Annotated in this window: 57 protein-coding genes, 1 tRNA gene and 5 pseudogenes (1 of these 63 running past the window's edge); 23 read left to right on the forward strand and 40 right to left on the reverse strand. The window is 69.6% G+C overall.

The features are described from left to right. Positions 1-940: 940 nt before the first annotated feature. The 4 genes from ACTMS0_RS27060 to ACTMS0_RS27075 all read left to right on the forward strand — a co-directional run bounded on the left by ACTMS0_RS27060 (position 941) and on the right by ACTMS0_RS27075 (position 4,488). Positions 941-1,165, forward strand: coding sequence for a hypothetical protein (locus tag ACTMS0_RS27060; protein ID WP_441158092.1), 225 nt, complete (start codon positions 941-943; stop codon positions 1,163-1,165). Between the two features lie 217 nt (positions 1,166-1,382). Continuing rightward, positions 1,383-1,583 (forward strand): cold-shock protein, encoded by a 201-nt coding sequence (locus ACTMS0_RS27065; protein WP_441158093.1) that lies wholly within the window; start codon positions 1,383-1,385, stop codon positions 1,581-1,583. Positions 1,584-2,546: 963 nt separating this feature from the next. Continuing rightward, positions 2,547-3,827, forward strand: a complete 1,281-nt coding sequence (locus ACTMS0_RS27070) for a TrkH family potassium uptake protein (RefSeq protein ID WP_441158094.1) — start codon at positions 2,547-2,549, stop codon at positions 3,825-3,827. Between the two features lie 28 nt (positions 3,828-3,855). Beyond that, positions 3,856-4,488, forward strand: coding sequence for a potassium channel family protein (locus ACTMS0_RS27075; protein ID WP_441158095.1), 633 nt, complete (start codon positions 3,856-3,858; stop codon positions 4,486-4,488). A gap of 257 nt (positions 4,489-4,745) precedes the next feature. On the opposite strand, the gene ACTMS0_RS27080 is transcribed toward ACTMS0_RS27075, so the two are convergent. From ACTMS0_RS27080 to ACTMS0_RS27105, 6 genes are all read right to left on the reverse strand, one after another. Continuing rightward, complete coding sequence (locus ACTMS0_RS27080) at positions 4,746-5,243, reverse strand: ketopantoate reductase family protein (RefSeq protein ID WP_441158096.1); 498 nt, start codon at positions 5,241-5,243, stop codon at positions 4,746-4,748. 1 nt (position 5,244) lies between these two features. After that, complete coding sequence (locus ACTMS0_RS27085; RefSeq protein ID WP_441158097.1) at positions 5,245-6,108, reverse strand: MBL fold metallo-hydrolase; 864 nt, start codon at positions 6,106-6,108, stop codon at positions 5,245-5,247. Further along, positions 6,105-6,719 (reverse strand): HD domain-containing protein, encoded by a 615-nt coding sequence (locus tag ACTMS0_RS27090; protein ID WP_441158098.1) that lies wholly within the window; start codon positions 6,717-6,719, stop codon positions 6,105-6,107. The genes ACTMS0_RS27085 and ACTMS0_RS27090 overlap by 4 nt, the downstream gene beginning before the upstream one ends. Further along, complete coding sequence (locus tag ACTMS0_RS27095) at positions 6,712-7,719, reverse strand: GlxA family transcriptional regulator (RefSeq protein WP_441158099.1); 1,008 nt, start codon at positions 7,717-7,719, stop codon at positions 6,712-6,714. Before ACTMS0_RS27095 ends, ACTMS0_RS27090 begins: the two co-directional genes overlap by 8 nt. Before the next feature lie 625 nt (positions 7,720-8,344). Next, positions 8,345-9,256 (reverse strand): NAD(P)-dependent oxidoreductase, encoded by a 912-nt coding sequence (locus ACTMS0_RS27100; protein WP_441158100.1) that lies wholly within the window; start codon positions 9,254-9,256, stop codon positions 8,345-8,347. Further along, positions 9,253-10,122: an NAD(P)-dependent oxidoreductase gene (locus ACTMS0_RS27105; protein ID WP_441158101.1), complete on the reverse strand. Its 870-nt coding sequence runs from the start codon at positions 10,120-10,122 to the stop codon at positions 9,253-9,255. The genes ACTMS0_RS27100 and ACTMS0_RS27105 overlap by 4 nt, the downstream gene beginning before the upstream one ends. A gap of 138 nt (positions 10,123-10,260) precedes the next feature. Here ACTMS0_RS27105 and ACTMS0_RS27110 point away from each other — a divergent pair, with 138 nt between their 5' ends. The 3 genes from ACTMS0_RS27110 to ACTMS0_RS27120 all read left to right on the forward strand — a co-directional run bounded on the left by ACTMS0_RS27110 (position 10,261) and on the right by ACTMS0_RS27120 (position 12,337). Then, complete coding sequence (locus tag ACTMS0_RS27110) at positions 10,261-10,620, forward strand: winged helix-turn-helix transcriptional regulator (protein WP_441158102.1); 360 nt, start codon at positions 10,261-10,263, stop codon at positions 10,618-10,620. A 159-nt stretch (positions 10,621-10,779) separates the two neighbouring features. Next, positions 10,780-11,373, forward strand: a complete 594-nt coding sequence (locus ACTMS0_RS27115) for a hypothetical protein (protein ID WP_441158103.1) — start codon at positions 10,780-10,782, stop codon at positions 11,371-11,373. A 283-nt stretch (positions 11,374-11,656) separates the two neighbouring features. Continuing rightward, positions 11,657-12,337, forward strand: a complete 681-nt coding sequence (locus ACTMS0_RS27120; RefSeq protein WP_441158104.1) for a DUF1345 domain-containing protein — start codon at positions 11,657-11,659, stop codon at positions 12,335-12,337. Positions 12,338-12,829: 492 nt separating this feature from the next. Here ACTMS0_RS27120 and ACTMS0_RS27125 read toward each other — a convergent pair whose 3' ends face one another. Then, positions 12,830-13,768: an oxidoreductase gene (locus ACTMS0_RS27125; RefSeq protein WP_441158105.1), complete on the reverse strand. Its 939-nt coding sequence runs from the start codon at positions 13,766-13,768 to the stop codon at positions 12,830-12,832. 80 nt (positions 13,769-13,848) lie between these two features. Between ACTMS0_RS27125 and ACTMS0_RS27130 the strand changes: the two genes are divergently transcribed. Continuing rightward, complete coding sequence (locus tag ACTMS0_RS27130) at positions 13,849-14,484, forward strand: TetR family transcriptional regulator (protein ID WP_441158106.1); 636 nt, start codon at positions 13,849-13,851, stop codon at positions 14,482-14,484. Between the two features lie 346 nt (positions 14,485-14,830). Here ACTMS0_RS27130 and ACTMS0_RS27135 read toward each other — a convergent pair whose 3' ends face one another. The 4 genes and pseudogenes from ACTMS0_RS27135 to ACTMS0_RS27150 all read right to left on the reverse strand — a co-directional run bounded on the left by ACTMS0_RS27135 (position 14,831) and on the right by ACTMS0_RS27150 (position 17,583). After that, positions 14,831-15,214 (reverse strand): VOC family protein, encoded by a 384-nt coding sequence (locus ACTMS0_RS27135; RefSeq protein WP_441158107.1) that lies wholly within the window; start codon positions 15,212-15,214, stop codon positions 14,831-14,833. Between the two features lie 154 nt (positions 15,215-15,368). Continuing rightward, complete coding sequence (locus tag ACTMS0_RS27140; protein ID WP_441158108.1) at positions 15,369-16,427, reverse strand: hypothetical protein; 1,059 nt, start codon at positions 16,425-16,427, stop codon at positions 15,369-15,371. Beyond that, positions 16,424-16,758: pseudogene (locus ACTMS0_RS27145) on the reverse strand (PadR family transcriptional regulator). Before ACTMS0_RS27145 ends, ACTMS0_RS27140 begins: the two are co-directional and overlap by 4 nt. Positions 16,759-17,379: 621 nt before the next feature. Beyond that, positions 17,380-17,583, reverse strand: coding sequence for a hypothetical protein (locus ACTMS0_RS27150; RefSeq protein ID WP_441158109.1), 204 nt, complete (start codon positions 17,581-17,583; stop codon positions 17,380-17,382). Between the two features lie 115 nt (positions 17,584-17,698). On the opposite strand from ACTMS0_RS27150, the gene ACTMS0_RS27155 reads away from it, so the two are divergent. Beyond that, a complete protein-coding gene (locus ACTMS0_RS27155) occupies positions 17,699-17,881 on the forward strand; it encodes a hypothetical protein (protein ID WP_441158110.1) in 183 nt (60 codons plus the stop codon). Between the two features lie 46 nt (positions 17,882-17,927). On the opposite strand, the gene ACTMS0_RS27160 is transcribed toward ACTMS0_RS27155, so the two are convergent. Next, entirely contained in the window at positions 17,928-18,203 is a 276-nt protein-coding gene (locus ACTMS0_RS27160; RefSeq protein ID WP_441158111.1) for a BON domain-containing protein, read from the reverse strand. Positions 18,204-18,321: 118 nt separating this feature from the next. On the opposite strand from ACTMS0_RS27160, the gene ACTMS0_RS27165 reads away from it, so the two are divergent. From ACTMS0_RS27165 to ACTMS0_RS27175, 3 genes are all read left to right on the forward strand, one after another. Continuing rightward, entirely contained in the window at positions 18,322-18,552 is a 231-nt protein-coding gene (locus tag ACTMS0_RS27165; protein ID WP_441158112.1) for a PDZ domain-containing protein, read from the forward strand. 216 nt (positions 18,553-18,768) lie between these two features. After that, a complete protein-coding gene (locus ACTMS0_RS27170) occupies positions 18,769-21,579 on the forward strand; it encodes a cation-translocating P-type ATPase (protein WP_441158113.1) in 2,811 nt (936 codons plus the stop codon). Positions 21,580-21,733: 154 nt separating this feature from the next. Continuing rightward, positions 21,734-22,609 carry a mechanosensitive ion channel domain-containing protein gene (locus ACTMS0_RS27175; RefSeq protein WP_441158114.1) on the forward strand — a complete coding sequence of 292 codons (876 nt, stop codon included), beginning with the start codon at positions 21,734-21,736 and terminating at the stop codon, positions 22,607-22,609. Between the two features lie 57 nt (positions 22,610-22,666). On the opposite strand, the gene ACTMS0_RS27180 is transcribed toward ACTMS0_RS27175, so the two are convergent. Then, positions 22,667-23,875, reverse strand: a complete 1,209-nt coding sequence (locus ACTMS0_RS27180) for a cation:proton antiporter domain-containing protein (protein WP_441158115.1) — start codon at positions 23,873-23,875, stop codon at positions 22,667-22,669. 232 nt (positions 23,876-24,107) lie between these two features. Between ACTMS0_RS27180 and ACTMS0_RS27185 the strand changes: the two genes are divergently transcribed. After that, positions 24,108-24,683 carry a PadR family transcriptional regulator gene (locus ACTMS0_RS27185; RefSeq protein WP_441158116.1) on the forward strand — a complete coding sequence of 192 codons (576 nt, stop codon included), beginning with the start codon at positions 24,108-24,110 and terminating at the stop codon, positions 24,681-24,683. Then, positions 24,680-26,401: an acyl-CoA dehydrogenase family protein gene (locus ACTMS0_RS27190; protein WP_441158117.1), complete on the forward strand. Its 1,722-nt coding sequence runs from the start codon at positions 24,680-24,682 to the stop codon at positions 26,399-26,401. The genes ACTMS0_RS27185 and ACTMS0_RS27190 overlap by 4 nt, the downstream gene beginning before the upstream one ends. A gap of 70 nt (positions 26,402-26,471) precedes the next feature. Here the strand turns inward: ACTMS0_RS27190 and ACTMS0_RS27195 are convergent, their stop codons facing one another. From ACTMS0_RS27195 to wrbA, 3 genes are all read right to left on the reverse strand, one after another. Next, positions 26,472-26,717, reverse strand: coding sequence for a hypothetical protein (locus ACTMS0_RS27195; RefSeq protein ID WP_441158118.1), 246 nt, complete (start codon positions 26,715-26,717; stop codon positions 26,472-26,474). An 819-nt stretch (positions 26,718-27,536) separates the two neighbouring features. Next, complete coding sequence (locus tag ACTMS0_RS27200; RefSeq protein ID WP_441158119.1) at positions 27,537-28,964, reverse strand: MFS transporter; 1,428 nt, start codon at positions 28,962-28,964, stop codon at positions 27,537-27,539. A gap of 14 nt (positions 28,965-28,978) precedes the next feature. Then, entirely contained in the window at positions 28,979-29,671 is a 693-nt protein-coding gene (gene wrbA, locus ACTMS0_RS27205) for an NAD(P)H:quinone oxidoreductase (RefSeq protein WP_441158120.1), read from the reverse strand. Positions 29,672-29,747: 76 nt separating this feature from the next. Here wrbA and ACTMS0_RS27210 point away from each other — a divergent pair, with 76 nt between their 5' ends. Continuing rightward, a complete protein-coding gene (locus ACTMS0_RS27210) occupies positions 29,748-30,212 on the forward strand; it encodes a MarR family winged helix-turn-helix transcriptional regulator (RefSeq protein ID WP_357922860.1) in 465 nt (154 codons plus the stop codon). Between the two features lie 25 nt (positions 30,213-30,237). Further along, positions 30,238-30,573 carry a DUF1737 domain-containing protein gene (locus ACTMS0_RS27215; protein WP_441158121.1) on the forward strand — a complete coding sequence of 112 codons (336 nt, stop codon included), beginning with the start codon at positions 30,238-30,240 and terminating at the stop codon, positions 30,571-30,573. 101 nt (positions 30,574-30,674) lie between these two features. Here the strand turns inward: ACTMS0_RS27215 and ACTMS0_RS27220 are convergent. From ACTMS0_RS27220 to ACTMS0_RS27235, 4 genes and pseudogenes are all read right to left on the reverse strand, one after another. Continuing rightward, positions 30,675-30,966, reverse strand: a pseudogene (locus ACTMS0_RS27220) (DUF6193 family natural product biosynthesis protein). Further along, positions 30,945-31,415 carry a hypothetical protein gene (locus ACTMS0_RS27225; RefSeq protein ID WP_441158122.1) on the reverse strand — a complete coding sequence of 157 codons (471 nt, stop codon included), beginning with the start codon at positions 31,413-31,415 and terminating at the stop codon, positions 30,945-30,947. Before ACTMS0_RS27225 ends, ACTMS0_RS27220 begins: the two are co-directional and overlap by 22 nt. 117 nt (positions 31,416-31,532) lie before the next feature. Then, the gene (locus tag ACTMS0_RS27230; protein ID WP_441158123.1) at positions 31,533-32,081 is read right to left on the reverse strand and encodes a DUF6308 family protein; all 549 of its coding nucleotides are present in this window, start codon (positions 32,079-32,081) and stop codon (positions 31,533-31,535) included. 261 nt (positions 32,082-32,342) lie between these two features. Beyond that, positions 32,343-32,632 (reverse strand): annotated as a pseudogene (locus ACTMS0_RS27235) (hypothetical protein); the annotation flags it as partial. A gap of 624 nt (positions 32,633-33,256) precedes the next feature. Between ACTMS0_RS27235 and ACTMS0_RS27240 the strand changes: the two are divergent. From ACTMS0_RS27240 to ACTMS0_RS27250, 3 genes are all read left to right on the forward strand, one after another. Next, entirely contained in the window at positions 33,257-34,510 is a 1,254-nt protein-coding gene (locus ACTMS0_RS27240; RefSeq protein WP_441158124.1) for an ABC transporter substrate-binding protein, read from the forward strand. Positions 34,511-34,571: 61 nt separating this feature from the next. Continuing rightward, on the forward strand, positions 34,572-35,534 hold the full coding sequence (locus ACTMS0_RS27245) for a carbohydrate ABC transporter permease (protein WP_441158125.1): 963 nt from the start codon (positions 34,572-34,574) through the stop codon (positions 35,532-35,534). Positions 35,535-35,638: 104 nt separating this feature from the next. Beyond that, positions 35,639-36,427: a carbohydrate ABC transporter permease gene (locus ACTMS0_RS27250; RefSeq protein ID WP_441158126.1), complete on the forward strand. Its 789-nt coding sequence runs from the start codon at positions 35,639-35,641 to the stop codon at positions 36,425-36,427. Positions 36,428-36,700: 273 nt separating this feature from the next. Here ACTMS0_RS27250 and ACTMS0_RS27255 read toward each other — a convergent pair whose 3' ends face one another. Next, positions 36,701-37,666 carry an FAD-dependent oxidoreductase gene (locus tag ACTMS0_RS27255; protein WP_441158127.1) on the reverse strand — a complete coding sequence of 322 codons (966 nt, stop codon included), beginning with the start codon at positions 37,664-37,666 and terminating at the stop codon, positions 36,701-36,703. A 226-nt stretch (positions 37,667-37,892) separates the two neighbouring features. On the opposite strand from ACTMS0_RS27255, the gene ACTMS0_RS27260 reads away from it, so the two are divergent. Further along, positions 37,893-38,783, forward strand: a complete 891-nt coding sequence (locus ACTMS0_RS27260) for a hypothetical protein (protein ID WP_441158128.1) — start codon at positions 37,893-37,895, stop codon at positions 38,781-38,783. A 195-nt stretch (positions 38,784-38,978) separates the two neighbouring features. Here the strand turns inward: ACTMS0_RS27260 and ACTMS0_RS27265 are convergent, their stop codons facing one another. From ACTMS0_RS27265 to ACTMS0_RS27285, 5 genes are all read right to left on the reverse strand, one after another. Then, positions 38,979-39,740, reverse strand: a complete 762-nt coding sequence (locus ACTMS0_RS27265) for a DUF6928 family protein (RefSeq protein WP_441158129.1) — start codon at positions 39,738-39,740, stop codon at positions 38,979-38,981. Between the two features lie 606 nt (positions 39,741-40,346). Next, positions 40,347-40,823: a hypothetical protein gene (locus tag ACTMS0_RS27270; protein WP_441158130.1), complete on the reverse strand. Its 477-nt coding sequence runs from the start codon at positions 40,821-40,823 to the stop codon at positions 40,347-40,349. A gap of 222 nt (positions 40,824-41,045) precedes the next feature. Next, positions 41,046-41,276 carry a hypothetical protein gene (locus tag ACTMS0_RS27275; RefSeq protein WP_441158131.1) on the reverse strand — a complete coding sequence of 77 codons (231 nt, stop codon included), beginning with the start codon at positions 41,274-41,276 and terminating at the stop codon, positions 41,046-41,048. A 167-nt stretch (positions 41,277-41,443) separates the two neighbouring features. Beyond that, positions 41,444-41,656, reverse strand: a complete 213-nt coding sequence (locus ACTMS0_RS27280) for a hypothetical protein (RefSeq protein WP_441158132.1) — start codon at positions 41,654-41,656, stop codon at positions 41,444-41,446. Beyond that, a complete protein-coding gene (locus ACTMS0_RS27285; protein WP_441158133.1) occupies positions 41,586-42,641 on the reverse strand; it encodes a transposase in 1,056 nt (351 codons plus the stop codon). The genes ACTMS0_RS27280 and ACTMS0_RS27285 overlap by 71 nt, the downstream gene beginning before the upstream one ends. A gap of 5 nt (positions 42,642-42,646) precedes the next feature. Here ACTMS0_RS27285 and ACTMS0_RS27290 point away from each other — a divergent pair. Beyond that, positions 42,647-42,847: pseudogene (locus ACTMS0_RS27290) on the forward strand (site-specific integrase); the annotation flags it as partial. A 59-nt stretch (positions 42,848-42,906) separates the two neighbouring features. Here the strand turns inward: ACTMS0_RS27290 and ACTMS0_RS27295 are convergent. Further along, entirely contained in the window at positions 42,907-43,338 is a 432-nt protein-coding gene (locus tag ACTMS0_RS27295; protein ID WP_441158134.1) for a hypothetical protein, read from the reverse strand. A 67-nt stretch (positions 43,339-43,405) separates the two neighbouring features. After that, the gene (locus ACTMS0_RS27300; RefSeq protein ID WP_441158135.1) at positions 43,406-43,624 is read right to left on the reverse strand and encodes a hypothetical protein; all 219 of its coding nucleotides are present in this window, start codon (positions 43,622-43,624) and stop codon (positions 43,406-43,408) included. Between ACTMS0_RS27300 and ACTMS0_RS27305 the strand changes: the two are divergent. Further along, positions 43,609-43,830: pseudogene (locus ACTMS0_RS27305) on the forward strand (hypothetical protein); the annotation flags it as partial. The gene ACTMS0_RS27300 and the pseudogene ACTMS0_RS27305 overlap by 16 nt on opposite strands. 6 nt (positions 43,831-43,836) lie before the next feature. Here the strand turns inward: ACTMS0_RS27305 and ACTMS0_RS27310 are convergent. The 9 genes from ACTMS0_RS27310 to ald all read right to left on the reverse strand — a co-directional run bounded on the left by ACTMS0_RS27310 (position 43,837) and on the right by ald (position 52,261). After that, positions 43,837-43,910 (reverse strand) — tRNA-Pro (locus ACTMS0_RS27310). A gap of 159 nt (positions 43,911-44,069) precedes the next feature. Next, complete coding sequence (der, locus tag ACTMS0_RS27315; protein WP_441158136.1) at positions 44,070-45,473, reverse strand: ribosome biogenesis GTPase Der; 1,404 nt, start codon at positions 45,471-45,473, stop codon at positions 44,070-44,072. Continuing rightward, on the reverse strand, positions 45,470-46,150 hold the full coding sequence (gene cmk / locus ACTMS0_RS27320; RefSeq protein WP_441158137.1) for a (d)CMP kinase: 681 nt from the start codon (positions 46,148-46,150) through the stop codon (positions 45,470-45,472). The genes der and cmk overlap by 4 nt, the downstream gene beginning before the upstream one ends. A gap of 176 nt (positions 46,151-46,326) precedes the next feature. Next, positions 46,327-47,097, reverse strand: a complete 771-nt coding sequence (locus tag ACTMS0_RS27325) for a pseudouridine synthase (RefSeq protein ID WP_441158138.1) — start codon at positions 47,095-47,097, stop codon at positions 46,327-46,329. After that, positions 47,084-47,989 carry an SMC-Scp complex subunit ScpB gene (scpB, locus tag ACTMS0_RS27330; RefSeq protein ID WP_441158139.1) on the reverse strand — a complete coding sequence of 302 codons (906 nt, stop codon included), beginning with the start codon at positions 47,987-47,989 and terminating at the stop codon, positions 47,084-47,086. The genes ACTMS0_RS27325 and scpB overlap by 14 nt, the downstream gene beginning before the upstream one ends. Further along, positions 47,982-48,977, reverse strand: coding sequence for a segregation and condensation protein A (locus ACTMS0_RS27335; protein WP_441158140.1), 996 nt, complete (start codon positions 48,975-48,977; stop codon positions 47,982-47,984). The genes scpB and ACTMS0_RS27335 overlap by 8 nt, the downstream gene beginning before the upstream one ends. Before the next feature lie 95 nt (positions 48,978-49,072). After that, positions 49,073-49,966, reverse strand: a complete 894-nt coding sequence (locus tag ACTMS0_RS27340; protein WP_441158141.1) for a ParA family protein — start codon at positions 49,964-49,966, stop codon at positions 49,073-49,075. Positions 49,967-50,141: 175 nt separating this feature from the next. Continuing rightward, positions 50,142-51,134, reverse strand: coding sequence for a site-specific tyrosine recombinase XerD (locus tag ACTMS0_RS27345; protein WP_441158160.1), 993 nt, complete (start codon positions 51,132-51,134; stop codon positions 50,142-50,144). Between the two features lie 11 nt (positions 51,135-51,145). Then, positions 51,146-52,261 (reverse strand): alanine dehydrogenase, encoded by a 1,116-nt coding sequence (gene ald / locus ACTMS0_RS27350; RefSeq protein WP_441158142.1) that lies wholly within the window; start codon positions 52,259-52,261, stop codon positions 51,146-51,148. A 213-nt stretch (positions 52,262-52,474) separates the two neighbouring features. Here ald and ACTMS0_RS27355 point away from each other — a divergent pair, with 213 nt between their 5' ends. Continuing rightward, positions 52,475-52,807, forward strand: a complete 333-nt coding sequence (locus tag ACTMS0_RS27355) for a TM2 domain-containing protein (RefSeq protein ID WP_441158143.1) — start codon at positions 52,475-52,477, stop codon at positions 52,805-52,807. A gap of 69 nt (positions 52,808-52,876) precedes the next feature. Here ACTMS0_RS27355 and ACTMS0_RS27360 read toward each other — a convergent pair whose 3' ends face one another. The 3 genes from ACTMS0_RS27360 to ACTMS0_RS27370 all read right to left on the reverse strand — a co-directional run. Continuing rightward, positions 52,877-53,482 carry an NUDIX domain-containing protein gene (locus ACTMS0_RS27360; RefSeq protein WP_441158144.1) on the reverse strand — a complete coding sequence of 202 codons (606 nt, stop codon included), beginning with the start codon at positions 53,480-53,482 and terminating at the stop codon, positions 52,877-52,879. Further along, positions 53,479-55,230 (reverse strand): CTP synthase, encoded by a 1,752-nt coding sequence (locus ACTMS0_RS27365; RefSeq protein WP_441158145.1) that lies wholly within the window; start codon positions 55,228-55,230, stop codon positions 53,479-53,481. Before ACTMS0_RS27365 ends, ACTMS0_RS27360 begins: the two co-directional genes overlap by 4 nt. 149 nt (positions 55,231-55,379) lie before the next feature. Beyond that, positions 55,380-56,528 carry the end of a hypothetical protein gene (locus ACTMS0_RS27370; RefSeq protein WP_441158146.1) on the reverse strand. Its footprint extends 1,251 nt past the window's final position, so the window shows 1,149 of its 2,400 coding nt (coding positions 1,252-2,400); its start codon lies beyond the right edge, outside the window; its stop codon occupies positions 55,380-55,382.

The raw sequence follows: 56,528 nt of genomic DNA on the forward strand, positions 1-56,528 counted from the left end.
GGACTTCCTTCTGCGAAGCCGCGGTTGATGAAGCTGATCGCTCTCGGGTGGTCACCCGCTTCAAGAGCATTCTCCAGCCCGGTGGCCAAGACGGCGGCGAGCGCGGCGTGAAAACTGTCTGCCCCTCTTTCGCGGAGGGTCTTGGCGGGCTCGCGCAATGGTGACGGAGAGACCGTGGGCGGGGCTAACACGAAAGTCATGTCCTTCTCCTGGGGTGTCGGTGTTGCTCGGTCAGGCCAGCCAGATTGGCGCCCACCTGCCGCAGCCGTGCCGCAACGGCCTCGTCGTACCGCACTGGGCGGGATTGGCTGATTGTTGCCGGCAAGGTAGCGGCTGATGACCCGGGCATGATCGCTGACGGGACGCCAACGCGTCGTTGTGCCTGGGGCAGACGTTTCCCGAAGGGCCGCCTGAAGGGGATGACCGGCCACTGGACGCCAGCCATGCCTCCGATCATGATGGTTTGCCTCACGGCGTCGCTGGTCGTCGCCGGTAACGGACGCGGCGTTGTCCGTCAGCACACTGAAGTGTCGGTGGCGATCGGATGGTCTGCCAACGCTCCGCCCTCAAACCTCGAAGTTGTCCTGTGGACACTGCCGAGACCTGGGCAGTACGCCCGGTAGGCGCTGGCCCGCCAACGATGTTGACGAACTGATCCATGACCCACTCTACGCGTACTACACGCAGCGGTGCCGCTGCCAGCTCAGGGAGCTGACTCCAGCGATGAATGTGGCTCCCTCTCGGCGAGGACCGACACGGCCTCGTCTCGTGTCACTGTCACGTCCGCCCGGGTGTGGTCATCGTCCGAGCCTCGCCTGTGTCGGCGACCTGCGACCTACAGCAGCGGTTGCAGGTCGGTACATCTGGCTGCGCGAGTCGACCGAGGAGCCCGCGACAGCGCCACTGCACCTGGCATCCCCACTCGACTAGCTTCTACGACATGGCAACTATGGTGCTACGCGTCCGGCTCATCGGCGGCGACCGCATGGACGTCACGTACGACAAACCGGACGTCTCCGACGAGGACGAGCTTGTGGAACACGTGATCTCGACACTGGCGCAGGAATCGGGAGTGCTGCGCACTAAACACGGTGATCGGCTCGTCGTACTCTACGGCCGAGGCGTCGCAGCGATCGAAGTTGCGCCTCGCGGTGCAGTGCTGTGACGGAGGCCGCGCGCATGGGGCTGGCGGCGAGCGCCGGATTCTGTGTTATGGTTGCCCGGTTGCAGTTTTGATTTCCGTAGACGTTTCGGCGCCTGATGGGTTAACCAAAACCCATCCAGGTGCTTTTTTGTTTCGTGTCGTTTCCGGCGCGGGTGATCAACGCGGTGGCGCGGGAGTCCGCACAGTGCGGTCTCCAACAGCCTGCGAAGGAGCAGACATGGCTACAGGTACCGTGAAGTGGTTCAACGGTGACAAGGGCTTCGGCTTCATCAGCCAGGACGGCGGCGGCGCCGACGTTTTCGCCCATTTCTCGGCGATCTCCGCGAGCGGCTTCCGCAGCCTCGCAGACCAGCGGGTGGAGTTCGACATCACCCAGGGCCCGAAGGGCCCGCAGGCGTCGGATATCCGCTCGCTCTGATCCACGCTTTGCCGCGGCGGCCTGACTGGTTCAGCGGGCCGTCGTTCGGCGTTTCATCTATCATCATTTGTTCAGGTTCGTTTTTGCGATGTCCCGTGGCCTGCTCCCGTCCCGCTCCCCGATCCTCCTGCCCGGCCTGCAGAGCTGGGTGGGACGTGAACGCCTCCTCGGCGGCATGAGTGTGCCTCCCGGCGGGTTGTCATAGCTCAATGGGTCGGTAGGTCAATGCCGCGTCGACGATGGCTGCGGGTGACGCGTCGACCAGGTCCGGCGGCGGCCAGAAGATCAGATCGGTGATTCGTGGGTGCGGAACGTTGGTTGCCAGCAGACCTGCTCAGCATCGACATGGCGGCCCGCATCGACGGATGGCCACGTATCAGCGGGATCGGGGAGACGGTCGGTGTCGAGGTCCGGGTCGGTACTCGTCCGGGTCGATCAGCCGCATCTGACAGGGTGAAGTCGTAAAGGAAGCATCCGTGGTAGGTCGACTGCGACATAGCCGGCTGCGGTGACGGCCAGGTGCGCGTCGAGGAACGTGAGCACATTGGCGTTGAGCTGGCGGAGTTGTTCGGCGTGGCGCGGTCGGCGGTGTATCGGGCGGTGCGGCGGGCGACATCCGAGTGTGTCCGGGGTCCGTGACAGCAGTGCTGCCACGACGGGGATCATGAGCTGATGGAGTCGACCCGGGCGCAGCTACTGCTGGGGATGCTGGCGGTAGTGGCGCTGTTTGCAGCGGCGGTGCTGGGTGCGGCGCTGTTGGCGTGGGCTCCGTTGACCGGCTCTGATTCCGTGCAGGGGGCTCGCCGCTGGCGTGTGTGGGTGCGTGCTCTGCGCAGCGTTACCCGACGGTGGGCGGCCCTCGGGTGGACCGGGATGCGTCGGGTGCGGGTTCCACCGGGGGCGGTGGCGCGGCTGTCCGGGGCGGTACGTCATCCGGCTCGGTTGGTGGTGTTGGGTTTTGCCGTGGCCGTGTTGGCCGGTTCGGCGCTGTTGTCGCTGCCGTTGGCCACCGAGAGCGGCCGCAGCGCCCCGCTGGTGACGGCAGTGTTCACCGCCACGTCGGCGGTGTGCGTAACCGGCCTGGTGATCGAGGACACCGGCACGTTCTGGTCGGGGTTCGGTGAGGCGGTGATCCTCGGGCTGATCCAGATCGGCGGGTTCGGGATCATGACGTTGGCGTCTCTGCTCGGTCTGCTGGTGGCGCGGCGGCTGCGGGTGCGTCTGCAACTCGGTACGCAGGCGGAGACGAAGGCGATCGGGGTGGGTGAGGTCCGACGCGTGGTGCTGGGTGTCGTGCGGGTCAGCCTCGTCGTCGAGATCGTGGTGGCAACGTTGTTGGCGTGGCGGTTCGCTGACGGCTACGGCCACACCGGGGGCCGCGCGGTGTACCTGGGGGTGTTCCATGCGATCTCGGCGTTCAACAACGCCGGTTTCGGCTTGTACGCCGACAGCCTCATGCAGTTCGTCAACGACCCTCTCGTGTGTCTGCCCATCGCCGCCGCGGTGATCATCGGTGGGGTCGGTTTCCCGGTGTTGTTCGAGCTGCGCCGCGAGTTGCGCACCCCGCGCCGCTGGTCGATCCACACCAAGATCACGGTGGGGATGACTGTCGTGTTGCTCGCGGGCGGCTGGGTGGCGATCAGCGTGTCCGAGTGGTCCAACCCCGGCACCCTCGGCGGTCTGGGGCTGGGCGGCAAGGTGCTGGCCGGGTTCGTCGCGGCGGTGATGCCCCGCACCGCGGGGTTCAACAGCCTGGACGTAGCCGAGTTCAACGACGTCACCCTGCTGGTCAACGACGTGTTGATGTTCATCGGCGGCGGCAGTGCCGGTACCGCCGGCGGTATCAAGGTCACCACGTTCGCGTTGCTCGGCTTCGTTATCCTCGCCGAGATCCGCGGTGAGCCCAGCGTGCACGCCCTCGGCCGCCGGCTGCCCGCCGGCGTACAGCGGCAGGCGCTGACCATCGCGCTGCTCAGCGTCGCCGCCGTCGCCGCCTCCACCGTCGCCCTGCTGGCGTTGACCCCGTTCCGGCTGGACCAGGTGCTGTTCGAAGTCACGTCGGCGTTCGCCACCGTCGGCCTGTCCACCGGCATCACCGCGCAGGTCGGCGCCGCCGGGCATGTCATCCTGATCCTGCTGATGTTCGTCGGCCGGCTCGGCCCCATCACCGCCGCCACCGCCTTGGCCCTGCGGGAGCGGACCCGCCGCTACGAACTACCCGAGGAGCGACCCATCGTTGGCTAGGAAACCCGCCACCGGCAACCGCATCGCCGTGCTCGGCCTGGGCCGCTTCGGCGGCTCCCTGGCCCTAGAGCTGATGCGTCAGGACTGGGAAGTCGTCGGCATCGACTCCGATCCCCAGGTCGTCCAGACCTACGCCGACCAGCTCACCCACACCGCGACCGCCAACACCACCGACGAGATTGCGCTGCGTCAGCTCGGGGTGCACGACGTGGCGCACACTGTGGTGGGCATCGGCACCGACATCGAGGCCAGCATCCTCACCACCGGCCTGCTAGCCGATCTGGGCGTGCCCAACATCTGGGCCAAAGCCGTCAACCGGCGGCACGCCCGCATCCTGGAGCGCGTCGGCGCGCATCACGTCGTGCTGCCCGAACACGAAATGGGCGAACGCGTCGCCCACCTCGTCACCGGCCAGATCCTCAACTTCATCGAGTTCGAGGAAGGCTACGCCCTGGTCAAGACCCGCGCCCCCGAGGAAGCCTTCGACAAGACCCTCGCCGACTCGGCGCTACGCGCCAAGTACGGCGTCACGGTGGTCTCCATCAAACGCCCCGGCGAGGACTTCACCTACGCCACCGCCGACACCACCATCTACCCCGGCGACATCCTCATCGTCGCCGGCAAGACCCGTCAGGTCGAAGCCTTCGCGAACCTCACATGACCGCCACCGCAGCTGAGCTGGCCAGCGACACTGCCGTGGCGGCTCCACCACCCAGCTCCAGCCGCTTGGCGCAGATCGGCAACCATCGCCGGGGTGTGCGGCTGGTGCACCGTCGCTGGGGCGGCGAACCTGGCCGCGGTGCCGCTGACCGTTTCCGAGGCGTGCCGGGGGCCCTTCGTGCGCTAGGCAACCGCAGCTGAGCCCGCCGCGTCTCGGCGACCGCACCGGCCGGATCTTGAGCGGTCGGACGGGACTCGTCACTGCGTTGGGCCGGGGGGGGCCGCCGCGCGCAAATCCTCGACCGTCGTCCAGTCGGCGGCCGTGGCCGGCACGGCCAAGCGGATGAAGCGGCTGCGGTGCTCCACCTCGGCGGGACGTCGGCGGGTGACCTCGACGGTGATCGACGCACCCGCGACAGCCGATGTCGGAAGTGTTGTACGTAGGAGGTCAGCGTGGCCGACGCCGTTGAGCACGCTCATCGCGTGGGCCGGGCTGGCGGCGGACAGCGCGGGTAGCACGGCGGGCAGCGCATGGGCCTTCACTGTGAGCACGACGTCGGCCCCTGCCGGTAGCTGCGTGCTCGCCGGCACGAGCGCGGTCCACTGGCCGAGGGTCGGGCTGGTGACGCGGATGCCGCGGGCGGCGATCTCCGCCACCATCGCGGGGCGGCCGACCAGTACGACGTCGCCGCCGGCGCGGTGTACGAGCGCGGCGAGCAGGCCACCGACCGCGCCGGCGCCGAGTACTGCCAACACGTCAGCTCCTCTCGATCGACGGTGGTGAAGCGGGCGCGTCCGCCCGGGGGTTGAGCAGGCCAGCGGTGAGCAGGTCCACTGGCTCACCGGGCACCATCCACTGCGTCGTGGTACCCGCGGCGCGGAACGCCGCGACTGCCTCGTCGCGGGTCTGGGTGAAGTGCGCCCAGTCGTCGTAGTGCACGGGCAGCACAGTGGTGGCGTTGAGGAGCCGGGCGAGCGTGGCGGCGTCGTCCGCGCTTAGGGAGTACGTGGTGGAGCCGGTGGCCGGGAAGCGCGCCCGACCGAGGTGCATTAGTGCCGGGCCGACCGTGAAACGCTGGCCGATCTCGGCGAGCGCGTCGTGCAGCACGGTGTCGCCGGAGATGTAGAGCGCGCGTTCGAGGCCGTCGACTTCGACGACGAACCCGATGACGTCGCCGACCACTGCCTCCATCCCCCGTGGGCCGTGCCGGGCGGGCGTCGCGGTGATCCGGGCCCGGGTCGATCCTCGCTCCACCACGACGCTCTGCCACGGCGTGAGCGGATGTGCGTTGCCGCGCAGCCGGCGCGCCCCGGCGGCGGTGGTCAGCACGAGGTCGGCGCCGGCGGCCGCGGCGCGGCCGGCGGTGTCGAAGTTGTCGGCGTGCTGATCGTGGCTGAGTAGCACCACGTCGACGGGCGGTAGGCCCTCGGGCGGCAGGCACGCGGGCCGGGTGCGCCGCAGCGGGATCCGCACCGGGGTACGGGGCACCCGGAACACCTGCGGAGCCTCGGGCGGGTCGAGCGCGGGATCGGTCAACAGGACGAGTTCGCCGATGCGCAGCAGGACCGTCGCCGCACCCAGGTAGGTAGCCGTCGCGAACGGCGGCGGGGTGGCGGTCATGCCGGCAACTCGGCGGCGGCGAGCAGGTGCAGGAAGCCCAGCTCGCGCACGTAGCGACCGGCGGTGGAGGCTGGCCGCCGCTGCGCCTCGGTCTGCATCGCCTCGGACAGCCAGGCAGGGAACCCAGCGCGGGGCCAGCGGTGCAGGGCATCGTCGAGCAGACCGTCGGGCAGGCGGTCGAGCCCGATGCCCAGCACGTCGGCGGCGGCGCCGAGGTGCAGCGCGGCGACCTCGGGCCGCGGGTCCTGGGCGGTCATCAGCTCAAGGTGCAGCGACACGGCGTCGCGGGCGAGTGCCGCCCGCTCCTCGCCAGCCCGGTGCTCGCGGACGAGCTCCGCCGCGATGGCGGCACCGACGTGCTCGAAGCCCGGCGCGTCGACGTGGGCGTACGCCGTGGTGAGCCCGAGATCGTGCAGCGCCGCCGCGACGAACAGGACCTCGGCGTCGTAGGCCTCGCCGCGGTCGGCGACCAGCGCCGCGCCGAGCGCGTAGCTGCGGTAGCAGTGCGCCACCAGCGGTGCCGGTGCCGAACGGTGCAGCAGCTCTGCCGCGGACCGGCACAGTGCGGAGTCCGGGGGGTCGACGTGACGGTGATGACGGTGCTCAGGCATGCGTAAGTTCCTCGGCTGGCGCGGTGGACCTGGTTGACGGGTCGGTCGTGGCGAACTGGGCCCGGTGCCGCGCCGGTGTGGTGCCGCGGGCGCGGAAGGCACGTTGCAGCGAGTCCACCGAGCCGTAACCGCACACGCGGGCGACCACGGGCAGCGGCTGCTCGCCCTGCTCCAGGTGCCGGCGGGCGGCCTCCCACCGGACCTCGGCGACGTACTCCGCCGGCGTGCAGCCGGTCTCCCGGACGAACACGCGGCTGAAGTGGCGCACGCTCATCGACAGCCGGGCCGCCAGCGCCGGGACGGACAGGTCCTCGGCGAGGTGCTCGACGATCCACCGCTGCAAATCGCGCACCGGGCCCGGCGCCGCCGTCTCCCGGGCCAGCACGGCGCTGTACTGCGACTGGCCACCCGGGCGGCGTAAATAGACCACCAGCCAGCGGGCGACCGCACGGGCCACGTCGTCACCGCAGTCCTCGGCGACCAGCGCCAGCGCCAGGTCGACCCCCGAGCTGAGCCCCGCCGAGGTCCACACCTCGCCGTCGCGCACGAACACCGGATCAGCGTCAACCGCCACCGCAGGGTGGTCCGCCTGCAGCCGTGCCGCCGTCGCCCAATGCGTCGTGGCCCGGCGGCCGTCCAGGACACCGGCAGCGGCCAGGATGTGCGCACCGGTACAAACCGAGGCCACCCGGCGGGCACCCGCTGCAAGACTCCGGATCGCCGCGACCACAGCCGCATCGACAACGGGCACGACCCGCCCGGCCGCCGCTATCTCGGCACCACCTGGCACGAGCAACGTGTCGACCTGCGACGGCAGGTCGGCCAGCGACCGGTCGGCGACCAGCAGCACACCACCGAACGTCCGCACCCGCCCCGGCACCGCAGCGGCAAGCACCACCTCGTACCGCCCACCCCCGACGAGGCGGTCAGCCACCGTGAACACCTCGACCGGTCCAGCGACGTCGAGCAGATCCACACCGTCGTAGACGGGAACCACCACGATCCGGGGACCAGACGACCAACGCACTGAAGAAGGCACCCGCACACCCTCGCAGCGGCGGCGGACATGGCACAAGGACGCATCTCCTGCACATTCGGCCACGAGCCGCCTCGACACGCAGCGCGACGCCTCCGGCAACCCAACCGGCGGCGCCTTCATCTCCGCAGATCCGTCCATGCGATCTTGGCCGTGCCGCACGATCTGCGTCAGCGATGGAATGATGCGGCTTGTGTGTAACTCGCCGTCAGATCCGCTCGACTTCCGCAGCGTGCAACGTGCCTACGACACGGTGGCGGAGGACTAGGCCACTCGTCTCCCGGACACCCGTGCCGAGGCTCCACTCGACCTGGCCACGTTCGACGTCTTCGCTGAGGCGGTGACGTCCGGTGGCGACGGCCCTTGACACAGAGGGGAGCGAGATGAGGATGGCCACCTCACTCGGACGAGACGTCGGCCAAGTGAGCCGTCGCGACCGTACAGCGGCGTCGACCGCTTTCGCGACCGGAATCCAGCGGCGGACGACCGAAGCAGCAACGCGGGGCGGGCGGCGTCGCACTCGCCCCAACGGCACCCGTTGCACGGCGGCGCCCGGTTTGCGGCCTTCGCCGAGCCCGCCACAGCCGGATCAGTGCTGGGCTTTGATCACCTCGTACAGCGCCGTCCAGTTCCGGGTGCCGAGGCCTGCCGCGATCGCCCGGTCGTAGTACGACTTGACCGCGTTCGGCAGCTCGACGTCGACGCCGCTCGCCGCGCTGGTCCGCGTGATGTGGTCGGCCGTGGCGCGCATCATCAGGGCCGTGCTGAGCTCACCGGGATGCTCCCCCGCCGCCAGTTCGGCGGCCAGCGCCTGCCCGCTGCCGACCATCGCCGGGATGTCGGTGAGGGTCTGCATCGCGTCGGGCAGGAACTCGGCCGCCGGCACGCCGGCCGCGGTGACGAGTGCCGTGGCGTGCAGCAGGCTCGCGAGGGCGGTGAGAAAGACATCCAGATGCGCCTGATACAGCAGCTGTGCGAGACCCGGGTCGGCGCCGAGGTACTTCGTCTCGCCGATCAGCCGCAGCACCGGCTCGTGGGCGTGGAACAGGTCTTTGGGACCGCTGTAGAACGCATACGCGCCCGGCTGGCCGACGGCAGGCGCGGGCACCATGATCCCACCCGTCAGGAAGTCCGCACCAAGGTCGCGGGCCCAGGCGGCAGCCTTGCGGGACTCATCGGGAGTGTCGGAGCTGAGGTTGACGAGGACCTTGCCGGCCAGCGCACCGGCGTGGCGGGGGTTCGCCACGACCGGGCCGAGAATGTCGTACATCGCGCCGTAGTCGGTGAGGCTGAGCAGGACCAGGTCGGCGGCCTCGACCGCGGCGGCCGGCGTGGGTGCGAGCGTGGCGCCGTCGGCGACGAGGCCGTCGGCGCGGCTCGCCGTGCGGTTCCAGACGGTGATCCGGTGCCCGGCCCGCATCAGCGCGGCCGCGGTGGCGCGGCCCATCGGGCCGAGGCCGATGACGGTGACCGAGGCCGGGGCGGGCGTGCTGGTGTTCACCGGGTGCTCCTCATGGACTCGAACATGCGGGCGGTGCCGTGCTCGCCAAACCCGGCGGCGATCTGGCGGCGGACGATGGCGTGGACCGGACGGAGTACCTCGAGGTCGACACCGTGCTCGGTGCCGGCGCGCAGGAGCGCGGCGAGCGCCGTCTCGGTGAACCGGAGGCTCTGCTGACCCCCGCCGGTGTAGTCCTTGGCGTCGACGGTCGCGGCGTAGCCGGCGAGCTGACCGGTCATCGCGGCCAGGAACGGCACCTGCCGCTCGGCGAAGTCGGTCGCTGACACACCGGCCGCGCCGACCATCGCCGCGCCGTGCAGGAACCCGGCGAACAGCGTGTACATGCCGGCGAGCATGGCCATGTCGTAGAGCGAGGCCATGCCGGGATCCGGTCCGAAGTACCCGCTCGCACCCCACAGGTCCAGCAGCGGGCGGTGCGCCTCGAAGGCGACGCCCGCACCGCTGTAGAGGATCTCCGCGCCCGGCGTCCCGATCATCTCCGGGACCGCCATGATGGCGCCGCCCAGGTAGGTGACGCCGTGCTCGGCCGCCCACCGGGCCAGCTCGCGGGACTCCTCGGGAGTCGTGGTCGTCAGGTTGATCACGGTGCGTCCGGCGAGGCCGGCGGCGAGCGGGTCGAGAACCTCGTGCACCGAGCGGTAGTCGAGGAGGCACACGACGATCACGCCGTCACCGGAGACGGCCTGCGTGGCGGTGTCGGCGACGACGGCGCCGCGCGCGCCGAGCGCCTGTGCGGGTGCGGTACTTCGGTTCCACACGACGGTGTGCCGACCGGCGGCGAGGGCCGCCGCGGCGAGCGCGCTACCCATCGCTCCCAGTCCGAGAAACGTGGTGCTGGTGGTCATCGGGTTGTCCTTCTCGCTTGCGGTCGTGGATTCCGGATCGAGCGGCGCGCCGATGACCATGCTTCGCGCGTACCATCGTGCTGACAAGTACTCACTATTTTGTTCAATACTTACCTTTTGGTAAGCATGGGAGCGGGAATGACCTCGAGCGCGCGACGCGGCCCGTACATCTGCGGCATCGACGCTGCCATGGACGTCGTGTCCGGCAAGTGGAAGTCGCTGATCCTGTGGGAGCTCGACACCTACGGCGTGCGCCGGTTCGGCGAGCTCAAGCGCGGCCTGCCCGGAGTCAGCGAGAAGATGCTCATCCAGCACCTTCGGGAAATGGAGCAGGACGGGCTGATCCACCGCCAGGTGTACGGCGAGGTGCCGCCGAAGGTGGAGTACTCGCTCACCGAGGACGGCCGTTCACTCAACGCCGCCCTCGCGCCGCTGGGCGCCTGGGGGACGGCCCGCGCCGAGCGCCTCACCGCCGACGGCTCCCTCGCCGTCGCCTGACGACCCCGCCACAGGGTCACCCGGCAGCCACAATGCGAAGGCAGCCCGGCGGGCCGCCGCTCCGGCGCGCCTCAGCCCCAGCGCACACGGACGGCGGCAATAGCGGATGTTGTCGCCGGCTTGACGTCCGCGGGCGCCGCCCGTGTCAGGATCTCGCGTGTGCATACCCACGACTGGCTGAATACGGCGGATCGCTTCGCTCCCGGCCGTGAGGTGTTCCGGTCACACCGCAGGTTCCAGCTGTGGGCGCAGACGGTCAGCCATGGCCAACTCCTGCTGCGCACGCCGCGATCGGCTAACCACCCAACCCGCATCGACGTGCTTTTCAAGCCCGTGTCAGCGCAGAAGGTCCGCTGGATCTACGACGGGTTGGTGATCCGCTGTCCCAGCAGCGAGGAGCAGGAACGCATCGAGCAGCAGATGCCAGGTGGCTTGCTGGGCATGGATGACCGGGTGTTCGCGCTGGAAACGGCGGACTCGCTGGACTGGGTCGTGGCGATGGCTGTCGGGTGGCACGAGGATGACGACCCCGGCGACATCAGCCGTTTCGTCTGGCTCGACCGAGGCCGAAAGCCGGTGGTGCAGCGGCCATTGGATGGAGCCGACGGCGGCCTGAGTCACCGCCTCGCCTCCCTGGAGGAGGTCACGCCTACCTGCACGTCGTCATGGTCAGGATCAGTTGGCCTGGTCAGAGTGGCACCGTTGCACCGGTCGGCGCGTTCCTCACCCAGCAGGCCGCCGACGACTACCTAGCATCGCGGCATCCAGTCGAGGGTGCCAAGTTCTACGTGGAGACTGCGCCGCTAGGCCTCTAGCACGGCTCGCAGATTGACCCGCGATCCGGCGGCAGCTGCCAGGCGATCGAACGATCAGCGGCAGTTGCAGACGTTCCACTCGCTCGGATGCAGTCGAGTCGCACTGCTCGACGGGCACAGAGGCATGCCGATTGCTAATCGGTGGGCCATTCAGGTGACCAACGGGCGCGCTGTGCGCGGCTATGAGCACGCCATGCGATGCGATGGGAGACACTCGGACGATGACCGGCATGCCCCCGGAGACGTTGTATCACCGATGCCTGGGCTGGCACGCCCCTGCCCTGCGGCGAGCCGTCATCGTCGCCTCCATCGGGCTCATTGTCGCTCTCGCGCTCCTGCCGTTCATGACGTGGGAGTTGGCCGCGGTCGGGGGCTGGGACGCCGCCGCGCTCGCCTTCCTCCTCACTATCTGGCCGGTCATAATCCGAGCGGACAGCTCCCGCACCGAGATGCTCGCCATGCGTGAGGACGAGACGCGGGTAACCGCCGCAGTGCTGCTGGTAGGAGCGGGCGTCACCAGCCTGCTGGGTGTCGGCCTTGCTCTCAGCCTCGCCGGCCGGCAGAGCGGCTCAATGCGGATGCTGCTCGTCGGCGTCGCACTACTGACCGTCCTGCTGTCGTGGACCGTTGTCAACACGGTCTTCACCCTGCGCTACGCCGACCTGCAATTCCGATCAACGACCGGGGGGATCGGCTTCGACGGCCAGCCTGTGCAGGCGCCCACCTACCGCGACTTGGCCTACGTCGCCTTCACGATCGGCATGACTTACCAAGTATCGGACACGGCCATCAGCGATCCGCGGATCCGGGGCAGCGTGCTGTCCCATGCCGTCCTGTCGTACGTATTCGGTGTGGTGATCGTGGCGGGCTCCGTCAACCTCATCGCCGACCTGGCCCGCTGACGATGTCGGACTACCGACCGGTTAATGGCACGCGCGGAGCTCGCCGCTTGGGTGGCTTGGGGCATGCTGACCCAGACACACGACAATAAGATCAGGTGCACGGATTTGCCGCCGAGCGGGTGGCTGGCTTGCGCTGAGCAGCGCCGGTTAAGAGTGGTACGTCAGAAGCCGCGAGCGAAGCACGTTTCGTTGAGCCGTCGGCGGCGAGCGATCCCACAACGATCTCCACTGGATGGTCGAAGCCGCTGCCGATTCGCGACAGCAGGAGCAGAACGGTGGCGGTCAGGACGGTCCACGGGAACTCCGAGTTGCTTACGCAGTGGACCGCCTCTCCTGCTTCCGTGCCCGGGAACCGCACCGTGGCCGGGGCTTCCCTGAATCGCGGGTGGGCCCATCTGCCGCCCCGATCCGGCCGGAGTAGTGGAGCGAGGCGGCACCGGTGGCCGGCGGCCCAAGGTAGGCGACGGGTCGTGTAGAGAGACGTGTGGCCGGTCAGCTAAATGATCGCAGCGAGCTGAACCGTACGCCGGTGGCCTGTTCGGACAGCTCCCACAGGCGGCGGCCGTGGTCCGGGTCGGTCGCGGCCGCGGACAGTTTCCCCAGCGCGGGGTGGCCGCGCAGCTCGGCCGGCCCGCCAGGGGCGACGAGCTGGCCCGGCCGCGCCGTGGGGTCGGTGGCGGCGAACAGCTGCGGCCAGGCGCCGCGGTCGACCGGCTGGGCGAGCAGCGGGTTGCCGATCCGGCCCAGCAGTACCCGCCAGATCGGGGTGGTGGCGCTAGTCTGCAGATTCGTGGCGGTGTAGCCAGGGTGGGCGAGAATGCTACGTAGCGGGCTGGCCGCGGCGCTGAGCCGGCGGTGCAGCTCACAACCGAAGATCGCGTTGGCCAGCTTGGATGTGTTGTAGAAGCCCATCGGGGAGTAGCCCCGCTCGCCGGTCGGGTCGGCGAAGGGCAGCTTCGCCTGCCGGTGGTTGACCGAGGTGACCGTGACCACCCGCGGGTCACGGCCCGCCAGCAACAGCTCGAGCAGGAGCCCGGTGAGAGCGAAGTGTCCGAGGTGGTTGGTGGCGAACTGCACCTCGTGCCCCTGAGGGCTGAGGGTGCGCGGCGGGGCCATCACCCCAGCGTTGTTGATCAGTACGTCCACCCGGCGATGCTCGGCATGCATCCGGTCAGCGAACTCCCGCACCGAGTCGAGGTCGGCCAGGTCGACCCGCCGTACCTCCAAATCGGCGCCGGGCCGGGCGGCGGCGATGCCGGCAGCCGCACGGCGGCCCTTCTCCTCGTCGCGGACGGCTAGCACGACACGCGCGCCGCGGGCGGCGAGCGCCCGGGTGGTGACCAGGCCGAGTCCGCTCGTGGCTCCGGTGACGACGAAAGTGCGGCCGCTCAGATCAGGGATCCATTCCTCGGTCCAGCCATCAGCAGTCATGCGTCCCACCGTGCCATTGGTGGCACGGAGTGTCAAGATGTGCGTTAGATGTCATCGTAGACATGACGTAGCATCGGCGAATGAGATCTCGTGCGGACAGCAGCATGGCCGAACGCAAACGCCAGCTCGTCGCCGACGAGCTGCGCGACGCCGCCCTGATGCTGCTCGCCACCCGGGGCTTCGACGCGGTGACCGTCGACGACATCGTGGCGGCGGCCGGCATGTCGCGGCGCACCTTCTTCCGCTACTTCGCGTCCAAGGAGGACGTGGTCGTCCGGTTCCTGGCCGACATGGGCGCGGACATCGCAGCCGAACTCGCCGCACGGCCACGCACCGAGCCACCGTCGGTCGCGCTGCGCCAAGCCGTCTGGGTGCCACTCGCCGCCTGCACCGACCACCCCGACCACGCCGAGCGAGCCCGGGTCGTGGCCCGGCTGATCCTGGACACCCCTGCCCTGCAGGCCCGCTGGCTGGAGCGCCAGATCCAGTGGCGCGCCGGTCTGGCCGCCGAGCTAGCCGCCCGCCGCAGCCTCGACCCGGACACCGACCCCTACCCGCGGATGGCCGCCGGGATGGCCCTGCTGGCATTCGACACGGTGCTCCAGCAGTGGCAGGCGGGCGACGACGAGCAGCACCTGGCCGAGCTGACCGACCGGGCGTTCGCCGTCGTGGCGCCGGCCCTCGACGCGCCTACCGCGTCGCACGGCGCCGGCTGAGCGGCCCCCCGCCGACAGCCAGCCACGAAGGCAAGCCCGCCAGAGCCCAGCCCTCGAATCCGAGGTCCTCGCGTTCGACGCCGGCCACATCTGGCGCTGCCACGGCCTACATGAAGGAGCAATCGACGAACCCAGGTCCACATCGACGAGCGTGGCTTGCTCGGTGCCCTCACCGGGCGCCTGGCTACCGACCGTCCCGACACGTCCACCGGCGCCATGCGGATGCGCCCACCGAGCATCCTCATCCCGGCACGACCGCGCGCCGGGCGTTGCCGCTCCTCCGTCACGTACCGGACGCCCGACCTGCGGCAGATCCGGATGCCGGAATGCGGCATTGATCATGGCATCAAGCGACGCAGAACTCGTTGCCCTCGGGGTCATGCATGACGACGTGCCCGAGGACGTCGCCGTACCACTCCTCGCGGACCACCGTCGCGCCGGCGGCAACCAGCTCGGGCACTTTCTGCCGGATCAGTCGGGCGCGCTCGGCCATGTCCCAGGGGCCTGGACCGGCCACCCGGATATCGATATGCATACGGTTCTTGGCGGACTTGCCCTCGGGCACCTTGAGGAAACCAATGGCAGGGCCCCGGCCATCCGGGTCGACGATGGACGCGTTGTCGGGCTCGTCGAAACCGGACTCCTTGACATAGCCGAGGGCCAGCGCCCAGAAAGCAGCGATCCGCTGGGGATCGCCGGCATCGCATCCCAAGGTCCAAAAAGTCGCCACGGCGCCAACGTACGCGAGCTACGACACGCTGTCATCGGCAAATCCGGTCGTCCGGGACGCGCCGTCAGCGGCCATGACAGGTTCGCTGTGGGGTCTGCGCGGCCACGATGCGGCTGCATTCTCGGGGCCGCTGACGCCGAGGTTGGGCGAGTTCCTATTCGGTCGCTGTGGTGGGTCTTGGGGCGGCGGGGATTGGTGGAAGTCGGCGCAGTGCTCGGGTGGCTAGCACGGCAAGCGGTACGCCCACCGCTAGGACGGCGATAGCCTGCACGGAAGCGATCGGGGCGAGTGTTGTGCCCTGTGCCTGGTCGCTGTAGTCGAGCAGGGTTACGGTTCGCAGGGCGATCGTGGTTACGGCGAGCAGGGTGAGCGCCAGTGACCATGGCAGTGTGCGAGATGGACGACGGGGTACTCGAACGGTCAGGTAGACCACCATGGCGGCGGTGACCGCCACGCAGGACAGCCCGGGCCAGTCCAGCAGCCTCAGTGCCGGTTTGGTCTCCTGGATGATGAACAGCGGCACGGGGACGAGGAGGATGCCGATCGGCAGCGCGAGGAGCCAGGGCCGGCGCGGCACAGGTGGGGCGCCGTGGTGAAAGGCCGCCATGGCGAGTAGCAGGAAGACGTCGATGAGCCGCATCGCCCAGGGCGACACGGACAGCGGTGCGTCGCCGGCGGCTTGTTCCACGGCGGTGGTGATGGCGGGAGGCACGATGGCGAGCAGGGCGACTGCCTGGGCCACGCGTCGGTGTCCGAGGACGAGCGCGATGTAGGCCGGTAGCCAAGCGTAGCCGGCCAGGTTCCAGGCGGTATGCCAGATGCTCGACGGTGGGGTGAGCGCCCATTCGGGTGCAGGAGTCGGCAACCAGGCGATCTTCCCGGAAAGCCATAATGTGACGGCGATGCTGGCGGTGACCATGACGGCGTGGGTCAGCATCGCCATCAGGGTCGCCAGTCGCACGGCTTGCCCCCAGGCGTACGAGCGGGGTGGCGCGTCAGCCCCGCCGAGACGCAGCCGAACTGCGAGGGACACGATGCTGGCGACCTCCGACAGGCTCGGCCGACCGTAGTCCGCGGCGTACTCGGCGGCGTCGGGGTCGCCGGTGTCCATGCTGTTCAGGAAGGCGGCGACGATGTCGTCTTCCCATTCCTGCCGGTAAGCGGCGGGCAGCAGTCGCAGAATGACGCGGTAGCGCTCCTCGAGCCGGCTCACGACGGCGCCGCTCCAGTGATCCGGCTCCGCTGGTCGCGCAACCGGGTCGAGGCGAGGCGCGCGTTGGCAGCCAGCCGTTGAGCCTCTGCATCGAGGGCGTCGCGGCCTTGCTCGGTCAACCGGTAGTACCGGCGCAATCGTCCTTGCCATGCCTCCTCGCGGTCCAGCTCGACCAGGCCATCACCGACGAGCCGGTCCAAGGCCCCGTACAGGGAGCCGATCTTCAGCTGCACCGCCCCCGCGACAGTTCTGCCACCTCCGCGACGATCCCGTAGCCATGGCGCGGAGCGTCAAGCAGCGCGGTGAGGATGAAGAAGGCCGGTTCCGTCATCGCCCGAGAGCTCATCCACCCAATATAGTGGAGGACAAGATATGATGTGCGCCGGGAGCTGAGATGGGCGTCGGTGGATTCACCAGGCCCCCGGCACGCTCAGAGTCTGCGACGGAGGAGTGATCATGGGCGACGGTGATGCGGCGGACGGCGGAGAGCTGGGCGGGCCGGATTTCACTCCTGCGATACCTCCAGTGGAGAGCAGTGTCGTCGGCGCCCCACCCACCAACCGAGCCATCGTCCTCGGTCCCGGATACAGCGGTCACGTCGTACTGACCCGGACCCCACAACAGGTTCACCCGCTGCCCCCACTCGCGAGCAAAGACCTCGGCGGCGGAGCGAGAGAGGATTCGCGGGCAGCGCACACCGATCGTCCGTAACGGGGCCGGAAGCCGAGCAAACGACATCTCGGCATGATCGGACGCAGGGCCTCCGCGAGGGTCTGTCGCGGTGGGTAGCGCTCGGTCGGCGGCATGAGAGTGCGGCTGGTCGTCATCGCGGGCAGGTCCCGCCCCGCCCCCAACCGAGAGAACACCTTCGAATGAGTAGGTCACTGGTCCGGTCTCCGCGCGGCGCGTGCGGACACCCCCCGCCTGACGTGGCGGTCTCCGGCCCCCGCGGTCAGTCGTCGATCGCCTGGTAGACAGCGGTCCAGAAGTCGTGCCACATCGGCAGCCTCTGGTCGCCCGCGTGCGCCCGCTGCATGATGAAGATCGTCGTCATGTCCTCGGCGGGATCGTTGTACCAGGCGGTGCCGTAGAAGCCGGGCCATCCGTAGCTGCCGACCGATGGGCCGAGGTGCGTGCGGCGGGTGCGGACCGACATCCCGAAGCGCCGTGGCGGGCGAGGACGGCCACCACACCCGGGACGAAGCCGGAGTCGACGTGACGCTCGAGCAGCTCTCGCACCCGAGCCAGCCGTTTCGGCGAGAAGCCACCAGTTGGCACCTGTCTCCTCCTCATCTCGTCCGTTCGCAAGTTACACGTTGCGCGACGACCGCACGTTCCGCGAGGACGTCGAGGAAGAGACCCGTCCAAGTAGTACCGCTCATCGGCCGGATGAGGACGAAGGCTTCTTCGTCGCCTCCTCCGACTACCAGGACCCGATCGGCCCCGACTTCTGAAAACGCCCCTGACCCCGCCCTGCCGGCTGCCGACCGGTCGCCCCGGTCATCGGTCTGGTGGCCGTAGCCGGTTGCTGACGTCATGCACGTCCGGGGCACCCCACGCGAGGGTGTGGGCGTGGGCTTTCACGTCCGCGGAGCTGACGTGCCCGTCCAGGATGACGACCTGGTTCTGCACCTCGATGCAGATGCGTTCGTGGCGGAGCAGCGGGTCGCGCTGCATCCGCTCGAGCAACCGGCAGGCAAGCCGGGCGTCCTCTGAGGTCGGGCTGACATGGAACAGCGATGGCAGGTCCTCCGGGAAGAACCAGGGGTGGATCATGACTCACTCCTCACGTCCTGGTGGCCTTCGGTGACCCCTACCCCGCCGATTTCGCCGCCAATACGACAAGGCCGTGACGATTCGCGCCCGCGAATGTGACGAGTCGCCGTGACGCCCGGTGCGACGTTTGCCGCCCGAGGGGCCGGGTAGCGGGAACGGCCCGGCAGCGGCGGCCGGTCTGCGGCCCGGAGACATCGTCACCGAGCTGGCCGGCGAGCGCACCGACAGCCTCGAGGCGTTCCTCGGCGAACTGCGGTCGGTCGAGCCCGGCCAGCGCGTACCCGTCGCGTACCTAGGCGACGGCGACACCCGCCGCACGACCGTGACGCCGACCGCCGCCACCCGCTGACGCCGTGTCCGTCCACCGCCGGCCCGCGCCGCTCGCCCGGCCCGATCGATGACCGGCCGCCCCGGCGACCTCGAGCGGTCCCGCGACGCGGCTCTCCAAGGATCAGTAGTCAGCACCATCACGAGGCCGGCAGTCGAGTGACAAGATCGGTAGTCCAGGGGCGAGCTAATGCGCTTTGAGCTGCGATTGACGCCGTGAGGGCAGAAGAATGGAGCTATGGCGGGCGGGTCCGAGCTTGACGAGGACCCCTTGCTGCTGGACGCGACGGAAATCGCCGCTCGGCTGCACACCGATCCGCATCGGGGACTCACGGCGCAGGAGGCAGCAGATCGTCTCGCCCGGTGGGGGCCGAACAAGCTCGAGCCGCAGGCGAACCTGCCCGCGTGGCGCAAGCTGCTCAAGCAGTTCGCCGACCCGGTCGTCTACCTGCTCATCAGCGCGGTGGTGGCCTCGCTCGTCGCGTGGGTGGTGGAGGGCACCCGCGGCCTGCCGTATGAGGCCCTCGTTATCGCGATCATCCTCCTCGCCAACGCCGTGCTCGGCTTTGTGCAGGAGGCCAGGGCCGAAGCAGCGGTGGCCGCCTTGCAGCGCATGGCCGCGCCAACCTCGACCGTGCTGCGCGACGGCGCCGCGAAGGAGGTGCCCGCCGGGGAACTGGTGCCCGGGGACGTGCTCATCCTGTCGGAAGGCGACGCGGTCAGCGCGGACGGCCGGCTCCTCGAGGCCGCCTCGTTGCAGGTGGCCGAGGCGGCACTGACCGGCGAGAGCGAACCGTCACTGAAGCAGAGCGCTGCCCTGTCCGAGCCGGTCGGGATCGCCGACCGCGTGAACATGGTGTTCAACGGCACGGCAGTGACCCGAGGGCACGGTCGGGCGGTGGTGACCGCCACCGGCATGGCCACCGAGATGGGCCGGGTAGCGCAACTGCTGGCCGAGACCGAGGAGGCGCCCAGCCCGCTACAGCGGGAGGTGGCGCGAGTCGGTCGCCTCCTCGGCCAGTCCGTGATAGTGATCGCGCTGATCGTGGTGGCCACGATCTTCTTCACCACAGACATCCGCGGTGCCGGTGATGTCGTGGATGTGCTCCTCGTCGGGGTGTCGCTCGCCGTCGCCGCCGTACCTGAGGGCCTGCCCGCCATTCTCTCGGTCGTGCTCGCCCTCGGCGTCCAGCGGATGGCCAGGCACCGGGCGATCATCAAACAGCTGTCATCCGTCGAGACCCTCGGCTCGGCCTCCGTCATCTGCTCGGACAAGACCGGAACGCTCACCCGCAACGAGATGACGATCCGCCGCGTCGTCACCCCCTCCGGTGAGGCGGAACTGACCGGCACCGGGTACACGCCCGAGGGCAAGGTGGTCGTCTGCGGACGGCCGGTGAACGAAGGGTGCCTGCTAGACGAGGTCCGCGTCGTGTTGACCAGTGGCAGCCTGGCCAACGACGCGGCGATCACCTGGCAGGACGGGACGTGCGCGGTGCGTGGGGACCCGACAGATGTGGCGTTCCTCGTGGCCGAGCGGAAGGTACCCGAGTTGAGCACCGTACGCGACGAGCGGTTCCACCGCGTCCACGAGGTCCCGTTCAGCTCCGAGCGTAGGCTGATGAGCAGCATCGAGGCGGACGCGGAACGGGACGGTCGCCTTACGGTGATGACCAAGGGTGCGCCCGACGTGCTCCTGGCACGCTGCACCAGGGAGCGGGTCGCCGGACAGGAGCGGCCCCTCACCGACGGGCGCCGTCGTCAAATCCACGCCGCCGTGGACCGGCTGGCCGACCAGGCGCTACGACCCCTTGCCGTCGCCTACCGAACGCTCGACGCGACGGCGCCTCCCGCCCAACCGGAAACGCTGGAACAGGACCTGGTCTACGCGGGACTGGTCGGGATGATCGACCCGCCGCGACCCGAGGTCCGCGACGCCATCACTGAAACCCATCAGGCGAGGGTACGGGTGGTCATGATCACCGGCGACCATCCCCGGACCGCCGCCCGAATCGCCGCCGAGCTTGGCATCGTCTCCGACGACCAGCCAGCGACGACGGGCACCGAACTCGCGGACCTCGATCAGGAGGGGCTACGCCGCGCCGTCCGGGACCGATCCGTCTACGCCCGGGTGGCGCCGGAACACAAACTGCGGCTCGTCGACGCGTTGCAAGCCAACGGCGACATCGTGGCCGTGACGGGGGACGGGGTGAACGACGCCCCCGCCCTCAAGACCGCCGACATCGGCATCGCGATGGGCCGTACGGGCACCGACGTCACCAAGGAAGCGGCGAAGATGATCCTCGCCGACGACAACTTCGCCACGATAGTGCGGGCCATCCGGGAGGGGCGCGGAATCTTCGCGAACATCCGCTCCTTCCTGCGTTACCTGCTGTCCTCGAACGTCGGGGAGGTACTCACGATGTTCCTCGGCGTCGTGCTGGCCGGCGTCATCGGTCTCCAGCATGGCGAAGGCATCGCGGTTCCGCTGCTCGCGGCGCACATCCTGTGGATCAACCTGCTCACCGACACCGGGCCGGCGCTGGCCATGGGCGTCGACCCGCCACCAGGCGACATCATGCGCCGGCCGCCGCGCCGGCTGAGCGACCGGATCATCGACGCCGAGATGTGGCGGATGGTCGGCTTCGTCGGGTTGATCATGGCGGTGGTGACCCTCTTGACGTTCGACATCCAGCTGCCGGGCGGGCTGATCGAAGGGTCCGCGGATCCGACTGAAGCCCGCGCCGCCGCCTTCACCACGTTGGTGCTGGCTCAACTGTTCAACTGCTTCAACGCCCGCTCCGAGCGGACGAGCGCCTTCCGAAACCTGTTCACCAACCCGCTGTTGTGGGTGGCCGTCACCGTGTCGCTGCTGCTCCAAGTGGCCGTCATCCACGTGCCCCTGCTCAACCAGGCCTTCACCACCACGGCGTTGACGGCCGGCCAGTGGGCACTCTGCGCCGGCATGGCGAGCTTCGTCCTGTGGGCCGAGGAGCTACGGAAGCTCATCCTGCGACGCCGACGCCCGAGCGCACTGGCCGCTGGTTAGCCACGGGCAGCGACGGGATTCCCGGGTCCGGCGGGGCCGAATCTGCCTATGGTGGAAGCGGACGTGGGCGGGCAGACGCCGGCGGGCCGCCGCGAGTAACGAATGGGCGCGAAGGGTGGACTCGTTCCTTCAGGCTGTCTGGGACACCCGGAGTGTGAGCGGGCGCCTCGCCACCAGCGTCGTCCTGGTCGTGCTGACGGTCCTGGTCGCTGTCCTCGCGGGCCGCCTGGCCACGATGCGCGTGGAGGACACCACCAACCGCTACTACCTGCGCAAGGCGGTGCACTACCTCTGCGTCGTGGCGTTGCTGCTCGCGCTGGCGCTGCTGTGGCGTCCGTTCGCCGGCCGGGTGGGGGTGGTCGTCGGTCTGCTCGCCGCCGGACTCGCCCTGGCGATGCAGGAGGTCATCGGCGCGTTCGCCGGGTGGATCAGTATCCTCGCCGGTCGGCAGTTCCGCGTCGGCGACCGCATCCAGATGTGTGGGGTACGCGGCGACGTCCTGGACATCACCCCGCTGCGCACCCGGATCCTGGAAAGCGGCTCCTCCTCCGACCCCGAGTCATGGATCCGAGGCCGCCAGTACACGGGACGGGTGGTCTCCCTGTCCAACCGGTTCGTTTTCACCGCACCCGTCTACAACAGCAGCACCGTCCTGGACCACCTGTGGGAAGAACTCACCCTTCCCATCCCCTATCAGGCGGACTGGCACCTGGCGGAGCGGATCCTGCGCGAGGAGGCGGAGGCCATTTCGTCAACGACCGAGGCGCGGCGAGCGATCGAGCAGATGCGGCACCGCTATCCGGTGGCCGAGGCGGAGGTCGACCCCCGCGTCTTCATCCGGGCCACACCCAACTGGGTGGAGCTGTCGGCCCGGTTCGTGGTCCCCGTCCGCGCCGCCCGGCATGTCAAGGACCAGGTCACCCGGCGAGTGCTGGACCGCTTCGCCGAGCACGGCCTACGGGTGGCCTCGGTGACCCAGGACATCACCATCCACCCACCGACGACACCTGGCACCTCTGCCCCAGGCTGACCAGTGGTCCCGGGCTGGGACCCGGCTCGAGGAGCAGAGGTGGATGAGCGGCGACGATCAGCCCCGGAGGGTTGACGACCGGGCCGCGTACCAGCGGCGACCCAACGTCGCCGTCACGCCGTGCGCGATGGTGCTGACCACCACGACGAGGCTGCCAGCGGCCCACAGCCGCCAGTCGCGGGCCCCTTCCTCCCGGCTGTAGGTGAGGTAGAACAGCGCCGACACGCCGATCGGCCCGAACCAGCCCAGGAACACGACGTCCCGCCGCGGCATACCGAGCGCCGGCCGCAACGCCAGCACGACCGGGAAGCGACGCAGCAGCAGCACGGCCACCGCGAACGCTCCCCCGGGCCAGCCCAGGTCGAGCCAGTCGCGCCACGGCACCTCGACGCCGAGCAGGAAGAACAGCGGCAGCACGAGGTACCGGGTCAGCGCGTCGTCCAGTTCCTGCTCCGACGCCCGCGACTCGTCGCCGATCACCCCGTTGTAGACCAGCCCCGTGACGAAGACCGCGAGGATCGCGTCGGTGTGCAGCAGCCGGGCGACTCCCAGGGCCGCCACGGCGAGCACCACCGCGAAGATCAACAGCGAGCCCTCCTCGACGTCCTCGCGTGCCTCCGCCGCGCAGACCGCCCGACCAGCCGCGTAGCCGACCACCAGGCCGACCAGCACCGCCCCGAGCACTCCCCAGACCGCCTCCCGAGCCTGACCCGAGGCCGTGTGCGCTGCGGGGATCAGCGCGAGGACGACGAAGACGAAGGCCAGTCCGTCGTTGGCGCCGGACTCGCCGCTGATCACCTGCCGCAGCCGACCCGGCAGCTGCCGCTCCGCGGGGCCACCGGAGACGATGCTGGAGGCCAGCACGGGGTCGGTCGGGGTCAGGCACGCCCCGAGTAGCACGGCCAGGGCCAGCGGCACGCCGAGAATCAGCCAGGCCAGGCCGGCGGTGACCACCGCCATTCCCACCATCGCCACGGTCAACAGCACACCGACCTGGCGAATCACCGACCGGTAGTCCGACAGGGGAAACCGCAGCGCCACCGCCATCAACGAAATGGCCAGCAGGATCCGGGCGGCCTCCAGCATCAGCCCGGACGCCGCGTGATGGCGCAGGTCGATCAGCCCGAAAACCGGGCCGGCCAGGACACCCAGGACGAGGGCGAGCAACGGCTCGCTGACCGGTGCCCGACGGATGGCGCTGGACCAGAAGGCCAGCAGCACCGCCAGCACACCGACCAAGGCGTAGCCGAGGTGGAGCAGCCGCATCCCGGGGCGCTACCCCGTCACCGCGTTTCCACGCCTGGGATGGCAAAGCGACCTCGGCACCTCGACAGGGCGTGCACGCCTCTACGGGACCGGCTCGTCGGCCCTTTCCCCCGAGGCCCCGCAGGCTGGCGCCCTTTATCTCTGCAAAGACCGCCAGAGCGAACTGATGCGCCCGACCCCGGTGCCCTGGCCCCCGTTGCTATGCAACTCGTTGCATAGCATGATGCTCGGCATGTCGCTGGAGCACGCCATCCTCGTCTCGCTGCTGGAGCAACCCGCCTCCGGCTACGAGTTGGCCAGGCGCTTCGACCGCTCGATCGGCCGCTTCTGGACCGCCACCCACCAGCAGATCTATCGCGTCTTGAAACGGATGGAGAGCGACGAGTGGATCACCGCTGAGGAGGTCGGCCAGGCCGGGCTGCCGGATAAGAAGCTCTGGTCGGTCACCTCCACCGGACGGTCCGCCCTGGTCGCGTGGCTGCGTGCCCCGGTGCAGCCCGAGGCCGTCCGACACGAACTCGCCGTCAAGATTCGCGGTGCCGCGTTCACCGACGCGGATGGCCGGACGGCCCTCGTCGCCGAGGTCGAGCGCTACCGTGCCGGCCACGCTGCCACCCTCGCCGGCTACCTGGCCGGAGAGCGCCGCGACTTCCCCGATCCCGCCGCCCTGGACGTCCGGGAGTCGCTCCAGCACATCGTGCTGCGCGGCGGCATCGCGTACGAGCGGATGGTGCTGGCCTGGCTCGACGACGTCCTTGCCACCCTCCGCAACCTCAACCCCACCCCCGTCAGGAAGGCGTCCTCGTGACCGACCCGCTGCTGTTCCACCCGCACACCTATGACCCCGCCCACCTCGACGAGACCTCCCGGCGGCTGCTGCGCGCCACCGTCGACTGGTTCGAGCAGCGCGGCAAGCGGGCCCTGGTCGACAGCTACAACCGCCACGAGTGGTACGCCGACTTCCTCGACTTCGCCGCCAAGGAGAAGCTCTTCGCCACCTTCCTCACCCCGCAGGGCGACGGCGACGGCGACCCGGACAAGCGCTGGGACACCGCGCGCAACGCCGCGCTCAGCGAGATCCTCGGCTTCTACGGCCTCGGCTACTGGTACGCCTGGCAGGTCACCGTGCTCGGCCTCGGGCCGGTCTGGCAGAGCGGGAACGCCACCGCCCGGGCCCGCGCCGCCGCGCTGCTCGACGAGGGACACGTGATGGCCTTCGGCCTCTCCGAGCGGCCGCACGGCGCGGACATCTACTCCACCGACCTGCTGCTCACCCCCGACGGGGAGGGCGGCTTCCGGGCCAACGGCGGCAAGTACTACATCGGCAACGGCAACGTCGCGGGGCTGGTCTCCGTCTTCGGCCGCCGCGTCGACATCGAGGGCCCGGAGGGGTACGTCTTCTTCGCCGCCGACAGCCGGCACCCCGCGTACCGGCTGGTCCGCAACGTGGTCAACGCGCAGATGTACGTCAGCGAGTTCCGGCTCGAGGACTATCCGGTGCGCGCCGAGGACGTGCTGCACACCGGGCCGGCCGCCTTCGACGCCGCGTTGAATACGGTCAACGTGGGCAAGTTCAACCTCTGCACTGCGTCCATCGGCATCTGCGAGCACGCCATGTACGAGGCGATCACCCACGCCCACCACCGGGTGCTCTACGGACGGCGGGTCACCGACTTCCCGCACGTGCGGCGCGAACTGACCGACGCGTACGCCCGCCTGGTGGCGATGAAGCTGTTCAGCGACCGGGCGGTCGACTACTTCCGCTCGGCAGGGCCGGACGACCGGCGGTACCTGCTGTTCAACCCGATGACCAAGATGAAGGTCACCACCGAGGGTGAGAAGGTCATCGATCTGCTCTGGGACGTCATCGCCGCCAAGGGCTTCGAGGCCGACACCTACTTCGACAAGGCGGCGAAGGACATCCGGGGCCTGCCGAAGCTGGAGGGGACGGTGCACGTCAACCTGGCGCTGATCCTCAAGTTCATGCCGAACTACCTGTTCCGGCCGACCGCGTACCCGCCGGCGCCGACCCGGCACGACCCCGCCGATGACGAGTTCCTTTTCCAGCAGGGCCCGGCCCGCGGCCTCAGCGCAATCCGCTTCCACGACTGGCGCACCCCGTACGACGCCCACGCACACCTGCCCAACGTGGCCCGGTTCCGCGAGCAGGCCGACGGGCTGGCTGCCCTGCTCGCCGCGCACGCCCCCGACGAGACGCAGCAGCGGGACCTGGACTTCCTGCTCACCCTCGGCCAACTCTTCGCGCTGGTCGTCTACGGCCAGCTGATCCTGGAGCAGGCAAAGCTGACCTGCCTCGACGCCGACCTACTGGACGAGATCTTCGACCTGCTGGTCCGGGACTTCTCCGGGTACGCCACCGAACTGCACGGCAAGGCGGCCACCAGCGACGAGCAGGCCGCCTGGGCACTCGCCCAGGTCCGCCGCCCGGTTCGCGACACCGAGCGCACCGCCCGGATCTGGGAACGAGTCGCCGCCCTCGCCGGCGCGTACGAGATGCACCCCTGACGAGAACCTGCGCGGCCGACTGCTCTCCGTGCGCTACGAACCTGATGACGTGAACCCGTCCCTGATTCATTCACGTCATCAGGTTCGTAGCCAGGGACAAGCGTTGGCCCGCCGCGACGTGTGCCTCGTCCGCCAGACGTTGGAAGATTTCGCCCGCGTCGCGGACACCGAGACTGGGAAGGTGCCGCGGTGGGAGTTCGAGACCGAGCGGGAAGCCATGCGCATGATTGATCGGCTTCCGCGCGCCGACGCAGCCAGCCAGTGGCGCGAGCAGGATCCTGGGGCGTCCCCGGACGCGCGGCAGCGAGAGCAGCACCCGGCCCAAGCGTGTCCAGAGTGACAACCACTTGGTACACACCAACCTCGCAGGAGAGCGATCGTGCGTTCCGTTCGCGCTCGCGCCCTGGCTTTGCGCCTGACGGTTGCTGGGCGTGCCTCAACTACGCCGACACATGAACGCCAGCGCTCACCACAGGCGGTGGCCTAACAGCGGCAAATGTGATAATCGGTACGGATCGAACCCCGGTGGACCACACTTGGCAGAATCCGAACCATATTCCAGCAGCTCAGGGGCCGATCGTGACGGTTCCACCGGTACGTAGACGGCTGGCCTGACAACGCCGGTGAACGCGACCGCCGAAGGGCAGCCGTCTCGATCCCCCATCATCAGGGGGCTGCCCTCCACCCCACCAACCTCAAGGTACGCGCGGCTACCGGGCCGGCAGCCCTTGCCGGAACGCTGATGCGCACGCTCATGCCGAAAGTAGTGCGCGTGCAGCGATCAACAGCATGGCCATCTCGTTATGCTGCTGTCCTGGCTCGCTGCATTTGATGCGGTTCAGGAAAGTTTACGCAACGGCTTCAGTGGGCCTGATGCCGGCTCGACGGGTTTGCTGGGGCTCTGCCCGGCGCCCACCTCTGCTCGGCGCGCTGCCAACGGCGCAGCGACTCTGCGGCGATTCCCAGCCTCACGCTACGGCCTTGATCGCCTCGTACTTCGACTCGTCTCCCCGGGGCTCGTCTGGCGGCCGCAACGTGCGCTGGCGGAACTGCGGTGAGCTGACCAGGCGCTCGCCGCACCCCTGTCGTACGCGGACGCAAGGGTGCGGCGAGTGAGCACGCGGCGTCGCCGTGGTCAGCCGTGCCGGTGTTGCGGTAGTAGCAGGCTGACTATCGCGATAGCTAGCCCGATCCCGGCTGCCATGAGGAAGACCAGGTCGTAGCCGGCGGCGAGGGCGGCAGGAGAGCCGGCGTAGGCGGCGTCTGTTCCGGCCTTGGCGCTGGCGGCTGTGGCGAGTACGGCTAGGGCTACCGAGCCGCCTATCTGGCTGGCGGTGTTGGCCAGGCCGCCGATGATGCCCGCGTCGCCTTCGGGTACGTCGGCGGTGGCCGCGGCCATGAGGGTGGGGAAGGTCAGGCCGATGCCGACGGCGATGAGCAGCGTGGGTCCGAGCACGCTGGTGACGTAGTCGCTGTCGGTGTGGGCCTGGGCGAGCCAGCCGAAGCCGGCTAGGAAGCAGGCGCTGCCGGCCAGTACCAGAGGGCGTACACCGGTTCGGGGCAGCAGGTTGGCGGCGAATCGCGCGATCACCACGAACGTCACCGCCGCGGGTGTCTGCCCGAGCCCGGCTTCAAGTGCGCTGTAGCCGAGTGCGTTCTGCATGAACAGCGACGTGAAATACCACATCGCGATGGCAATCCCGCCGAACAGCAGCAGCATGCCGTTGCTGACGGCCACGGTCCGGATCGTGAACAGCCGCAGGGGCACCATCGGCTGGGTGGCGAAACGCGCCTCCACCACGGTGAAGACGACGAGCAGGAGCAGGCCCGCCACGGCTGGCCCGAGAACCCGCACGGACGTCCAGCCATGGTCGGCGCTTTGCATGACCCCGTAGATCAACGCGGCCAGCCCCGCCGTGCCCGTGACCGCGCCAATGAGGTCAAGCGATTCCCGCCGGCTGGCTCGCGTGCCGACCAGCGACATCATGGCCAGTACGATCAGCACGGCGCCGATCGGTACGTTGATGAGGAAGACCCACCGCCATGACAGGCCAGTGGTGATGGCGCCGCCGGCGAGCGCGCCGGCCATCCCGCCCACACCGCCCGAGGCGGACCACGCGCCGAACGCCCGGGCCCGCGCCTGCGGCTCGGTGAAGTAGGTGCTGATCACGGCCAACGTCGCCGGGGCCAGCATCGCGGCGCCCACGCCCTGCGCGACGCGGGCCCCCACCAGGATCTCCGGAGCGGTTGCCAGGCCGCCGACCAGACTCGAGGCGGAGAACAGGAACAGCCCGGCGACCAGCATCCGGCGCGGGCCGAACAGGTCAACGGCGCGGCCACCCAGCAGCATGAAGCCGGCGAAGGTAAGCACGTAGCCATTCACCACCCAGGCCAGGCCGGTGGCGGTAAAGCCGAGATCCCGCTGGACCGAGGGCAGCGCGACGTTAACGATGGACACGTCCAGGATCACCATAAACTGGCAGGCACACGCCAGCGCCAGGACCATCCAGGAGGATCCGGCCTGCAGCCTGGCCCGCTGAGTTGCGGTGCTGGTGCTTGTCATGACTTCTCTCCTTGCTAACCCGCCGCTCGCGCGGTCCGGGAGGCTGCTCCGGCCAGGGCTCCGTGGCTGTTCCCGTTGCCCACGGCGGCATCGGCGACGACGTGGTCCCCCAGCAGCTGGAGCGTGATCTTGGCCAGCCGAAGTCCCTGGTACCTGGCCGCTTCCAGCGCCGCGGCATCGGGGCCGTCTCCGTTCGGGCTGGTCACATGCGACGTGCCGTAGGGGTTGCCGCCTGCGGCGTACACGACCGGATCGGTGAATCCGGGCGGGACGATCAGCGACCCCCAGTGGTAGAAGACGTTGCCCAGCGACAAGATTGTGGCCTCGCTGCCGCCGTGCCGGTTGAACGCTGAGGTGAAGGCCGTCACCGGCTTGTTGGCCAGCTTCCCCTCCTGCCACAGCCCGCCGGCTTGGTCGATGAACTGCTTGAGCTGCGCGGCCGGCGCGCCGAACCGGGTCGGCGTCCCGAACGCGTACGCGTCGGCCCACGCCAGGTCCTCAATTGAGGCCTGGGCAATCGACGCGGTCGCGTCGGCGTGCCGCCGCCACTGCGGGTTCTGGTCGATCGCGCTGTCGGGTGCCAGCTCGGCGACCCGCCCCAGCCGCACGACGGCCCCGGCCGAGGCGGCCCCCTCGGCGACGGCCTGCGCGAGTGCGTGCACACTGCCTGTCGCGCTGTAGTAGATGACAGCGACCTTCACGGTCATGTCCGGCTCCTCGGTGTTGCTAGAATTAGTTACGCGCATAATGTTATGCGCATAACTAACCTGTCAAGGAGAGCCCGTGGACTTCGAGTACGCCGACGCCCTCAACCAGGCCATCCGCCTGCTGAGCCTGCGCCACCGGGCCAGGGCCGCCGCGTTGCTGGCCCCGCTCGGCCTGCACCCCGGCCAAGAGGCGCTCCTGCTCGAACTCGACCGGACCGGCCCGAGAATCCAGGCCCAGCTCAGCGAGGCGCTCGGCTGCGAGCCGCCCAGCGTCACGCTCATGACCCGCAAGCTCGAAGCCTCCGGCCACATCCGCCGCGAACCCGCCCCCTCCGACAAGCGCGCCAGCATCGTCGAACTCACCGACAGCGGCAAGGCACTCGCCGACCAGGTCAAGCAGCTATGGCACGCTCTGGCGGAGGAAACCGTGACCGGCCTGCCCGCCCAGACCGTGGCCGAACTACCCGCCATCCTCAACACCATGACCGGCAACGTCGACACCAGGCGCCCGGCCACCCACACAGCCGCCGGCACGGTCTAGCTGTTCAATCGAGGAGGTTTGGCGGTTGCGCTACCCCGTCTACCAGCGCACCAGCCGGGATCCGGATCTGCCGCTGGTCGCGCACGAGCACGACGGGGTGATGGCGACGACTGTTGGCTCAGGCACAGCTGGACGGCACAATGCGACGGTGTCAGATCTTTCTGAACCGCTCGGCTACCGGCTCATCACCGGGCCCGACGACGCTGAATTCTGCGCCCGCGTCAGCGGCCTCCTCGACCAGGGCTACCGGCTATACGGCTCGCCGGCGCTGACCTTCAACGGGGAACGTGTCATTGCCGCTCAAGCGTTGGTCCTGCCAGACTCCGCCGGGCCCGAGCCGTCCGAGCACAGCCCCAGATAGAGACGCACGCTTCTGCCGCCGACCGGGCGCCACGCTGCGTGACGAGGTGCGGTGGGTCGAACGCTCGGTCGTGCCGACGAGCGGACGGCCCGGCGGAGGGACTAGCTTGATCCGGCCGCGCCGTAGGTCACGGGCTCGAGGTCGGCGGGCAGGTTGCGCGCCGCCAATGACACTGCCTCCTCCGCCGTAGCGGCCTCGCCGAGATCCTGTCCCATGTAGCCCATTGTGACGATGTATCCCTTGCCTCGCCCTGCATGCAAGCACACCAAGGCGGGAGAGGCTGGGCCGGGTCCCGGTAGAGAACCGCAAAGACCAATGGCTGGTGAACGGGTAGAGCTGCCGTAGCCACGGCTCGGCGTACGCGGCCTCGATCAGCGCGTGGTACTCGGCCAGTTCACCTCCGCTGCTTCCTTACGCAGGTGCCGCCACTCCGATTCGACCAGCCGAGCCGGATCGCGGTCGGGCACCTCGAACCGTCCGGTCAACTCCACGAACGACGCGGCCTGGGGGATGCCGGTCAGGGTCGCCCCGTCATGCCACGCCTGCGCGGCCCGGGCAACCTGAGCGAGATCCAGCGTGTCTCCTTGGATCAAGGTCAGACCTTGGTCACGCTCGCAACCCCTGATAGACCACCGCCGCTCTACGTAGCTGGCGGACACCTCCAGTTCTTCACGGTGCGGGACGGTAGTCGGAACGAGAGCGCGGTACATCGAACTGGACTCCGTGACCGGCACGGGCACGGACAGCCCTTGCTCGACAGCGACGGCTCGCAACGCCGCCGCAAGGCTGCCCTGGGCAGCAACCTCCGGATAGAGAACAGCAGGATCGTGGTACGTCGGCACGGTTCGCGATTCTGCCTCACACCTCCGTAGTACTGCGACAGCCGCGAGACGGCCGGAATCGGGTGCGTCGAAGCATCCGCTCTTGCCGCTGATCGCGGGTGCAGCTTGCCTGCGCCGTCACCACTTGGCGGGCGGAAGCGGACCAGGTTCGGGTACCCCGATTGCGCTGCGGGCATTGCGGGCGTTGCGCGAACGGCTATGACGTGTCCAGATCGCGACGTCGAGCAGACGCAGCAGGCTGGGTGAGTCGATGCCGGTTGGTCGGAGCGCCTCGATCTCGTTGCGGAGCGCGGATTCGGTCAGCGCGGCTGCCAGCGTTACCCAGAACTGGTTCTCCGGCGGAGCGAGCACGCGAAGCACGACATCGTCATGGACGGGCACAAGCCGGGGCCGCTTGCGGGCCAGGAGTTTGCTGGCGATCACTGGGCCGAGGAAGGTCTTGCGCGGCAGCCAGTCGCCCAGGAACAGCGCGACCCACCCGGGGCTCCACGCCAGCAGACCGGGCCGAATATACCCGTGGCAGTAATCGACGAAGATGTCCGCCAGCGACCGCGCCACCTCCCGCTCCACGTCGCCCCCGGCCGGCCCGCCCGCACCCGCCGCGCCGGGCGGGTACGCCTCCGCGGCGAACGCGTCGATCAACTCCTGCCGCTGCCGCTCGGGCAACTCCGGCGTGTCCGGTCAGTCCGGCAGGAACTCTCGGCACCTCGACCAGGCCAACGCCCGCACCTCGACAAAGTCCTCGTCGTCGTGGCGCGGCCAGTACATGTCGGTGGTCCGCAGGGCGCCGGCCAGATCCGCCAGCGCCTGCGGCACCGGCACCTCCACCACCGGCATCGGCACCTCCCCCGCGTCGCGCATCCGCGACCAGTGCTCCGCCGCGCCTTCGCGCAGGACACCGAGCTTGGCGACCATCGTCCCGCCGGTTCGGTGACCTGCGCCATCCTCCGTGACCGAGAAGGCCTGACCGGTGGCTGGCGTGTAGGTGATCTTGGAAATCTTGTCGTCGACGTCGGTGCGCGTGACGACGCGGCCGATGGCGTCGAAGCCTGTGGTGCCGTCGGGCTGGGAGCCCGAGCCGTCGCCCTTCAACGACCAGGTCTGGGTGGCGAGCCCCCCCGGGTGGAGGCGCCCAGTACGACGTCGTACCCCTGGCCGTCGTAGGCGACCCGGCTCGCGGAACTGAGCGTCGTCAGGTCGTCGAAGGTGGCGGCGGCGCTCGGTAAGCCAGGCCGTCCAGAAATCGTCGGAGCCGTGGCAAGAGCTGACACCACCGCCGCTCCCGCCCCGCCGCCCTACCAGCCGCAGGCCAGCTCCAGCAGCCTGCTACCTGGCCCCCTTTCGCATCGGAGGGTGTTGGGCATTTCGGCCCGGCATCCTGGCGAAGTCAGTCCCCCGGCTCCCCCGGACGGCTCACGGTCTTGGTCAGGCCCTGGCTGTAGCCCGCCATAGCCGACCACCTCCGCTCCGACCTGGTCGTGAACGCCCTGGACATGGCCCGCCGCCGACATCGCCCACCAGCCGGGACCACCCTTGGTGCACTCCGATCACGGCGCGACGCCGCGTCGCCCGCTGCTGGCCGTAGCCCACATCGCTGTCGGGAGGGAGTCGCGCAGATGACGGTGCGGTAACAGCGGGTTGACCGGTTGGTGTGAGAGAGATTGGATTGGCACGTTCAAATCACGATGCGTCGCGGGTGGACTGTCCCTAATGGGGTGATTTGCGTTGTCCGACCGCCCCTCTGGGGCGGTGTGACGAAGCGACGCGATGGAGCGACGCGAAGAGGAGCTGTGATGCGAGAACGACGCGGTTCATCGCTATTGGTTGCTGTCATCGGCACATTGGCGCTGGTTGCGGGAGTTGCCGGATGCGGCGGCGACGACGGCGGCGGCGGAACGCAGGCTCAGCCGGGCACCTTCGAGGGCAAGGGCCCCATCACCTGGGCTACCGGCAAGGACACGTCCGGCTACATCAAGTCGGCGTTGGACAAGTGGAACAAGGACCACCCGAGCGAGCAGGTACGGTTGATCGAGTTGCCCGAGGCCGCCGACGCGCAGCGGCAACAGCTGATCCAGAATGCGCAGACGAAGTCGGATGCGTACACGATCGTCTCCACTGACGTCGTCTGGACTGCCGAGTTCGCGGCCAACGGGTGGATCGAGCAGCTGCCGGAGAACGAGTTCCCGTTGGACAAGATGCTCCAACCGGCGATCGAAACGGCCGAGTACTTCAACAAGCTGTACGCGGTGCCCTGGCGCACCAACGGCGGTCTGCTGTTCTACCGCAAGGACCTGCTCGACGCCGCGGGGGTCACCTCGGCCCCGAAGACCTGGGACGACATGAAGCAGGCCTGCCAGAAGGTGCAGGCAAAAAATCCCGGGATCGGCTGCTACGCGGGCCAGTTCGAGAAGTACGAGGGCCTCACGGTCAACTTCAGCGAGGCCGTGCACTCCGCCGGCGGCGTCGTGGTGGACGACCAGGGCAAGCCGAACGTGAACACGCCCGAGGCGAAGCAGGGTCTGGACTTCCTTGCGCAGGGCCTGTCGTCCGGGGTGATTCCCAGGGACGCCGTCACCTACAAGGAGGAGGAGGGCCGGCGTGCCTTCCAGGACGGCAAGCTGATCTTCCACCGGCAGTGGCCGTACCAGTACGTCCTGGCGAACACCACCGACGGTTCGAGCAAGGTCAACGGCAAGTTCGCGGTGGCCCCACTGCCCGGATCGAGCGGCCCGGGCAAGTCCAGCCTCGGCGGCCTCAACCTGGCGATCAGCAAGTTCGGCAAGAACAAGGGCAGCGCGCTCGAGTTCATCAAGTTCATCACCAGCGAGGCGGAGGAGAAGGTGCAGCTGGAAAAGACGTCGGAGGCGCCGGTCTACACCGCGCTGTACGACGACCCGAGCTTGCAGCAGAAGTTCCCGTACCTGCCCATGCTCAAGGCGTCGGTGGAAAACGCAGTCGCCCGGCCGCGGGTGGTCAAGTACGGCGACACGACCCTCGCGATCCAGGAGGAGGCGTACGCGGCCCTGACCGGCAAGAAGTCCTCCGACCAGGCGCTGAAGGACCTCCAGAGCAAGCTCGAATCGATCAGCAAGTAGCTGCGCGCCGGGCCGGGGTGTCAAACCCCGGCCCGGATCACCTCGGCAAGGAGGTCCACAGGTGACCACGACGACCTCGGTGGATGATCTGACCACCGCGCAACGCAGACTGCGCGGCCCCGGCCGGGGCGAGGGTGTGGGCAGGCTGGCGGCGTACCTGGTCTCGCCGTCCCTACTCGTGCTCGGACTGGTGATCGGGTATCCGATCCTGTCCGCACTGCGGCTCTCGTTCGTCAAGTCGATCGAGGGCATCGACCCGAACACCGGCCTCATCACCCGCACGACGGCGTTCTCACTGGAGAACTACACGAACATATTCAAGGGCGATACCGGCACGGTGTTTTGGAATGCCTTCTGGAACACGACCACGTTTACCGTCGTCACGGTGGTGATCGAGACCACCATCGGCATCTGCATGGCGCTGATCATGAACAAGGCGTTCCGGGGCCGCGGCTTGGTCAGGGCCAGCATTCTCGTGCCATGGGCCATCCCGACGGCCATCTCGGCCCTGCTCTGGCGCTGGATCTTCGCGGCGGATGGCGTTGCCAACGACGTCCTCAACGCGAAGGTGCTATGGACGACCGAGGGCTTCCACGCGTGGCTGGCCGTGGTGATCGCGGACACCTGGAAGACCGCACCGTTCATCGGCTTGTTGGTCCTCGCCGGAATGCAGATCATCCCGGCCGAGGTGTACGAGGCCGCGAAGGTCGACGGCGCCAGCGCATGGCGTACCTTCTGGCGGATCACCCTGCCACTGGTCAAGCCGGCACTTGTGGTCGCCGTGCTGTTCCGCATGCTCGACGTGCTGCGGATGTTCGACCTGCCGTTCGTCCTCATCGGTCCGCACAAGGCGTCCGTGGAGACACTGTCCATCCTGTCCTGGTACGAGATGAACAACCTGCGCTTCGGTCCCGCCGCGGCCTACTCGACGGTGCTCTTCATATACGTCGCGGTCGTCGCGTACGTCTTCGTCCGGGTCCTCGGCGCCGACATCGTCGGCCGCGGCATTGAGAGGTCACGATGAGTCAAACGGCTGACAAACCTGTCACCAGGACCCGGCTGCCGGAGACGGCCGCCATTGGGGCTGGCAAGCGGCGCTGGCGGACCAGCCCCCTGTACTACGTCGGCGTGGCCGTGATCGTGTTGTACTGCCTGGCGCCGTTCTACTGGATGGTGGTCTCGGCCCTGCGGCGGCCATCCGACCAGTTCTCCAATTCGCTCCTGCCCGCGCCGCCGTCGCTGGACAACCTCGAGGCGGCGTTCTCACCGGGCAACGGGTTCGCCCGTGCGCTGCTCAACAGCGTCATCGTCGCCGGCACGACGACGCTGCTCACCCTGATCCTCGGCGTCAGCGCCGCGTACGCCCTAGCCCGGCTGGACTTCCGCGGCAAGGGACTGATCCTCTCGATAATCATCGCGATGTCGATGTTCCCCGGGATCGCCGTGGTGGTGCCGCTGCTGCAACTGTTCACCGACATCGAGTGGATCAACAGCTACCAGGCGATGATCGTGCCGAGCATGAGCTTCGCGCTGCCGCTGGCGATCTGGCTGCTCACCGCATTCTTCAAGCAAATGCCGTTCGAGTTGGAGGAGGCCGCGAAGATCGACGGGTGCACCCCCGCACAGGCATTCCGCAAGGTGATCCTGCCGCTGGCCGCGCCAGGCGTTTTCACCACCGCGATCCTGGTCTTCATCGCGGCGTGGAACGAGTTCATCATTGCGGTCAGCGTGGTGAACAAGAACGAGATGAAGACGGCGAACGTGATCGTGTCCCAGTTCACCGGCCAGTACCGGTTCGACCAGCCATTCGGTACGCAGATGGCCGCGGGCGTCGTGGTAACGATTCCGCTCGTCATTGCAGTGCTGGTGTTCCAGCGGCGGATCGTGGAGGGCTTGACGGCCGGTGGCGTGAAGTAGCGGCCACGCCGGGCACCCCGCCCGCCTCATCATGTCAGCGGGCGCGGCTCGGGGTGTCCGGCGCGGTCTTCTGGTAGGTCTCAGCGGCCGGGAAGCAGTCGCTGAAGGCGACGGAGAACGCGTTCAACGGGGATTTCCAGCGCATGATCCATCGGGTCCTGCCGATGTCCTCATCCGCCTCCGGCTCACCGAAGGCGGATGAGACAGGCTCGGTGTCGGATCGGCTAAGGCCACCTACGGCAGCAACGAATGCCGGCGATCATGCCTACGAGATCAGCCAGAACTCCTGATGAGGGATGAGGCAATTTCAAGAGCGCATCCCCAGGAGAGGGTGACGCCGGCTCCACCATGCCCGTAGCTGTGAATCATCTTCGTTCCGTCGATTCGGTGCTCTTCGACGCGGACGTATGGCCGGGTGGGTCGTAGGCCGACTCGGTGCTCGATGACCCGGACGGCATGCAGGCGTGGCTCGATCTCGGCGCAGCGTGCGACGATCGCTGCGGCAACGTCCGGATCGGGTTCTGGGTTCCACTCCCCGGGTTGGGCGGTGCCGCCGAGGACCAGCGTCTCGCCCTGCGGATAGAAGTGCAGCAGGTCCGGTGAGAGCCCGGTGTCTTCGGAGAAGAATTCGGTGATGCCGGGATTCTCGACCACGACGAGCTGCCCACGGATCGGTATCAGGTCGGGGTCGGGTACGAGGTCACCGGCGCCCATACCGGTGCAGTTGACGACCACTGGAGCAACATCAACGGTCTCGTCGAGTGAGTCGATCCGGCGAATCGCGATCTCGCCGCCGGCTGCCTCCAGCCGTCCGCGCAGGTAGCCGAGGTAGACCGGCATGTCGACCAGCGGCGCGGTGTACCGCCAGCCGGTGGCGAAGCCGTCCGGTAGTTCGCTCGGCTCGCACATCCGGAACCCGTCAAGCTGGTTGCCCCACTTCGGCGGTTCGACGGGCTTGCGGGACGCCTCAATTCCGGAGACGAGCCGCACGCCGGTCGCCGGGTCGGTGGCGAGTTGCTGCAGGACGTCAAGTGTCTGCGCGCTCCACACCCGAACCCGGTCGAGGGGTTCGACGAGGTACGGGCCCCACATCGCCCCGGCGGCGTACGAGGTGGTCCGCTCGGGTGGCTCGGCTGCCCAGATCCTGACCCGTAGTCCGGCTTCGGCGAGGCAGATGGCAGTGGTGAGGCCGGATACGCCGGCGCCGATGACCAGAGCGTCGAGATCGGTGCGGGTCATCGTTCGACCGTAGTGTCAGGCCGGTTGACGCGCGAGCGCGTTCTCAAGCTCGGGGAGCAGGTCGGCGACGCTCTGGTTCCGCTTCCGTCGGCGGAGTTCCCGCGGGCAGTGTCCTACTCCGCTTGATGGGTGACACCGTGGCTTCACTTGATGCGTTACGCGGTTTCAAGGGGCGCGTCACCTAATTGATCTCGCGTCTCTCCGAGCTGGCAGGCACAATCGCCGCGTGCACGAGCCGATCGATGTGAGCTTGCCGTTCCGCTGGGACCTGGTGACGCCCGACCAGCTTGGCTCGATGCTGGCTGGCACTCCCGAACCGGAGCTGTGGTTCGTCGACGACCTCGCGGAGTGCTCGGGCAAGGTTCTGGCCCGCAGCGGCAACGGCGACCTGCTGTTCGTGGGTCGATCGCTGGACTCGATGTTCGACCTCCTCAGCGGGGCCCTGACAGACATCCCCACCGAGCAGTGCCTGGCGCGCCTTCCCTTCTCGTTTGCACGGCGCGCGGTCTTGGACGGGCGTGGGAAGTGGCATGTGCCCGCCTTGTCAGCCAAGCAGCGAACGGCCGCACGTCGTGTGCTGGCAGACCTCGATCTGGCGCCTCACGCCTTGGCCCGTCGGAGTCGACCAGCGACCTTCGTCGACGTGGTTCATGAGGGCTCGACGTTCACGGAGCTGTTCAACCTCCTAGACGATTGGATCGTCGAGTCCCGCGAGCCATGGGATGTCATCAGACGGAAACTGCGGTTCCTCGGAGTCACAAGGCGCCAGCAGACGAGCCCGAACACCTGGCGATGGCAGCAGCACGCCGAATGGACCCGCCGGCTCCCGGGCGCTTCGGTGCTGAATGTTTCCCTCCACCCCTTCGTGTGGTCCTACTTCGGCGACCACCAGCCCAAACTCACCCGATCGTTCCGACCGGACCAGTGGCTCACCCCCGACAACGGACCTGACCGCGACGACAAGGCCCGGCAAGCACTCGCCGAGGCAGTCGCCCTCGTGAGATACGGCCGCAGCACCCTTGGTCGACGCGCCCTCGCATCCGCGATCAACCACGAGCCGGCCCTGGCCCAACCATGGCTCCGCTCCCTCGTCCGACAGCTCAACGCCGGAATTTGACGGGGCAGCGCGAACGCAGTCGCGAGAGGCCAGCAAGATCGCCTAGCCGGACGTGTCACCCAACATCTGACACCGATCCGTCCCGCATCAAGTGAAGCCAGACATTTTGCGCCGGCGGTGTCCGGTCTCGGGACCTGCACGACAGATCGGCATCAGGACCTGCGTGACACTCTTGCTGGTCGGCGGGCAGGCGGATCAATAGCTGTCCGGGCTGACCTCGTGCATCGTTCCGTCCGGTCCCATCCGGTACATCCGCGGTGGCCCCATGGCCTGTAGTGCCTCCGCGTATGCGGCCTCACGGGCGGCCTGTTCCTCGCCGGACGGGTCGGTCACGCGAAAGCCGTGCAGGTGGACAGCGTCGGCGTCGATGTCGTCCGGGGAAGAGAGGCCCTCGATGATGAAGCCGAACAGCCCACGCAACGCTTCCTCGCCCAAGTCGAGGGGATGGAACGGCAGCGGGTAAGGATCCTGGTTGTGCCAGCCTGGTACGGGCTCGACGGGATGCTTACCGGCCCAGTACGGCAGCTCGAAGTCGTACGGCTTGCCGATGTTCTCCTGGATGCCGCCGTCCGGCGACAGGCTCAGCGATCTGATCAGCACACCGTCCTCCCAGACCGCGAAACCGAGCCAGTCCACGACCGAGTGCATCCCGTGCATGATGATCCGCCGACCCGCTCCAGCTCGGCGCAGATGCTCCGGCAGCTCAGACGGTCGATCGAGCACGAGCCGCCGGTCGCAATACAGCTCTGCCCCGGCCAGCACGGTGGCGTACGTGAGGTCATCCGGCGGGTAGCTGCCATCGAGCAACGTGCTGTCGACGACGGGCTCGACGACGTAGCCGGGATGGATCTGACGTACCAACGCCTCGGTCTCGGCTCGCTCCGACCGGGTGGCGCCACGCAGCGCCGGACGAATGTCTCCGTCGGTAAACGCCAGTAGGGCTGTCTTCGCGCCCACGTCGCTCCTCCCAGCTCAGCGGCAGGCGACCGCCCGCACACCACCTGGCAGACATGATCGTCTAGCCGAAGGTGTCACAGACGTCCCGAGACCGATCTGTAACGGAGGTCCTGAGACGCGACATCGCCGGCAGCCGCCGGCGCCACTCCGGTTGATGCGTGACGCGATGGCTTCACTTGATGGGTGACACGCCGCCAGCTGCTGGTGGAGATGGTCCGGTGCCGTTGCCAGGCTTGGCACGATGCGATGCGGAGGTGCGCTGGCGCGCTACCGCACGCTCGATGCATCTCCCTCGTTCCATACGGAGCGGCGCGGTCATCGAGTTTGGTCTGGTGGTCTTCGCAGGCCCTACCTGCCTCTTCCTCCTTGCCGTTCTCACGGCCCGGTGGAAGCAGAAGGACTGAGCCACGATGCGCTGGACACCCGAGCCGCCCCTGACCTCTCGTTTGTAAGCTCTGCTCGCTTCGTCCGGCGATGTCCGTCTGCGTCTGTGACCTTGGGAGACTGTCCGCGCCCGACCGCTGGCGGCTGGCCTCGTCCCGGACGATTGCTGTCGTCGTTGCTGTCGAGAGCCGGCCAGTGCAACCAAACTGCCGGGTGGGGCGCTTAACGAGGAACGCCCGCTTTCCAGCTTTCGAGATCGGCAAGCAGTTCCTCGTAGCGTTCAGATGCGAGAACCGTGCCGCCGTCGCGAAGGCGGTACGCGGTAGCGCGGCGTCTCCGAACCGGCGTCCGAACCTTGGTTCCGTCGCAGAGCTGCAACCAGAGCCGCTCCGGAACCAGCCAATCGGGACCGCTGTGGAACCCTCGAACCTGCTCCCACACGACCGTGCGCGTTCGCCACAGCCAGCGCACCCGAACCCCCGATCGCCTGACCACGAGCGCAGTGCGGTGAAGCCGCCATGCGAAGGTGAGCCATACCGCCGCGAATCCAGTGAAGGCCAACACGGCAGCCAACGGAACCTGCTGCCAGTGGGCGGCCATCTGAAAGGCGACGAACGCGAAAAACAACGTACCGAGCACCGCGAGTGTGCCGGTGAAGAGCCGCATCGGATCCTCATACGGCCGGGTCCAGGACAGCACAGGACTATGATGGCAGCCCAGATCCAGCCACCCGACGCCCACGAGATCAGGTGGGATTGACCTCACCTACCGTTGCGGCCGGAATCAGGATGCAGTGGCGCTTGACCCCCAGGCGATCAACGCGGCTCCGCCACCTGCGCTTCACCCGCTCCCACCTGCTATGACGGTCACCCGCTGTGCATCCTCGTCCACGGGCGTCCGTCGTGATCGTCACCCAGATAGTCACTCAGTTCGTCGCTCACGTTGGCGGCCGCGGCGATGCTCGATCAGCCAGAGCACCAGACCTGGTGGGACCGTCAAGGTAGCCAGGAGCAGGGAACCTGCCACGAGGTCGTCCCGCCATAGCAGTTCGGACGAGAAGAGGATCAGGCTCGTCGGTATCGCCAGCATGATGACAGCCGACAGCTCCACGGCCTGCTCCCACCGCTTGCGGTCGCGCCGCCCGTGTCTCACGACTGCTCCTTCGACATCGCCCGAGGTTCGTCAACCTCGTGACCCTCGATCTTCCTGCTGCCACCGCCAGTTTGGAAGGTGCAGAGTCTCAGACCCGAAAATCCAATGGTGAGTGGGCAGGCGGCAGCACCCGGCGCAGCGCAGCGGAGCCGGGTTTGGCGGTTGGGTCAGGCGGCTTCGGGTTCGGCGATGATGGCCTTGCCGTCGCGGATGGTGATCTTCTGACCGGTGACGGCCTGGAGTTGGGTGGCCATGTTGCGGGCCCTGCGTTGTTTGTCGATGCGCGTGTCGAAGTAGTCGGCGCCGAGGTCACGGAACCGGACGGCAGGGTCGGACAGCAGGTGGTAGACGATGGCCAGGACGGCGTTGCCGGTGGCCACGGTCGCCTTCTGTTTGCCGCGACGTTTGGCGATGCGTCGGTGTCGTGCGCCGAGGAAGGTGTTGGTGCGGCAGGCGCTGCCGGCGATGTTGCCCAGGGTGGCGGCCAGCCACGGGCTGCCTTTTGCTCGGCCCTTGTTCTTCTTCTTTCCGGCGGACTAGCAGCCAGGCGGTGATCCGGCGCACTTTCGGCGTCCGAGGCCGGGCTTGTGGTGGCGGTGTGGCGGCTCGTAGGGGTTGCAGGTAGGTGCGCAGGTTGGTGGGGCTGCCGCGGTAGCCGCGGGCCCTGATCTCGGTGAGGAGTTCGGTGGCGTTGGTGACGCCGTCTTTGAGGCGCTGGTGCAGGTAGTCGAGGTGGTCATCGAGGATGCTGGGTCGTCCGGCGCGGGGCTTGGCCAGCAGCTCGTCGACGGTGGTGGCGCGGGCGAAGCGGCGCACGGTGCCTCGGGCCAGGCCGAGTCGTCGGGTGATCTCCCGGATGCTTTGGCCTTCGGCGAGGAGGGCCTGGACCTGCTCGTAGCGGCGCCGGGTTCGGGGCACGAGCAGTCCCTGCTCGGCCCGGTTGGCGGTGGCGTCGATAGCGAGTTGGTGCAGATCCGCCGTGACTGGCAGCGCCGACTGCACCTGCGGGACTACGGCCAGGCAGCGGTGATGGCGGGCGACGGTCTTCTCGACGTGTTCGGCGAGGTTGTGCCACAGGTGCCACCGGTCGGCGACCTGAGCGGCCTGCGGGGCGCCTAGGCGGGCGCCTTCGGCGTAGGCGTTAGCCCGGTCTCGGCAGATGACCTGCACGGTCGGATGCTGCACGAGCCAGGTGGCGAGTGTGGCCGCTTCCCGGTCGGCTAGTACGTCGACCGGCCGGCGGCTGTCGACGTCAACCAGTACGGTCGCGTACTGGTGCCCTCGGCGCAGGGCGAAGTCATCCACGCCGAGCGCGGTGAGTGTGCCGACCGGCGGGTCCGGCAAGGCGCGGACCAGCCTCAGCACACTAGTCCGTACGCGAGGTGCAGACCTGGCTTAACAAGGTCGCGAAGACGTGCAAGTGCTGCGCCCAGGGGAAGGATGAACGCCGACCACCGAAGAACCGGAAGTGCTGCGCGGTTGGCCGGTGTTGCCAGGACCTTCCCTCGGCTCGCACCGTCAAGGGAATCCGTGCCGTTCTCCGCTCGGCGCTCTCCCAGGCTGTGGTGGAGGCAAGCGTCCCGAGGCTAAGCGATGCTTGCGAGCGGGGAGCTGAGGGACATCGGGCTGGTCACCGCCACCGGGTTCCGGTGGCGCGTACGTAGTTCCGCCACACGTACCGCCACGGGGTGACGGCGAGGATGACGACAACCAGGGAGCAACTGACCACGGTCTCGGTCGTGGCCGCGTCGAGGTCACCGGTGGTGGCTTGGGGGAGGGCGACCAATGCGAGCCAGAAGAGCTTCCAGAGCGACTCGAACAGCAGCACGGGAAGCAGCTTGACCGGGTAGCGCAGGCCGAGGAACGCCAAGAGGGACATGGCGGTGAGCATGCAGAGCGTCACGCCCTCGTAGAGCGGCAGGGTGGCGACGTCGGGCAGGAGCGGCCACTTCACCAGGGCGAGTCCGACACCCATCAGGAGGTAGCCGGCGCGCATCAGGTGCAGGCGGGTCAGCGACAGATCGGAATGGATATCGGGTGCCGCGGCAGTGGTGGTAGACATGGGATTCACTCCTGGTCGAGGCGGGATGGTGGCGGTCACGCCGGAGTACGTGATCGGGGCGTGTCGGTCAGCCTCGTCCCGTGGACCCGGGGGTCTTTTGGTGTTGCCGTTCCTGGGAATTGGGGTCGTGCGCGGCGTCGATGGACGTGAGGGAGATGAGGGTAACGCCGAGGTCGCGGACCTTGGTGAGCAGGCCGTGCAGCTCGGCCTGGTCCGTCACGGCACCGCGAAGTGTGGTGGTGCCGTCGTCCTCGCGGGTGAGGGCGAGGCCGCCGAACCAGGTCACTGCTGGTCGACCTGGACGTCCATCCCCGGATCGCGATGGCGATCCTGAGACACGCTGACTTCTCGATCACGATGGAGATCTACAGCCAGGTCTCGTCCAAGGCCACCCGCCAAGCCCTGCGGAAACTCGGCCGAGAGCCTGGATCAATGAGCCGTTGCTGTACAAGATCGAAAGGAGCCATCCGGAAGATCCCGAATGGCTCCTGAGCTGCGTCGGGACGGCCGGATTCGAACCGACGACCCCTTGACCCCCAGTCAAGTGCGCTACCAAACTGCGCCACGTCCCGATGCTCCCGCGTGGTCTCCCCCGCGACAGCCGGTCCAGCTTACCGCACGATCTTCCTTCCATCGCGCTCGCCCCTCCCGCGCCAGGAGCGCCCCCTCGCCGGCGGGAGCGGCCGTCACCACCCCTAGAGCGTCCTAGGAGGGTGGGACAAGGGAGCGGCTCAGCCGTGGGCCTTGCCGCGGCCGCCCGGGCCGAGCTTCTTGCGGGGGCGTACCGAGATCTCGATCGGGCTGCCCTCAAAGCCGAACTCCTCGCGGAGCTTGCGCTCGACGAAGCGCTGGTACCCCGCGTCCAGCGGACCGGTGGTGAAGAGCACGAAGCGCGGCGGCGCGACGCCGGCCTGGGTGGCGAAGAGGATCTTCGGCGCCCGTCCCCCACGCACCGGGTGCGGGGTGGCCTGCACCAGCGCGGTCAGCCACGCGTTGAGCTGCGCGGTCGGCACCCGGGTCTCCCAGCTCGCCAGGGCCTTGCGCAGCGCCGGGGCGAGCTTGTCGACCGCCCGCCCCGTCTTCGCCGACAGGTTGAGCCGGATCGCCCAGGGGATGCGGCGCAGCTCCCGCTCGATCTCCTTGTCCAGGTAGTACCGACGGTCGCCGTCGACCATGTCCCACTTGTTGAAGGCGATCACCAGGGCCCGACCGGCGTCGGTGACCATCGACAGGATCCGCTGATCCTGCTCGCTGATGACCTCGCTGGCGTCCAGCAGCACCACGGCCACCTCGGCGGCCTCGATGGCCGACGCGGTACGCAGGCTCGCGAAGTACTCGGTGCCGGTCGCCTTGCCGACCCGCTTGCGCAGGCCGGCGGTGTCGACCAGCTGCCAGGTCTCGCCGCCGATCTCCACCAGGCTGTCCACCGGGTCGACGGTGGTGCCGGCGACCGCGTCGACGACCGCCCGCTCCTCCCCGGAGAAGCGGTTGAGCAGACTGGACTTGCCGACGTTGGGCCGGCCGACCAGGGCGACCCGGCGCGGGCCGCGCGGCCGGTGCTCGACGATCTTCGGCGCCTCCGGCAGCGCGTCCAGGATGGCGTCGAGCAGATCGCCGGAGCCGCGACCGTGCAGGGCGGAGACCGGAAGCGGCTCGCCGAGGCCGAGCGACCAGAGCGAGGTCGCCTCCATCTCGATCGAGCTGTTGTCGGCCTTGTTCGCCACCAGGATCACCGGCTTGGCGCTGCGGCGCAGCATCCGCACCGCCGCCTCGTCCACGTCGGTGGAACCCACCATGGCGTCGACCACGAACAGCACCACGTCGGCGGTGGCGACCGCCGACTCGGCCTGCGCGGCGATGGCGGCGGCCCGGTCCTTCGCGTCCGGCTCCCAGCCGCCGGTGTCCACGACGGTGAACTGTCGGCCGGTCCACTGCGCGTCGTACGCAACACGGTCCCGGGTCACCCCGGGAATGTCCTCGACGACCGCCTGCCGGCGGCCGATGAGCCGGTTGACCAGGGTCGACTTGCCCACGTTGGGGCGGCCGACCACGGCCACCACGGGCTGCGGGCCGGTCGGCTCCTCGACGTCGAGGTCCGGCTCCCGCAGCTCCACCCAGCCTTCGATCTCGCTCACGCCACGCTCCGCTCGGTCAGCAGGTCGCGCAGGCGCGCCACGACCTCGTCGATGCCCAGCTCGGTGGTGTCCAGCACCACGGCGTCCGCCGCCTGGGCCAGCGGATCGGCCGTGCGGGTCGAGTCCAGCCGGTCCCGGCGGGCCAGGTCGGCCGCGGTGGCGGCCACGTCGGTGGCGTCCTCGGCACTGCGCCGGGCCGCGCGGGCCGCCTCGGAGGCGGTCAGGTAGACCTTCAGGTCGGCGTCGGGGGCGACCACCGAACCGATGTCGCGTCCCTCGACCACGATCCGGCCGGCGGCGGCGATCATCTCCCGCTGACGGGCGACCAGCAGCGCGCGTACGGCGGGCACGGCGGCCACGGCGGAAACCGACGCGGTCACCTCGGGCCCGCGGATCTCCACCTCCACGTGCACACCGTCGGCGGTCACGGCGTACCCCTGGGGGTCGGTGCCGAGCCGCAGGTCGGTCTCGCCCGCGACCTTGGCCACCGCCGAAGCGTCGGCCGGGTCGACGCCGGAGCGCAGCACCGCCCAGGTGATCGCCCGGTACATCGCGCCCGTGTCCAGGTAGCGGGCGCCCAGGCTGATCGCGAGCCGCCGGGAGACGGTGGACTTACCCGAACCGGACGGCCCGTCCACAGCGACCACGCAGCGCCCGGTCCGTACCTTTTCCTCCACCGTCGTCCTCCTCAGTCCGTACCTCGCAGATCATGCCCGCGAGCGGAAACCACACTGCCTTCAATCATGCCCGGCGCCGCGCCGTGTGCCGGCATCACGCCACCGCAAGGCGACGTCCGCCACCCGGGGCGAGGCCGCCGGAAGCCTACCGGCAGCGGTACCCGCCAGCGCCCACCTCAGTCGCCGACGGCCTTGAACAGCGCGGCGACCTCCGCGTTGGTCAGCCGGCGGGTGCGCCCGGAACGCAGGTCGCCGAGCCGGATCGGCCCGATCGAGGTCCGCACCAGCCGCGACACGGGGTGGCCGACCTCGGCGAGCAGGCGCCGCACGATGTGCTTGCGCCCTTCGTGCAGGGTCAGCTCCACCTGGGCGGTCTTGCCCAGAGTGTCCACCACCCGGAAGGAGTCCACCGTCACGGGACCGTCCTCCAGCTCCACGCCCGCCGCGAGGCGCTTGCCGAGCGCACGCGGGATCGGGCCCGACACCTGGCACAGGTAGGTCTTCGGCACCCCGTACGACGGGTGCATGAGCCGGTGCGCGAGCGTGCCGTCGTTGGTGAGCAGCAGCAGGCCCTCGCTGTCGGCGTCGAGCCGCCCCACGTGGTAGACCCGCTGCTCCACCCGGTTGCCGAGGAAGTCGGCGAGCGCGGTGCGCCCCTTCTCGTCGGCCATCGTCGAGACCACGCCGCGGGGCTTGTTCATCGCGAGGTAGACCAGGCGGGTGTCGACCTGGAGGCGCTGCCCGTCGACGTGGATGACGTCGCGGGTCGGGTCGGCCCGGTCGCCGAGCTGCGCGACCCGGCCGTTCACCGTCACCCGCCGGCGGAAGATCAGATCCTCGCAGGCGCGCCGGGAGCCGACGCCCGCGGCGGCGAGCACCTTCTGCAGGCGCTCGGGACCCGTGTAGACGGGCGCGTCGGACTTCGGGGCACGGTCATCGCGAGGCATCGGCAAGGTCTTCCACATCGTCGGGGAGGAACGGGGCCAGCGGCGGCAGGTCGGCGACGCTGTCCAGCCCGAGCTTCTCCAGGAAAAGGGAGGTGGTCCGGTAGAGGTGGGCGCCGCTCTCCGTCTCGGTGCCGCACTCCTCGACCAGCCCCCGGGAGACCAGGGTACGGATCACGCCGTCGCAGTTGACACCGCGGATGGCGGAGATCCGCGAACGGGTCACCGGCTGCTTGTAGGCGACCACGGCCAGGGTCTCCAGCGCCGCCTGGGTCAGCCGCACGGACTGCCCGTCAAGCACGAACCGTTCCACGTACCCCGCGTATTCCTGCCGCGTGTAGAGCCGCCAGCCGCCCGCGGCCCGGCGCAGCTCGAACCCGTGGCCGGCCGCCGTGTACCCGGCGGCGATCTCGGCCAGCATCGCCGCGATCCGCTCCGCCGGCTGCTCCAGCACGTCGGCGAGGGTCGCCTCGGCGACCGGCTCGTCCGCCACCAGCAGGATCGCCTCCAGCGCGCCGCGCAGCTCCGCGTCGTCGAGGACCGGCGCCGGCTCCGGCGGGGCCGGAACGCGCCGTCGGGGTCGCGGAGCCCGGTCCGGTACGCGGGCAGCCTCCCCGCCCTCCGCCGACTCCCCGGCCTCGCCACTCGGCGCCACCGACTCCCCGGCCTCGCCACTGGGCGCCACCGGCTCCCCGGCGTCCCCGCTCGGCCGCTCGCTCGCCGATTCCGTGGAGATCGTGGAAGCCTCCGGCCCCTCCAGGGGCCGTTTCTCTCCAAGATCTTCGATGACCGGCTCCGCGGCGGCGTCGGCCGGTGGTTCCGGGCGGCGTTCCCACGGGGGGACCCAGGCGGCGGCCTGGTCGGCCAGGGAGTCCCGGCGCTCCTCGTCACTCATCCCGCTCGTCCTCCGTCGATTCCGCCCCGTCCACCGCACCGGGCTCGGGTGCGCCGGCCGGCTCCGCCGTGGGCGCCGGCGCGCCGGCCGGTGACGGGGTGCCGGCGTACTCGTCGATGTCCAGGTCGGGGCCACCGTCGGCGGGGCCGGTCCAGCGTACGGTCAGCTCCTCCAGGGCCTGGTCCTGCACGAACGCGACCAGCCCCTCCCGGTACAGCTCCAGCAGCGCGAGGAACCGGGCCACCACCTCCAGGGTGGCCTCGCAGTCCGCGCAGAGCCCGGAGAAGGTCGCGGTGCCGGCCCGACGCAGCCGCTCGGCGATGATCCCGGCGTGCTCCCGGACGCTGACCCGGACCATGTGCACGTGAGCGATCGACACCTCGGGCACCGGCTTCGGGGTGAACGCCTTCACGGCGAGTGCCCGCAGCCGCTCCGGGCCGATGCCGAGCACCAGGTCCGGCAGGGCCTGCGCGTACCGGGGCTCCAGCGTCACCGCGCGCGGCCAGCGCCGCCCGCCGGCCTCCTCCAGAGCGCCGATGTGGGCAGCCGCCTCCTTGTACGCCTTGTACTGCAGAAGCCGGGCGAACAGCAGGTCCCGCGCCTCCAGCAGGGCCAGGTCCGCCTCGTCCTCGACCTCGGCGGCGGGCAGCAGCCGGGCCGCCTTCAGGTCGAGCAGGGTGGCCGCGACCAGCAGGAACTCGCTGGTCTCGTCCAGGTCCCACTGGTCACCCATCGCCCGCAGGTAGGCGATGAACTCGTCGGTGACCTTGTGCAGCGCCACCTCGGTGACGTCCAGCTTGTGCTTGCTGATCAGTTGCAGCAGCAGGTCGAACGGGCCGGTGAAGTTCGCCAGCCGGACGGTGAAGCCGGTGGTCTCCTCGACCGTCGCCGCGTCGGCGGGCACCACGCCGTCGACCTCGGCGGCCAACTCCGCGGCGGCCACGGGGTCGTCGGCGCCGTGCGGCGGGTCGAGGGGCGGTGCGGTCACCGGAAAACCGTAGTCCACGGCCCGGACACCCGGCGTTCGGCCCGGGGCGTGTGTGGAAGCGGCAGCCCGGCCGCGCCGGGACTTCGGCGCACGTCCTAGCGCTCCGTCTGGGCGGCGATCACCTCGCGGGCCAACTGCCGGTAGTTGCGCGCGCCCGAGGAGGCCGGGTCGAGCGTGGTGATCGGCGCACCGGCCACGGTGGACTCGGGGAACTTCACCGTCTTGGTGATGACCGTCTGGTAGACCTTGTCGCCGAACGCCTCCACCACCCGCTGGAGCACCTGCCGGCAGTGGGTGGTGCGGCTGTCGTACATGGTGGCGAGGATGCCCTCGAGCTCCAGGTCGAAGTTGAGCCGCTCGCGCACCTTGTCGATGGTGTCCAGGAGCAGGGCCACACCCCGCAGGCTGAAGAACTCGCACTCCAGCGGGATGAGCACGCCGTGGGCGACGGTCAACGCGTTGATCGCCAGCAGGCCCAGGGAGGGCTGGCAGTCGATCAGAATGAAGTCGTACTCCTTGCGGACGCTCCTCAGCACCCGGGACAGAGCCATCTCGCGGGCGACCTCGTTGACCAACTGGATCTCGGCCGCGGAGAGGTCGATGTTGGCCGGGAGCAGGTGCAGCCCGGCCACGTCGGTCTTGATGAGCACGTCCTCGGCGGTGACGTCGTCCTGCATCAGCAGGTTGTAGACCGACAGGTCGAGGTTGTGCGGGTTGACACCGAGGCCCACCGAGAGGGCGCCCTGCGGGTCGAAGTCGACCAGCAGCACCTTGCGGCCGTACTCGGCCAGCGCCGCGCCCAGGTTGATGGTCGTCGTGATCGCGATGATCCGCGCCGGGCCGTGCCGGTCGGTCGGCATGGGCTCGGGGATCGGCTTGCGCATCGTGTACGCGGCCGGGTCCGCCGGACCCAGATCCGCGCCGAGCGTGGCCTGCTGCTCACGGAGCTCCGACGTCCAGGTCTCGGCACGGTCACCGTTGCCTGCCATGTCCTCGTTGCCCCCTCCCGACGACCACCCGGCGTCGGAGCCGACCGACGTCCCTTCGCGGCGCCGCCGCGCACCCTGCGTCCGCGTCGCCCCGCCAGGTCCGCGCCGAACCCGACTCTACGCCACCGACGAGCAGGGCGTTCGCCACCGGTACGGCGTGTCGGCGGCCCGCCTCTCACCCCCGCGCCCTCGGGTGGGCCGTCGCGTACACCTCACGCAGCCGCTCCACGGTGACCAGCGTGTAGACCTGCGTGGTGGTCACTGAGGCGTGGCCGAGCAGTTCCTGCACCACCCGGACGTCCGCGCCACCGTCGAGCAGATGGGTGGCGTACGAGTGGCGCAGGGTGTGCGGGGAGACCGCCACCGGCCCGTCGACGGGCAGCCCGGCCCGCTGCGCCGCCCGGCGCAGGATCGTCCACGCCCCCTGCCGGGACAGTGGCCCGCCCCGGGCGTTGAGGAAGACCACCGGGGTGCCCCGGCCGGCGGCGGCCAGCGCGGGCCGCGCCCGCACCAGGTACGCGCGCAGCGCCTCGACGGCGTACCCGCCGATCGGGACGAGCCGGCTGCGGCCGCCCTTGCCGCGCAGCAGCACCGCTCCCTCGGCCGTGTCGACGTCGTCCACGGCGGCGCCGACAGCCTCGGAGATGCGCGCTCCGGTGCCGTACAGGAACTCCAGCAGCGCCCGGTCGCGCAGCGCGAGCGCCGCGCCGTCGCCGGTGGCGGTGACCGGACCGGCCGTCTCCAGCAGCCGGACCACCTCGTCGACCGGCAGGGCGCGCGGCAGCCGGCGCGGTGGGGTGGGCGGGTGGACGTCGCGGCTGGGGTCCATGCCGGCCAGGCCCTCGCGCAGCGCGAAGCGGTGCAGGCCGCGGACGGCGCTGGCCGCGCGCGCCGCGGACGAGGCGGCGAGCGGCGGGTGCCCGTCGTCGCCGGCGCGCAGCCGGGCGAGGTGGGCCTCCACCTGGCCGGGGCCGACCGCCGCCAGGTCGGTCACCCCGGCCGACGCCAGGGTGCCGAGGTAGCGGTCCAGGTCCCGGCGGTACGAGGCGAGGGTGTTCGCGGACAGTCCACGCTCGACGGTGAGGTGGTCGAGGTAGCCGCGGACGGCACGGCGCAGGGCCGGCGCGGGCTCCACGCCCGTGCCGGCCCCGTGCGCCGCGGTGGTCAGGCTGTCGCCCGTCAGGCCAGCACCTCGGCCAGCGGCAGGGTGGCCATGCCGTGCGCCTCGGCGACCGGGCCGTAGACGACCTGGCCGGCGTGGGTGTTGAGGCCCAGGGCCAGCGCCGGGTCGCGGCGCAGCGCCTCCCGCCAGCCCTGGTTGGCCAGCTCCACGGCGTACGGCAGGGTGACGTTGGTCAGCGCGTACGTGCTGGTGTGCGGGACCGCGCCCGGCATGTTCGCCACGCAGTAGAAGATCGACTCGTGGACCTTGTAGGTCGGGTCGGCGTGCGTGGTGGGGCGCGAGTCCTCGAAGCAGCCGCCCTGGTCGATGGAGATGTCGACCAGCACGCTGCCCGGCTTCATCCGGGAGACCATCTCGTTGGAGATCAGGGTCGGGGCCTTCGCGCCGGGCACCAGCACCGCGCCGATGACCAGGTCCGCGTCGAGCACGGCCCGCTCGATCTCGTACGCGTTGGAGGCGACCGTCTGCAGGTGCCCCCGGTAGATGGCGTCGGCCTGGCGCAGCCGGGCGACGTTCTTGTCCAGCAGCAGCACCTCGGCCTGGAGGCCGAGCGCGATGGCGGCGGCGTTCATGCCGGACACGCCGGCGCCGATGACGACGGTCTTCGCCGCGTACACGCCGGAGACGCCGCCCATGAGGATGCCGCGCCCGCCGCCCTGCCGCTGCATGTGGTGCGCGCCGACCTGCGGGGCGAGCCGGCCGGCCACCTCGGACATCGGGGCGAGCAGGGGCAGCGACCGGTCGGGCAGCTCGACCGTCTCGTACGCGATGCCGGTGACCTTGCGGTCGATGAGTGCGTCGGTGCACTCCTTCGAGGCGGCCAGGTGCAGGTAGGTGAACAGGACCTGCCCCTCGCGCATCCGGTGGTACTCCTCGGCGACCGGCTCCTTGACCTTGAGCACCAGCTCGGCGGTGTCCCACACCTCGTCAGCGGTGGCGAGGATCTTGGCGCCGGCGGCGGTGAAGTCGTCGTCGCTGATGCTGGATCCGACGCCGGCACCCGACTCGACGAAGACCTGGTGGCCGGCGCGCACGAACTCGTTGACGCCCGCCGGCGTGATCGCCACGCGGTACTCGTGGTTCTTGACCTCGCGTGGGATTCCGACCTTCACGATGCAGACACCTTCCTCCGGGGCTGCCGCCCCGACTGCTCGGCGCCACGGCGGCCCCATTGCCGCCGCGGTACACCGGTCCCGCCGGCGGCAGTCTAGGCGCGCCGTCGTCCGCGGGGAGCCAGCACAGTGACATGCGGTGACCGCTCCCCCTGACGAAGTGTCAGGCGCCGGCCTGACCGGCGGTCGGAGACCACCTCAGCCGTCAGGACAGTGTTCCTCATTATCGTCCCATCCGGCGTGTCCCGCCGGGGACAGGAGGCGAGTCGATCACTATTGTGTCGCCCCATGACCACTCCTCCGTACCAGCCGGGGTACCCGGCCGGTGTTTCCGACAAGAGCAAGATCGTCGCGGGCCTCCTCGGCATCCTGCTCGGCACCTTCGGTGCCGGCCGCTTCTACACCGGCCACACCAAGATCGCCGTCCTGCAGCTCGTGGTGAGCCTCGTGACCTGCGGCGCCGGCGGCCTCTGGGGCCTCATCGACGGGATCCTGATCCTCGTCAACGGTGGCACCGACGCGCAGGGCCGGCCCCTGCGCGACTGATCCGACCCCTACGACGAAGGGGCCGCGCGGTTCACCGCGCGGCCCCTTTCTCACGTACGCCACAGCCTCTCAGCGCGGCAGTGGTGCGTCCGGCCGGCGCAGCGCCGACCAGCCCACGTCGCGGGCCCGCGCGGCGGCGAGCAGCCCGGCGACCGCCGAGGCGTTGGTGATCTCGCCGTTCAGCACCATGCCGACCGCCTCGTCCAGGTCGATCCGCACCACCTGCAGGTCGGCCTCCTCGTCGCGGCGGTCGTGCCGCTGCTCGGCCGGCACGTCCGCGAGATCCCGGGCCAGGAAGATCCGGACCAGCTCGTCGGTGAACCCGGGCGAGCTGTGCAGGTCGACCAGGACGTCCAGCCGCCCCGCGCTGAGGTCGGCCTCCTCGGCCAGCTCCCGCCCGGCGGTGACGGCCGGATCCTCGCCGCTGACGTCCATCAGCCCGGCCGGCAGCTCCCACAGGTGCCGCCCGACCGGGTGCCGGTACTGCCGGATCAGCACCACCTGGCCGGCGTCGTCCAGCGCCACCACGGCCACCGCCCCGACGTGCCGGACGTGGTCGCGCACCGCGGTCCCGCCACCGGGCATGGTCACCTCGTCGCTGACCACCTCGAAGATCCGGCCCCGGTAACGCTCGGTCCGCGAGCGCAGCTCGTACCGGTGCTCGACCGCGCTCACGATGCCGACGCCGCCTTCGTCGCGGCCGTGCCGCCGTTGTGGGCGGCCTTCTGCGCGGCCGGCGACGCCCCGTCCAGGTCGACCGGCAGCTGGTCGGCCTCGGAGTACGCGATGGCCGCCTTCACGAACGACGCGAACAGCGGGTGCGGCCGCGTGGGCCGGCTCTTCAGCTCTGGGTGCGCCTGGGTGGCCACGAAGAACGGGTGCAGCTCGCGGTCCAGCTCGACGAACTCGACCAGCCGCCCGTCCGGCGAGGTGCCGGAGATGTGCAGGCCGGCCTTGGTGAGGGCGTCGCGGTAGGCGTTGTTGACCTCGTACCGGTGCCGGTGCCGCTCGCTGACCTGGGTGCTGCCGTACGCCTCGGCGACGAGCGAGCCCTCGGCGAGCGCCGCCGGGTACGCCCCGAGCCGCATGGTGCCGCCCAGGTCGCCCTTGCCGGCGACGATGTCCTCCTGGTCGGCCATCGTGGCGATGACCGGGTGGGCCGCGTCCTCGTCGAACTCCAGCGAGTTGGCGGCGTCCAGCCCGGCGAGGTGGCGGGCCACGTCGATGGTCATGCACTGGAGGCCGAGGCAGAGGCCGAGCAGCGGGATGCCGTTCTCGCGGGCGTACCGGGCGGTGCCGATCTTGCCCTCGATGCCGCGGACGCCGAACCCGCCCGGGATCACGATGCCGTCCACGCCGGCCAGGGCGGCCGCGGCGCCGGCCGGGGTGACGCACTCGTCGCTCGGCACCCAGCGCAGCTGCACCCGGGCCCGGTGGCCGAAGCCGGCGGCCCGGATCGCCTCGCTGACCGACAGGTACGCGTCGGGCAGGTCCACGTACTTGCCGACCAGTGCCACGGTCACCGTGTGACGCGGCTGGTGCACCCGCTCCAGCAGGTCGTCCCAGCTCGACCAGTCCACGTCCCGGAAGGAGAGGCCGAGGCGACGCACCACGTACGCGTCGAGACCCTCGCGGTGCAGCACCTTGGGGATGTCGTAGATGCTCGGGGCGTCCGGGGCGGCGGTGACCGCCTCCAGGTCGACGTCGCAGTAGAGCGACAGCTTCTGCTTCACCTTGTCCGGGATTTCCCGGTCGCAGCGGAGCACCAGCGCGTCCGGCTGGATACCGATGCTGCGCAACTGCGCCACCGAGTGCTGGGTCGGCTTCGTCTTCAGCTCACCCGACGGCGCCAGGTACGGCACCAGCGACACGTGCAGGTAGAAGCAGTTGTCCCGGCCCAGGTCGTGGCGGACCTGCCGGATCGCCTCCAGGAACGGCAGCGACTCGATGTCGCCGACGGTGCCGCCGACCTCGGTGATGACGACGTCGGGCACCTGGCCGTCGGCGTCCGGGTCGGCCATGCCGAGGATGCGCGACTTGATCTCGTTGGTGATGTGCGGGATGACCTGGACCGTGTCGCCCAGGTACTCGCCGCGCCGCTCCTTGGCGATCACGTCCGAGTAGATCTGGCCGGTGGTGACGTTGGCCTTGCCGGACAGGTCACGGTCGAGGAACCGCTCGTAGTGGCCGACGTCGAGGTCGGTCTCGGCGCCGTCCTCGGTGACGAAGACCTCACCGTGCTGGAACGGGTTCATCGTGCCGGGGTCGACGTTGAGGTAGGGGTCGAGCTTCTGCATGACCACGCGCAGACCGCGCGCGGTGAGCAGGTTGCCGAGGCTGGAGGCGGTGAGGCCCTTACCCAGCGAGGAGGCAACGCCCCCGGTGACGAAGATGTGCCTGGTCGTCCGTGCTGAAGGGGCCAAGGCCTGCTCCCGTGTCGTCCGTCGCGGTCGTGCAGACCGCCGTGCCGATCAACCAAGTGATCACGCGATCCACGGGATTCCACGGTAACACCTCACCGGCCGCCGGGCCCCGGCGCACCCGCGCCGGAGCGCCGGGTGTCGCGCCCCGGTCAGCCGGTCGTGACCTCGCTCGATGCCCGGGCGGTCGGGATCCGCCCGCCGGTGTCCGGCGCGGCACCGGTCGCCCCGTCGGCGCGCGAGCCTCCGGTGGTCGGGCCCGTCCCGTCCCGGGCGTCCCGACCGTCGGAGTCCGCGGCGTCCGTCCGGTGACCGGCCGCCGGGCCGCCACCGGTGGGCGCGCCGTCCCGCCGCGGGCCACCGTCACCCGGACTGTCACCGGCGTCGGCCGGACTGGCATCGGGGTCGGCCGGGCCGGCACCGCCCCCGGCCGGGCCGCCGTCGCGGGCGGTCTCCGGCCGCGTGCGGTCGGTGGAGTGGTCGAGCACCCGCAGCGAGGCGAGCGCCGCCATCGGCACCACCAGCGCGGCGGCCGCACCGGCGACGTCGAGCGCGGACCCGCCCAGCACCCCGCCGATCACCGCCGCCACCGCGGTGCCGGTCATCGCCGCCCGCACCGCCGGGTAGATGCCGAACAGCCGCATCAGGCCGCCCCACGGCTGCAGGAGGGCGAACCAGACCAGGAGGGCACCGGCCACGGCGAGCACCGTCAGCGGGCTGTCGACCAGCGTCTCCACGTTGGCGGTGCCGGACCGGTGGACGGTGAGCCCGCCGGTGCCGTCACCGACCGCGGCGAGGAACCGGCCGAGGCTGCCACGCTCGGCGGCCGGGCGGCGCAGGTCGACAACGGCGACGCCGATCGTCAGGGCCAGCCCGGCCATCGTCGCCCACGCGAGCCGGCTCAGCGTCAGCCAGCCGCCGGCGCTGATCGCCGCGGCGACGCTCACCCCGGCGGTCAGCGCGATCGCGCCGCTGGAGTCCGCCCCGAGGTACGGGCTGCCGACCAGCACGACGGCGGCACCGCCGACCGCCACCATCACCATCGGCCGCCAGGACCGGCGGACCCGCTGGGCGAGCCAGCCGGCGGTGAGCAGCGCCCCGGCCAGCAGCACGCCGAGACCCACCGTGCCCAGGCCGGCGTACCGGCCGCCCTCCAGGGCCGAGTAGCCCACCACCGCGTTGAGCTGGAGGCGGGCGCCGGTCAGCACGTCCGCGCCGACGGTGAGCGTGGCGAGACCGGCGACCGCGCCCAGCGGGCCGAGGGTGCTCGCGTACCCGGGAAGCGTTCGCACCAGCACCGT

Origin of the sequence: Micromonospora sp. H33, from assembly GCF_052068455.1 — a bacterium.
In the GTDB taxonomy this organism is placed as follows: Bacteria; Actinomycetota; Actinomycetes; order Mycobacteriales; family Micromonosporaceae; genus Micromonospora.

Excerpts from the sequence above, each read along its gene's own strand:
- scpB (WP_441158139.1), bottom strand. The coding sequence starts at position 47,989 with ATGAGTGACGAGGAGCGCCGGGACTCCCTGGCCGACCAGGCCGCCGCC.
- wrbA (WP_441158120.1), bottom strand. The coding sequence starts at position 29,671 with ATGACCGTGAAGGTCGCTGTCATCTACTACAGCGCGACAGGCAGTGTG.
- ACTMS0_RS27340 (WP_441158141.1), bottom strand. The coding sequence starts at position 49,966 with ATGGCAGGCAACGGTGACCGTGCCGAGACCTGGACGTCGGAGCTCCGT.
- ACTMS0_RS27150 (WP_441158109.1), bottom strand. The coding sequence starts at position 17,583 with ATGTCGGTCCGCACCCGCCGCACGCACCTCGGCCCATCGGTCGGCAGC.
- ACTMS0_RS27200 (WP_441158119.1), bottom strand. The coding sequence starts at position 28,964 with ATGACAAGCACCAGCACCGCAACTCAGCGGGCCAGGCTGCAGGCCGGA.
- ACTMS0_RS27120 (WP_441158104.1), top strand. The coding sequence starts at position 11,657 with ATGACCGGCATGCCCCCGGAGACGTTGTATCACCGATGCCTGGGCTGG.
- ACTMS0_RS27110 (WP_441158102.1), top strand. The coding sequence starts at position 10,261 with ATGACCTCGAGCGCGCGACGCGGCCCGTACATCTGCGGCATCGACGCT.
- ACTMS0_RS27085 (WP_441158097.1), bottom strand. The coding sequence starts at position 6,108 with ATGACCGCCACCCCGCCGCCGTTCGCGACGGCTACCTACCTGGGTGCG.
- ACTMS0_RS27090 (WP_441158098.1), bottom strand. The coding sequence starts at position 6,719 with ATGCCTGAGCACCGTCATCACCGTCACGTCGACCCCCCGGACTCCGCA.
- ACTMS0_RS27325 (WP_441158138.1), bottom strand. The coding sequence starts at position 47,097 with ATGCCTCGCGATGACCGTGCCCCGAAGTCCGACGCGCCCGTCTACACG.
- ACTMS0_RS27065 (WP_441158093.1), top strand. The coding sequence starts at position 1,383 with ATGGCTACAGGTACCGTGAAGTGGTTCAACGGTGACAAGGGCTTCGGC.
- ACTMS0_RS27185 (WP_441158116.1), top strand. The coding sequence starts at position 24,108 with ATGTCGCTGGAGCACGCCATCCTCGTCTCGCTGCTGGAGCAACCCGCC.
- ACTMS0_RS27180 (WP_441158115.1), bottom strand. The coding sequence starts at position 23,875 with ATGCGGCTGCTCCACCTCGGCTACGCCTTGGTCGGTGTGCTGGCGGTG.
- ACTMS0_RS27130 (WP_441158106.1), top strand. The coding sequence starts at position 13,849 with ATGAGATCTCGTGCGGACAGCAGCATGGCCGAACGCAAACGCCAGCTC.
- ACTMS0_RS27160 (WP_441158111.1), bottom strand. The coding sequence starts at position 18,203 with ATGATCCACCCCTGGTTCTTCCCGGAGGACCTGCCATCGCTGTTCCAT.
- ACTMS0_RS27060 (WP_441158092.1), top strand. The coding sequence starts at position 941 with ATGGCAACTATGGTGCTACGCGTCCGGCTCATCGGCGGCGACCGCATG.
- ACTMS0_RS27125 (WP_441158105.1), bottom strand. The coding sequence starts at position 13,768 with ATGACTGCTGATGGCTGGACCGAGGAATGGATCCCTGATCTGAGCGGC.
- ACTMS0_RS27255 (WP_441158127.1), bottom strand. The coding sequence starts at position 37,666 with ATGACCCGCACCGATCTCGACGCTCTGGTCATCGGCGCCGGCGTATCC.
- ACTMS0_RS27170 (WP_441158113.1), top strand. The coding sequence starts at position 18,769 with ATGGCGGGCGGGTCCGAGCTTGACGAGGACCCCTTGCTGCTGGACGCG.
- ACTMS0_RS27295 (WP_441158134.1), bottom strand. The coding sequence starts at position 43,338 with ATGTCTACCACCACTGCCGCGGCACCCGATATCCATTCCGATCTGTCG.
- ACTMS0_RS27105 (WP_441158101.1), bottom strand. The coding sequence starts at position 10,122 with ATGACCACCAGCACCACGTTTCTCGGACTGGGAGCGATGGGTAGCGCG.